We start from the raw sequence: 57,671 nt of genomic DNA, 5'->3' as shown, positions 1-57,671 counted from the left end.
TGCGTGCCGCGCTGAATTTTGTCTTAAATAGCTGTTAAACAGATTGGATAAATTATACTGTAATGTTTATACCAATTTTATTAAATGCATGAACATTCTAGCGAGCTAAATAACTCTGTAACTTCGTTAAAAATTTCTTATATAGAACAACTATATGTCGTAATTTTTGCCTTGCTACAGTGCTATTTTTCGACGCAATAATTGCTCATTGCTTCAATGCAATTGGTATAGCAACCACTTAAAACCTCTAATAACAAAGATAAGATTATGCGAAAAATTGGATTTTTACCTGTCATATTCTCAGCTTTGCTGGGCACTATGATAACCCAAGCGCACGCCGCAATTAAGTCTATTGATGAGTTTACTGAAAAGTTTAATCATTTTCCGGGTCATTACTCCTTTTATGCCGACACGCAAAGCGGCAAAATTTACCTTGATGTTGATAAGTTCAAGCAGCCATTTTTACTGCAATTTAGTTTGCCATATGGTGTAGGCTCGAATGATATCGGCTTAGACAGAGGCCAATTAGGCGGTACGCATATCGCGCAATTTGAACGCTTTGGCGACAAAATCATGCTTCGCGCCTTACATACTTACTATCGTGCGAGTTCAAGCAACGCTGCTGAAAAGCAAAGTATCAATGAGGCGTTTGCTTCAAGTATTTTGCAAGGCTTTAAAGTTGTTGCTAAAGACAGCGACAGCGTTTTGATTGATTACACACCTTACTTGTTATCAGACGTTCACGGTGTGAGTCGCACACTAGCAAATCGTAAACAGGGTAGCTTTAGCCTAGATACTTCACGCAGTGCGGTATTTATGCCTCGCTCAAAAGCATTCGTAGATAACACGGAACTTGAAGCCGTGTTGACGTTTAAGGGCAGCAAGCCGGGCAAGTATGTTCGTCAAGTCAGTGCAGACCCATATGCAGTGACAGTTCACCAGCATCACTCTTTAATTAAACTACCTGATGACGAGTATCAGCCTCGCCAATTCCATGCGCAATCTGGATATTGGAGCATTGAGCACAAGGACTACTCGGCTCCACTGAGCGAGTCTATGCTGGTGCGTTATATTCCTCGTCATCGTTTAGCGAAAAAAGATCCAACGGCTTTGCAAAGCGAAGCGGTTGAGCCGATTGTGTATTACCTTGACCCAGGTGTTCCTGAGCCAGTTAGAACTGCACTATTAGATGGTGCACGCTGGTGGGAGCAAGCATTTGAAGCGGCCGGCTATAGCAATGGTTTCCAAGTGAAAATTTTACCAGAACATGCCGATCCTATGGATGTTCGCTACAACGTGATCCAGTGGGTGCACAGAGCTACACGTGGTTGGTCGTATGGCTCGTCAATTATTGATCCGCGTACGGGTGAGATCATCAAAGGTCACGTCACATTAGGCTCATTACGTGTGCGCCAAGATATTCTAATTGCAGAAGCACTGGCTGCGCCTTTTGTGAAAGGTGATGAAGTAAACGCACATTTACAGAATATGGCCCTTGATCGTATTCGTCAGTTGAGTGCCCATGAAATTGGTCATACGCTGGGTATTGCACATAACTTCTCGGCGTCTATTAAAAACAGAGCGTCAGTAATGGATTATCCGCACCCGTTGGTTGGTTTTGATGCACAAGGTCAGCTAGATATTTCTAAAGGCTATGCCAAAGGTATGGGCGATTGGGATATTCAAGCGGTGAAATATGGTTATAGTGATTTTAGCGGAAAAGACGAAGTAGCTGAGCTTGCTAATATCATCACTGAAAATCACAACAAAGGTTTAGAGTTTATTTCTGACCCTGATGCGCGCCCGCAAGGTGGTGGTCACCCAACTGCGCATTTATGGGATAACGGTGAAAACCCAGCCGCAGAATTACTGCGTGTGCTCGATATTCGTCAGCAAGCGTTAAACACATTCGGTATTAATAACATTAAAACTGGTGTTGCCCTGTCTCAATTAGAAGAGAAATTAGTACCTCTGTTTTTATTTCATCGCTACCAAGTTGAGTCAGCTGTGAAACTTATCGCAGGTATTGATTATGATTATGAGGTGCGCAGTGAACGTGCTGTTAAAGGTGCACAAATTGTAGATAAAGCGACACAGCAGCAGGCATTATCGGCGATGCTGAGAACCCTTGAAGCTGAGCAGTTGATGATCCCAGAGAGTATCTTAGCGTTGATCCCGCCTAAAGCATATGGTGAGCGTAAAACCCGTGAAAGTGTTTATGGCCGTACAGGCTTAGCCCTTGATGCTATGGCGCTACCGGAAGTGGCAGCAAACCATAGTTTAAAACTGCTATTAAACGCTGAGCGCTTAAATCGTTTATCGCAGCATGCTGCCAGAGACAACAAAAACTTTGGTTTGAGCGACCTAATGAATACGCTATACAGCAAGGTATTTGAAGCGGATAGTGCAGCAGGTATGGCACAAAAACTAACCCAACGCGTGCAATTTTTAACAGCGGCACGACTGGCCAAGTTAGCCAGTTCAAATAAAGTTGAGCCAGAAGTACAAGCGCAGTTACGCTTTCAACTAATGCGAGTAGCGAAACAATTTGATCAAAGATCGCTATTTAGCAGCGTGAGTGAAGACACGGCATTTAGACATGATCTTGCACGTCAAGTGAAAGCGTTTTTAGAATCAGGTAAATGGCCTGAAGGCTTTGCAGCATTAAAAATGCCGCCGGGTTCGCCAATTTAACCTTCATTTTAAAGAGCGCAAATAAGCGCTCTTTTTTTTACATTCTTTTACAGTTAAGTAGTCATTCTGTTTACTTGAGAAATATTCAATTAATATCTTGCTAGCTTGTCCCCTTTTTGATAGTTTCTTTTTTGACCTTGAGTCACACTTAATAAGGAAAGTCACTATGAAATTGAAGTTAAACAAAAAGAAAGTAAAAAACTTAAGCTTAGATAACTCACAAGCTGTTTTAGAAGCAACGCCGCAAATCGCAGGTGGTGTGCCTGTGTTTGTAAAAACTGAGGTTTGCCATACAAACCCTTGCATCACAATTACTACTTTACCGCCGAGCTACAGAAACGATTGTTTATCTTAATAAACGTAAGTTTTAGAAAATTACTCTATTCATCATTGGTCCTGATGTTATGTAAATAACTCATGCAGAGGTACCAAGCCTACTCATTTAAGGAAAATAAAATGAAACTTAAACTAAACAAAAAAAGCGTAAAAAACCTTTCAAAAGACAACAAAGCACTTCCAGTAAATGCAACTCCAGCGGTCGCGGGCGGTGTTAATACCCTACGATGCATCACTGACACAGGCTCAATCGTGTGTGATAGACCAACAACTTACACATTTAGTATCGAGATTTGTAGAACAATTCCATGTGACATCATGTAATTGAGCATACTATGATAAAAGCCACCTTCGGTGGCTTTTTTAGTTTTAGAAACACAATTTATGAATTAGCTTTGTGATCTTCTCTTGTGATGGTTTGATTTTCTCCATTGCTAAAAACTCATCTGGCTGGTGGGCTTGTTCGATAGAGCCAGGGCCCATAACAATCGTTTCACAGCCAAGTTGCTGTAAAAATGGTGCTTCAGTACAGTAGTTCACAGCAATGGCTTGCTCTCCAGAAACCACTTCGGCCAGTTTTACCAAGGCGCTGTCAGTTGTGCCTATAAAGGCCGGAATAGGATCATGCAAGTCGATAACCGCGACGCTATTTGGGTATTCATCATTAATAGGTTTAACCGCTTCTAGCAATAATAATTGCAGCTCTTGAATACTCAGCCCAGGCAGTGGACGAATGTCTAAGTGCAATTCACAGCAGCCACAGATACGATTGGCATTATCTCCCCCATGAATATGCCCTAGATTTAGAGTGGGGTAGGGTATTGTAAAATGCTCAATTGAATATTTATTCTTTAAAGTGTCTTTTAGTTGCAACAGCTTTGCAATAATCTTATGCATCACTTCAATGGCATTTAAACCACGTGCAGGATCAGAACTATGACCCGACTTACCCGTCACACGAATGGCGGTACTCATGTGCCCTTTATGGGTGAATACAGGCACCATATCAGTCGGTTCACCGATGACACAAAATTCAGGTTTTAAGCTTTGATGTTTCGCCACTTCTTGTGCGCCTGCCATTGTGGTTTCTTCATCTGCGGTGGCGAGGATCATAATGGGTTTAGCTTGTTTCGCATCTTGTGCGTCAAGTCGCTTAATGGCTTCAATCACAAATGCAAAAAAGCCTTTCATATCAATTGAACCTAGACCAAATAATTTGTTGTCGACTTCACTAAGTTTAAATGGATCATAACTCCAGCGGCTGTCATCAAAAGGCACAGTGTCTGTATGCCCAGCTAACATCAAACCGCCTTCACCTTCGCCACGTTTGGCCAGTAAGTTGAATTTACCCGGCGCGCTTTCAAGTTCTGTAATCTCAACCTGAAAGCCTAAATTTTCACACCAAGCTGCTAATAATTCTATGGTGGAGTAATTGCTCATATTGAGCTGTGGATCGAGTGCACTAATAGAAGGCTCGGCGATAAGTTGCTGGTACATATTAATAAAAGCGGGAGTGGTCATATCAGTCCAAAATATTTATTCAAAATGTTTGCATAATAATTTATATGTGTTTAGTATGAATATCAATTCACTTTTTAAGCATAAATATAAATCGAGGCTAAGATGCGACGACATACATTCAACACTTTTTAAATAATGCCCATGAGGCCCGAAACGGAACCAAATTTTTAGAGATTTTTTTACTATGTTGAATGTAACCATTATTGGCGCTAGCGGCTATAGCGGCGCCGAATTAGCCAGTTTAATTGCCAAACATCCCAACTTCTCCCTTGCTGGATGTTTTGTGTCAGAGCAAAGTTTAGACAAAGGAAAGCTCCTGAGTGACTTGTATCCAGAACATGCCTCTTTGCTCGACACGCTTCTTTTACCTCTTAATGAACAAGCCTTTATTGATATCGAAGCAAATGCTGACTTCGTTTGCCTGTGTACAGATCACAAAGTCAGTGTAGAGCTCGCGCCTAAGTTTTTAGCTATGGGCAAAAAAGTATTTGATTTATCAGGCGGCTTTAGACTTAAAAACCCCCAAGATTACGACAGCTTTTATGGCTTCACGCACCAATCACTAACCTGGCTTGCACAAGCTGAATATGGTTTAGCAGAGTGGAATGCAAAGGGTATTTCACAGGCACAACTGGTTGCTGTTGCAGGCTGTTATCCAACGGCTGCGTTAAATGGTTTAAAACCACTTAAACAAGCCGATTTACTTGCGGACGATACCATTATTGTAAACGCGGTATCAGGTGTCACGGGTGCGGGTCGTAAAGCCAATATAGGTACCCAGTTTTGCGAAGTGTCTCTTGCGCCTTATGGTTTATTCAATCACAGGCATACGCCAGAAATTTCACAGTATCTGGGTCATTCAGTGTTATTCACCCCACACTTAGGTAATTTTGCTCGCGGCATTCTTGAAACTATTTATGTGAAGCTGAAGCCGGGTGTAAGTGAGCACCAGGTTAATGAAGCATTTCAGGTATTGGCCGACGAGCCGTTAATTCGTTTAAAAGGCAATAAGCAAATGCCTTCAATTAAAGGTGTGGCTAAACAGCCGTATGTTGATATTGGTTGGCAAGTACAAGGTGAACAACTGATCGTGGTGGTTGCCATCGATAACCTGTTAAAGGGGGCTGCTGGTCAAGCGCTTCAGTGTATGAATATCGCAGCATTGTTACCTGCTGAACTTGGCTTAAAAGGAGTGTCATGAAGATGCAAACATGGGTCATTAAAGTCGGTGGAGCGGTGTTAAACACGGAAGATGCAGCGATGGGACTATTTTCTGCAATTGCTGAGCTGACAAAAGTACAAATCGACAAGCAGTTTGTTGTGGTACATGGCGGTGGCGCGCTAGTTGATAAGTGGTTGTCAGAGGCGGGCTTTGCAACGGCTAAGCACCAAGGTCTTCGTATCAGCCCAAAGGAACAGATGCCTTATATAGTTGGTGCATTGGCTGGTACTGCGAACAAACAACTGAGTGGTCAAGCCATTAAAGCTGGTTTAAAACCTGTGGGTACTTGTTTATATGAAGCGGGTTTAATTGCTTCGCAAAAACTCAAAGCATTAGGTCAAGTGGGCGAGTGCCAACAGGGTGAAGCAAGTATTCTACCTACTCTGTTAGAGCTGGGCAGAACACCTATGGTGAGCTCAATAGGTATCGGAGTTGATGGTCAACTTTATAACGTTAATGCAGATGAAGCGGCGGCGGCGATTGCCGAGCAACTAGATGCTGAACTGATTTATATGACAGATGTAGAGGCGGTGCTTGATGCGAATAAGCAGCCTTTACATCAACTATCTGAACAACACATTGCAACTCTTATTGAAGAAGGAGTCATTGTTGGCGGCATGGAGGTCAAAGTGAAGACCAGCCTGCACGCTGCACAACACTTACGACGCGGGGTGTACATATCGAGCTGGCAGAAGCCAGAAAATCTTATTGCCTTAGTTCAAGGCATCCATGTCGGTACAAAAATTACACCTTAGGAAATAGCAATGACATCTCATTTTTTAACAGGATTAGAATTAAATAAAGCACAAGCGTTAAAACTATTATCGCTTGCACAAACCATCAAGCAGCAACCAAAAGAGTTTAACCAAGCCCTTGCAGGTCAATCTATCGTTACCTTGTTTGAAAAGCCGAGTTTACGTACTCGTGTGTCTTTCGATATTGGTATTAACCGTTTAGGCGGCCATGCGGTTTATCTTGATCAACAAAACGGTGCGATGGGCGGTCGTGAGTCGGTGAAAGATTTTGCCCTCAATATTGCCACTTGGGCTGATGGCATCGTGGCACGTGTTAATGCGCACAGTTCACTGCAAACATTGGCTGAGTTTTCGAGTGTGCCTGTAGTGAACAGTTTATGTGACCTGTACCACCCATGTCAGGCATTGGCTGACTTTTTAACACTCCAAGAAGTTTACGGTGACGTCAGTAAAATCAAACTCGCATATTTAGGTGAAGGTAATAACGTCACTCACTCTCTGATGTTATTAGCTGCAACATTGGGTACTGACTTTGTGGCGATTAGTCCAAAAGGCGCGTCACCAGATGCACAGATTTTAAAGCAAGCAGAACAACTGGCATTAGAGTCAGGTGCGTCAATCACTGTAAGCGATGACATAGAAGCAGCAACAGGTGCTGATGCCTTGTATGCAGATACCTGGGTGTCAATGGGTGACACGACACCACTTGAGCAAGTTAAAGCTAAATATATGCCGTATCAAATTAATCAGCAGTTGGTAGAACAATCTGGCGCAAGCACGATTCTACATTGCCAACCTGCGCACCGTGAGTACGAGATCACCTCAGAGGTGATGGACGGTGCAAATTCAAAAATTATTCAACAAGCTGAAAACCGCATGCATGCTCAAAATGCACTGCTGGTATCACTGTTAAATCCAAATTATGTGTAAGGGTAAAGTAATGAGCGAAATCAAAAAGGTTGTATTGGCATATTCTGGTGGCCTCGATACGTCAGCAATTGTTCCTTGGCTAAAAGAAAACTATGACTGTGAAGTTGTCGCCTTTGTTGCCGATGTAGGTCAGGGCGATGAAGAGCTAGTAGGTGTTGAGGAAAAAGCTTTAGCATCGGGTGCATCAGAGTGTCACATAGTAGATCTTAAAGAAGAAATGGTGAGTGACTATATTTACCCAACACTGAAAACAGGCGCAATCTACGAAGGCACTTACTTACTAGGCACGTCTATGGCACGTCCTATCATTGCTAAAGCACAGGTTGAAGTGGCTCGCAAAGTAGGTGCTGATGCGTTAGCTCACGGGTGCACGGGTAAAGGTAACGACCAAGTCCGTTTTGAATCTTGTTTCTCGGCATTGGCGCCAGATCTAAAAGTGATCGCGCCTTGGCGTGAGTGGGGTTTATCAAGTCGTGAGTCATTACTTGATTACCTGGCAGAGCGTAATATCCCATGTGCTGCTTCTGCGACAAAAATTTACAGCCGCGATGCCAATGCTTGGCATATTTCGCACGAAGGTGGTGAATTAGAAGATCCTTGGAACCAACCAAGCGATCAAGTTTGGACTTGGACAACAGCACCAGAGCAAGCACCAGATAAACCTGAGTTTGTTGCTGTATCAGTAGAAAAGGGTCAAATCGTTGCGGTTAACGGTGAGCGTTATAGCCCATATAAATGTTTAATGGAGTTAAATAAACTCGCAGCGCCACATGGTGTAGGTAGAGTTGATATTCTTGAAAACCGTCTGGTGGGCATGAAGTCTCGTGGTTGTTATGAAACGCCAGGTGGCACAGTCATGATGGCTGCACTGCAAGCAATCGATGAGTTAGTGCTAGATAAAGCAAGTCGTAAATGGAAAGAGGCACTCTCTTCTGAGTTTGCACATTTAGTGTATGACGGTCGCTGGTTCACGCCGTTAAAAGACTCAGTGCTAGCCGGAGCTGAAGCGTTAAGTGAAGTTGCAACAGGTGAAGTGATCTTAAAAATGTATAAAGGACAAGTGGCTGCTGTACAAAAGCAATCGGTAAATAGCTTATACAGTGAAGACTTTGCCACATTTGGTGAAGATGATGTGTATGACCAGTCGCATGCTGAAGGGTTTATTCGCCTATTTTCATTGTCGAGCAGAATTGCTGCATTAAACGCAAAGGCTAAGTAAGAGTTAAGTTCGGAGATTTCAGCATGGCACTATGGGGCGGCCGTTTTTCATCAGGACCTGATGAGGCTTTTAAACAATTTAATGATTCTTTGCCGTTTGATTACCAAATGGCGGAGCAAGACATTATCGGCTCAATCGCTTGGGCCGGTGCACTTCAACAAGTAAAGGTGTTAAGTGCACAAGAGCATACTGAGCTGGTTGCAGCTTTGAATGAGCTATTAAGCGAAGTACAACAAGATTTATCAGCTGTTGCGAGCGCTGGGTATGAGGACATCCATTCGTATGTTGAAGCTAAGCTGATAGACAAAGTAGGTGATTTGGCGAAAAAACTACACACGGGCCGCAGTCGCAACGATCAGGTTGCGACTGACTTTCGTCTTTGGAGTCGAAGTACAGCCGAACAAATTGTTGAAGCCATTCAGGCTTTAAAAGCTGAATTCGTCGCCCTTGCTGAACGTGAGCTTGGCACGATCTTACCTGGTTATACGCATTTACAGCGTGCGCAGCCTGTATTATTTAGCCATTGGTGTATGGCCTACGTTGAAATGCTTGAACGTGATGAGTCTCGTTTAAACGATGCCATTAGTCGACTAAATGTCAGCCCACTGGGCAGTGGTGCGTTAGCAGGAACTGCTTACCCGATTGATAGAGAAGCTTTGGCTCACAACCTTGGCTTTAGACATGCCAGCCGCAACAGCTTAGATGCAGTGTCAGATAGAGATTTTGTAGTTGAGCTTTTAAGTTGCGCAAGTCTTTCTATGATGCATTTATCGCGTTTCGCAGAAGATTTGATTTTCTATAACTCAGGTGAAGCTAGTTTTATTGAGTTGGCAGATAATGTGACTTCAGGTTCGTCGTTAATGCCGCAAAAGAAAAACCCAGATGCGCTGGAGTTAATTCGTGGCAAAACGGGCCGAGTCTTTGGCGCTTTTAGCGCCATGATGATGACACTAAAAGCTTTACCGCTTGCGTACAATAAAGATATGCAAGAAGACAAAGAAGGTTTGTTTGATGCTATGCCGACTTGGCTTGCCTGTATTCATATGGCACAAGCCTGCATTAAGGGTATCAAGGTAAATGGTGAAGCAACGTTAAAGGCAGCGAAAGGCGGCCATGCTAATGCAACTGAGCTTGCTGACTACCTAGTTGCTAAAGGTATTCCATTTAGAGAAGGCCACCATATCGTTGGGCAGCTTGTTCAGCATGCAATTGGTAAAGGTCATAATCTAGAAGATTTATCGCTTGATGAATTTCAGACAGTTTGTCCTGTAATTGCAGAAGATGTTTATCCTGTATTAGAGATAGATGCTTGTATTGCCGCACGGCAAGCGCTTGGTGGCACATCGTTGCCACAAGTGGAACAAGCAATTAAATATGCTAAACAGCAGGCAAAAACTAAGTAGTTATAAAGATTTAGTGGTTTTTAGAGTTCACTTTTTGGCATGTTAAGCCAACACTTTTTGAATCAAGCCACGACTTATTTATTTGAGTAAAGCTATAACTTATTAATTAAGCACCACTTTGATATCAAATTGGTGCTTTTTTGTTGCTTGTGAACATAAAATCAGCATTTAAGCAAGTTAACTGTAATGCCGTGTAATATTGGATCGATCATTGCTAAATAACTTTTAACAATAATTAAACGTCACTTTTGTGACTCTCTGTTTCACAGCGTAAATAAGGAAACATTATGTTAAAGGTAATTAAAACTTTAGTATCAAAACAACGTTCGGCTCAAAGCACTAGCCAAATCAATTCGCTTTCTGGTAAGGTAATTAAATCTGAAAAGTTTTTAGAGCAAATTACTGGTGCTCGCGGTGGTGGTCTTGTCGATAAAGATTATCGCCCAAAAGATAAAAAAGCTGATTAATTGCTTCAACTAACTCTCGTGGTGGATATATTCTTAACTCAATAAGCTTAGGCTTACACTTTGATACAATAATTCTAATAGGTATGGTTTTGGCTTTTTTGCTGAACTTATTCTTTTTTGTGTCTGGAATTAGTAAAAATATATCCCTCCTTTTAGCTTCCTTTCTAATGGCTGCGTCATACTTCACAAGTAATCATTTTATAAATTTATCTGCTGATAGAATGTATATGTATATCTCATGGATAGTATATGACATAGTCACTATAGGTATGATTTTATTTGCCCATAAGCTTTGGAAGCAAAAACTTTGTATTGCTGTTAAATATGTAATTTTTGGCCTTTCATTAAACGCTTTATTATGCTTGTTTATACATATTGATCTTCGGGTACTCTGGAACTCTGAGCCTTGGTGGTTCTGGTATTTCTATACATTAGCGATTAATACGATCGATGTGATCATGGTTGCAGCACTCATACTAGATCGAGACTTTTTAGGTATGAAATTTTTGAAAAACAAAATCTCAATCTATTTCTCTAAGAAGCAAAAAACACTTTCAACTTAATATACCATAATGGGTAATACAAAAAGAGATTACTTCTCCCGTTCAAGCTGTCTAGCCAATAAGACTGTCGTTGAAATAATATGCACTCGTTGTAATGAAAGGCTTGTATCGATAAGTAATAAAGTTTAACTTGTCTAATTGCAGTTAAATGGGCTTTATAGTTCCTTTGCGCCTTTTTCTATAGAGTTTATTACTTCGGGTTATGTATTACTGTGGTTACCCTTTTTTCCTCTGCTATCTTTTCTAGTTTTCTAGCCAACTTTGTCATTTGGAGCTTCTTAATGACGACCTTATTAAATTTTGTGAGGATGTCTGGCTGGCAATTCAAGAATATAGATAAAGCAAAATTAAAAGAACCATTACAGTTATCAACTATCATGTTCTTATCTTATTTTATTGGTAGTGTGATTGATTACTTCGTAAATTTGAAAGAGCTAATCTCTTATCTTTACCCCAATACTTACTTCCTTTTACTTGATATTTTAACTGTATTATTTATTTATAACTGTGTGAATACGCGTTCTGAGCAAGGCAAGATATGCAAAACTTATTTGCTTGTAGGCTTGTTGTGTAATTCACTACTTTTTCTAGTTATTCAAATAGAAGTATTTTTGGTCTTTGAGGGATTAAAATCTTACCAGCCATGGTGGCTTTGGTATGTTTTTGCAGTAGGGGTTAATACATTCGATGCCATGATGATTTTAGTCTTGTTATTACATAAAGATTTTCTCAAGCTCCACTTTCTTTTCAATCAATGTCAACTCCGCAATGAGTAACAGGTGGTTATGGATAATTACGGGATAATCTATTTTGGGGTGGAAATGGATTGGGACCTTTTCACCAGGTTTCTATACAAGCACCTTGTAACTTGGTTATTTTTTTTAGTCATGCTGGCTAGCTATGTAAGAACATCCAATATACATGCAAGTCAAAATGAAAAAATTGAACAAAAAGAAGTGCTTAAGCTATCTGTTGTAATGTTCATCTCTTATGCCTTAATGATACCAATAGAACTCTTAGTTACTTTGTTCGACTTTTCTTCGCGTTACTTCCCTTATACTGTTTATCTTTTTCTAGATATATTCACCATTCTGCTGATATGTTTTTTGATGAATACCCAAAGTAACAAAGCATTACTATGCAAACGCTATATTGTCTTTTGTTTATCGTGTAACTCTGTTTTATTCCTCTTAGTACAAATCGATTTAATTCTGATGTATGAAGACTTTAAACCTTTCAAAGCTTGGTGGTTTTGGGATGTATTTACGATAGGTATAAATTTTTTTGATGCAGTGATGATTCTGGTGCTCTTGAGTTATAGGGATATATTACTTTTACATAAGTTCGAGTCACAATTTTTAGCAAGGAGAAATAAAAAGCTTAGAGTTGGTGAATTAAAATGATAGAAGTTTTGTATCTTTTTGGTGAAATATTGTACTTTGAGCCAATAGTGCAGTTTTTATATGGACATACTACAACGTTTATCTTTTTTATGGTGCTGCTGGTGAACTTTGTTAGAACCTCCAGAGGAAACAGCTACCCTCTAAAAAAACAGCAAGCACATGAAATTTTGATTTTATCGCTTGTTATGTCTGTGTCATACGCGATTCCCATGCCATTCGATTACATATATTGGCTCTCCGAGGTACGTTCAGTTTACATGCCTAATACACCCTATATGGTGCTGGATATTCTAACAATTCTATTTATTTACAGTTTTGTAAAAATAGAAACCAATTTGGGGGAATTGTGTCGTTTTTATTTAACGGTTGCACTTGGAGTGAACGTTTCTTTATTTTTCTTATTACAGCTTGATCTTTTACTTATACATGAGGGGTTGAAGGAGAGTGGCTTTTGGTGGTTTTGGACTGTATTTAGCTATGGGATAAATGGCTCAGACCTCATCATGGTCTTAGTTTTAGTTGTACAAAAAGATTTTTTAGGTTGGTATAAACTGAGCAAAAAAATTAAGGGCGCTTATTCGCGCCCTTAATTAAAATTGAATTTCCCAGCTTGCTGAGACTGCTGTGTGTTTCTCAGAGTCTTTGGGTAGTTTATCTTTCCAAACACTCAAGCCCAGCTTTCCTAAGCCTTTTAATACGCCTTGCTGATAGCCTACTTCGAGTAAGCTTCTATCTAAGTCTAAAGAATCAAAATTTAACTGCTTTAATTTAGCATACCCGCCGAAACCAGCCAGTCGGTAATAATCAATACCTAGAGTGACGCTTTTAGCTTGCGGTCCCATGGCCGCACCCAGCCATTGCTCGCGTTGCATGTAATCAGCTCCTTTATTTGATGTAGCAAAATTACATTGGAAACTGGCTTGCTCTGCTTGGCAATTCAGTTCTGTATCACTTAATTCAATAAAGCCTTTTGCTCGATAGGTTATATCTGCAAGGTGACCCTCAATACCAAGGGTATAGCTGCTATTGTTAGGTAATAACCCTGCGTCATTTTCACCAGCTATCTCAGCATAGACAGCAAAAGGTAAACCTTGAAAAGTGTCCGAGTATTTCGCATCTAAACTTGTTAGACGCTGCTTGCTTCTAAGCTCGGGGTTTTGTGGATCTTCTTTATAAATAAAGTCACTTGATGTTGAGCTAAACGCAATCTCTAATCCAGATAATGGCATGCTAGATAAGCGAACGCCCCAAAAATCACCTTCTTTCTTTGTGGCTAATGTTGGCTTTTGCTTGGCTGCGATAGCAGTGACTTGCCAAGGGCCGATAAATGATAAAAATGATGGGCCTTGGTAGTCGGTATTGGCTCTACTTAGTCTAAACGCTTTCATAGGGGCCGCGTTATTGCTAAGCATTAAAGCTTGCTCATTACTTGGGCCCCACCAATAGTTCAATTGCTCTATACTAGCTGACCAGTTATCTAGCAATATCGCGACATGACTACCATAATGATTGATGTACTTACCATCGATGGCATCATCCGTATAGTTGACTTGCACTTTAGCGCTAACGTCCTCACTGATTATCTGACCAAACGTTTGAACACCAGACTTTGCGCCTTTGCGCTCGCCAAACCCTTCTCTTAATTCTGGGTCTTGGTTGTAGAAAGCGCGAATACTTGAACGGCGTTTTTGCTTCGCATTAGATAAAGCATGCTTGATATGCGCAATCGCGAACTTTGCCGACTCAGGTACTTCATTCATATTAACAGCAGCCAAGTCTTGCACTATACCTCGCCATAATAAAGGGTATTGATTGACTGGTCGTTGAATTAAGTTGTGACTGACAAGTAAGTCGATAGAGTGCTTAAGCTGCGCTTGTTCAGCTTCTATCCATGGACTAGAGATAGCTGAGAAGCTACTTATGCCGACTGCTAGGGTTAATACTTTTAACTTCATCCGTGTAATTTTTCCATTAAGGCCTTGGCAACAATAGGATCGACAAACTCGGTTACATCACCATGATGTAAAGCCACTTCTTTCACGAGCGTTGAGGAGATGAATGAGTTTCTTTCTGAAGGCGTTAAAAATACGCTTTCAAGATCAGGGTTAAGTCGGCGGTTCATATTCGCCAATTGAAACTCGTAGTCAAAATCCGAGACTGCGCGAATGCCGCGAATTAATACTTGGGCATTTTGTTGTTTAGCTAAATCGACTAATAGTCCAGAAAAACCGATGACTTTAACGTTTTTGTATTCACTCAAAACCTGCTCAGCGAGTGCAACACGCTCATCTAAGTTAAAGCAAGGCTTTTTACTCGGATTATTGGCAATGGCGAGTAGTACGACATCAAACATCTTAGCTGCACGCTTAATTAAATCTGCGTGACCATTGGTGAGTGGGTCAAATGTGCCTGGGTATAGCGCGGTAACTTTCATAACAATTTAGTCAGAATAAAATTTCTGTAATGTTATCAAGCTTTGCAGCAAATATCACTGGTCTGCTTAGCAACTTGTTGCTTATAACTAAGCCGTTTTAATGGTATTTTCAGTATGGATATATTTTTATGGAACTGTTTTCTTTTTGGGTAATGTCACATAATTTATGTCTTATGACAGAATCAAATAAGTAATTAAAGCAGAATTTAGTTATTATATTCATCATTATTAGCGTGTCTGAGAGCAGGATATGAATACCAAGGAAAAAATTATTCGTACCAGTATTGCCTTATTTAACCTACATGGAGAGCGAGCGATCACTACCAATCATATCGCTTCAAACTTAGGTATAAGTCCCGGCAACTTGTATTACCATTTTAAAAATAAAGAAGACATTATCCGTAATATCTTCACTCTGTATCGAGAGCATTTAAGTACGCACTTTAAACCACTCGACACATCTCACGAGCCATTAGAACAGTTAACACAATATTTAGATTCATTGTTTGAACTTATGTGGCGTTATCATTTCTTCTATGACAACTTAACTGAAATTCTTGCGAAAGACAGTGAGTTAAAAAAACAATACATCGAATTTCAAGCCGATTTGTTTAATCAAGTGCGCTCTGTTGTGATCGGATTACGTAGTGCTGGCGTAATAGAAATCACAGATGAAGATGCATCTGAATTTGCGCACATGTTAAAGATGACTGTGAGCTTCTGGACACCTTACGTTAAAGCACGTCGTATGACAGGGGTATTAGAGCAACAAGATATCTATAACGGTATTGTTAAAGTATTGGTTTTAGTCAAACCATATTGTACTGATTTGAGTTTTAAGAAAATTAGCGACCTGCAAAAGCAATATCAGCAATTGGCTGATGAGGCTTTGCCGAGTATTGCCTAATCAACCAATATTGTTTATTTCCTCATCGCATAGAAATTTGCTATAATCGCGCGCCCGACTGACGCGGCGCGCATTCGCCCATCTAAAGAGTGTTTCTATGCTTAAATTTATCGTAAAACTGCACCCTGAGATCGCGATCAAGAGTAAATCTGTTCGTAAACGTTTTACCAAGTTACTTGAGAAAAACATCAAGATGATTTTAATTCGTCGAGATGAAAAAGTTCGCGTAAAAAATAACTGGGATAACATTGCAGTTGAAACGGATATCAGCGATGAACAAACCCGTGAATGGTTTATTGATAACCTAAAACGCGTACCTGGTATTGTGCAATTTATCGAAGTACAAGAAACACCTTTTGAAACCATTGATGATATTTACCAGCGCACCTTAGAGCTTGCGAGCCATACTATCGAAGGAAAGACCTTCTGTGTGCGAGTGAAGCGTAATGGTAACCATGACTTTACTTCAAGCGATGTAGAGCGTTATGTAGGTGGTGGCCTTAATCAAAATGTTGAAGGCGCAATAGTTAAGCTGAGCAAGCCTGATGTAACAGTCAAAATCGAAATCAAAAAAGACTTAGCTTATATTGTTACCCACACTCACTACGGCATTGGTGGTTTCCCTCTGCCGACGCAAGAAGATGTTCTTTCTCTTATCTCAGGCGGTTTTGACTCGGGTGTAGCTACCTACCAAATGATGCGTAAAGGTGCGCGTACTCACTTCTTATTCTTTAATCTTGGTGGTGCTGCCCATGAAATCGGTGTGAAACAAGTGAGTCACTATTTGTGGAAGCAATTTAGCTCTACTCACAAGGTTAAGTTTATCACGGTAGACTTTGAACCTGTGGTAGCCGAGATTTTAGAAAATGTAGAAAACGGCCAAATGGGCGTGATCCTTAAGCGTATGATGATGCGTGCAGGAGCAGCGGTAGCTGAGAAAGTAAATGCTCACGCGTTAATTACAGGTGAAAGTGTTGGTCAGGTATCTAGTCAAACACTGGCTAACTTAAGTGTGATCGACCGTGTAACTGAAACACTTATCTTACGCCCGCTTATTCAGCACGATAAAGCTCACATTATCAAGATTGCACGTGAGATTGGTACAGTAGAAATGGCAGAATCTATGCCTGAATACTGCGGTGTTATCTCTCAGAAACCAACTGTAAAAGCGAAAATGTCTAAGATCTTGGAAGAAGAAGCCAAGTTCGACTTTGATGTTTTAGATACTGTGATCAAAAACGCGACTGTAAAAGACATTCGCGAAATCGAAGAAGAAGCGAAAGAAGAAGTTAAAGAGGCTGAAACTGTTAGTGAGCTTCCTGAAAATGCAGTGGTACTTGATATTCGTTCGCCAGAAGAAGAGGACGCAAATCCACTTGAGCTTGATGGGGTAGAAGTAGAGCATATTCCATTCTTTAGATTAGCGACTAAGTTTGGTGATCTGCCTCAAGATAAAGAATATTACTTATATTGTGCCCGTGGGGTAATGAGCCAGCTACAAGCACTTATTTTGCATGAAAACGGCTACATGAATGTAAAAGTGTACCGTCCATAGCAAGTATTTTAGTTGTCAGAAAAGCCGAGTATAACTCGGCTTTTTGCTATCAGCTTGTTTGTTCTAAACGATTGATTTGTTCAAGCATGGTTCGGTTATAAGGCGCATCCAGCCCGAGTTTTTTCGCCTCACCAACGATATAGCCACAGATTGCCTCAATTTCAGTTTTACGCCCTAATTTTAAATCTTGTGCCATTGATGAGTTATTACTGCGAGTTTGTCGCATAACGGTATACGCACTGTTGAGTGCGTCAGCTAATGGGATATCAATTCCTAATTTATCGGCAATAAAACAGGCTTCATTTAATAAGTTCATCACTTGTGTGGCGTAATTCGGTTTGAGTAATTGCCCATTTTGAACTTGATGCAAAGCGGTGAGTGGATTAATGGCAATATTAACCATCAGCTTTTGCCAGCGCAGCAATGTAATGTCGTTATGAATGGCGCTGGCGGAAATACTTTCAGCAAATACTGCTTCATAAAAAGTATCAATGTTATTTTCAGCTTCGGTATTACAAGCACCTAAATAGGTAGCACCAATACCTGTTTGAACCACTGTTTTGCTCGACGCTTTAAGTGCTCCGCGTGAGGTACTCATAAAGTATAGGCTTTGATTCTTACTGAGTTGCGACGTGATCTCTGCCAAATCGGTAATACCATTGTGACTGATAATTACCTTTGCTTCTGGCGTTAGAAGAGGCTGAATGACATTGAAAGCATCAACGAGTTGGTACGCTTTAACGCAGATAAAGCAAATTGAGATGGGATCTTGTGAGGTTAAACTTGTGATATCAACTATGTTGGCAGTGATCGGAGTGACGGTTTCTCTTTCCTGATAATAAAAAGTGTTGTTTTTTTTATGTCGAGTCACTAGCGTGATTTGATGGTGTTGGCTGAAATGAAACGCAAAGCTTAAACCAACAGCACCAGCACCTAAAACATGAATGCTAGCCATGCTTACGAACTCGCCATTCTCGCCATGCGAAATAACTTAAATAGTAGCTGGCCGCACCTGCTACATCAGCAACAAAATCACCAACGGAAGCTTGCCTATGAGGCAGGGTATCTTGCATGTATTCAATGCCAATTCCGTAAGCGGTTAATAAGCAAAGCTGAAGCCAGATAGGAATGCGAATGGCATGATGCATAATAAAGGCAAGTACAAAAAAAATACCAAAATGTGCAATTTTATCAGCGTGCTCAAATCGAATGCCTGAATGCTGGATCTCTTTAGCAAATAAAACAGTACAAATACTTAAAGTGAGTAGTAATAAAATTTGGTAAATACGCCGAGTCACAAAACTTCCTATATCTCTATGCAGGCAAAGTAGAGCCAGTATATCACCGAAAAATGGATGGTGGGTGAATATACGAAAGTGCTCTGTAAATAGATGTTATCAGGCGAGATAAATTTATTCACCGAGTCGGTTTTTGCTTGTTATAATCAGGCCATAATATGATTAGGAGATAGATAATGCCATCATTTGACATTGTGTCTGAGATTGAAATGACAGAAGCGAAGAACGCGGTAGATAATGCGAACCGTGAACTTGAGACCCGTTATGACTTCCGTGGTGTTGATGCATCAATTGAGTTAGTAAACGAAACGATCAACCTGAAAGCTGAAGCTGAGCAGCAAGTGATGCAGTTGTTCGATATCATTGCAGCGAAAGCGTCAAAGCGTGGCTTAGATGTTTCAAGCCTTGAGCTTAAAGATATTGAGCGCTCTGGTAAGTATGTGTCACGTAAAGTTGCCCTGAAGCAGGGTATCGATAAAGACATGGCGAAGAAAATCGTGAAGCTTATCAAAGACTCAAAAATCAAAGTTCAAGCCTCTATTCAAGGTGAAGAAGTACGTGTAACGGGTAAAAAGCGCGATGATTTACAGGAAGTGATGCAGTTAGTTCGTACTGGTGAACTAGGTCAACCTTTCCAGTTTAAAAATTTCCGTGACTAAATTAGATTAAGTGGCAATAAGTTACCTATCGCCACTCTACTCGCGCCACTACTTTTTTTCTGGTGGCGCATTGTCTCTTTGCTGTATGTAGCGCTCTCTTTCTCGTAAAGCATGTTCTGCTTGTTTCATTTCTTCATCTCTGATTCTCTTAGCTATTTTGAAGCCTTTCTCGAATTCAGCGCGCATTTCTAATGGGCATATTGTGTTTAATTCTAGGCCTTTCTTGCCTCTTTCGAAGCCATTATCATAGGTGCAATAAGTCATTAAACCATCAGTAAAGCCATCAATATAGTGCGTTTGAGCAGTCTGTATTAATTGCTCTGAACACTGTTGTTTGTATGAATCAAAAATACGAACACTTTTTCCTGATACTGCGGCTTGTTGACCAAATTCATACCACTCGGTTTCTGATGCATTGCAAGCTATTTCAGTTGTCGTTGACTGGCAACCTATCAGCAAGCTTAATAGTAAAAATAGTATTATTTTTTTCATCTAATAGTCCTTAAATTTCCTGCTGTTTTCTTGTTTGAATAATATTTTCAATGAGTGCTATTTGCTGCCATATACCTTTGGTTTCTGTATAGCGATTAGCGACGCTTTTTAGTGTTTTGAGTGCTGCTTGATAGTTTTGTAAATCAACATAGAGCTGAGCTCTTGCAAGCATGGCCTCTTTTTTCGATTCATTAAGTGCTTCTGCTCTTAATAGTAAGGTTTCCGCTTTCGTAAATTGTTTGTCGGATGTGAGATAATTGGCATATTCAAGCAATGCCTTACCATTATTTGGGTTTTTCTCAATTGCAAGCTGAAAACTTTCAACAGTTTGAATTTTCTTATTTAATTGTTTAGCGATTAAGGCATGATGAAGGTAAATAATACTCTGCTTGGGTGCTGACATCGCTGGTAATTTACTTTCTAGCGAACTGAGAATCTTCTGGCTTTGAGACCACAGTCCCCTTTGACCGAGCCAAGTTAAATAGGTGTTGAGGCTGTTCATCTCGAGGTCGAAGTTGTTTAAATGAAAGCTAATAAGTTCGACTGCTCTATCAAAACTATCAAGTTGCATATGAAGCTGAGCTGCTATTTTGTAATTACTTTGCTGTTCGTTACCGAGCAATATCGCCATTTCTAAAGATGCTAATGCTTCTACGTTATTATTCAGTTCAAGTTTAAGTATTGCTTGATTTAGCCATAACTTATGGTCGTTCGGGTGCTTGGCAATAAGCTCGCTTAGAAGTGCTTGTGCAGCGGGGTACATTTTGGCTTGCGTTAAAGCAATAAATAACCCTTGCTGCCACTGTTCTTGGGTTGGTTCTAATGTGAGTGCTTGCTGGTAAGCTGATATCGCAGAATAGGGGCCATATAGGGATAAGTTTAAATATGCTAACTGACCATATATGAGAGCATCTTGAGAGCCATAAGAGATAGCATTAGAAAAATGTTCTCTCGCTTTCTCTAACTCCCCTTTAAGTAAGTAGAGTTGTCCAAGATCACTATGCGCCCTAATAAGTTGTGGGCTACGGCTCAATGATGATAAGTAGGCTTTTTCAGCTTTATCATAATCCTCTAACGCGAAATATAGTTGTGCTTTTAGCATTATCATGGCAACGCTTAACTCTATTTCATAAAAAGCCTCTAGCTCCTTAAGGACTTGCTCTCTTTTACCTTGCTCTAACAGGCTCTTTAAGCGTTCGGCTGTCTCAAGTTCTTCAGGTGCTATGTTTGCCTCTTTTTCAGTGTAAGGACCGGTAAATTGAGGCAATACAAATGTTGGAGGTGCAACTTCTATCTTAAATTGAGCGTATGATGAGCTGGCAAATGCGACAGTGCTACACAGGCTTTGAGACAGTAGCGCAGCAATAATTATTTGTTTTAGTTTCTTCATAGATTATCTGCCGTAATTGAAGTTGATAGAGTAAAAGTAAATTGCTTGTACAGCTCTGCCATCTTTCTTTGGCTTGCTGAAGATTGCATGGCTAACCCAAGCGCGGATCACTTCTTCCATTTCGGGGTAAACTGGATCAACAATACGTTTGATATAGGGCTTGCCTGATTGATCAATGATCAATTCGACCTGTGTCTTGATTCGTTTTACCCCCTTTTGTCTGACAGACTTGGGGGGCGGAAAGTATTTTTGCCGGACGACTTGTGGCACGCGGTCGAGTTTTTCTACAGCCAATAAAGGCATATCAAGGGCTAATCGTTCTTGAATCATCTTTGCATCAATCGTGAAGTTGGGTAACTCAAGTGACTCGACTTTTGGGAGTGTCATTGTCGGTTTATCAGCATAATTTATACTAGGTCCGTCACCTAAGCTGGCTAGGTTAAGCGCGGTTTGAGACGGCTCACTACTGCTCGAAGTAGTTTTCACTGGCGGTGGTGGCGGCGGTGGAGGGATTGGTAAAGCCACGTCTATTTTTCTGGTAATGAGGTCAGCTTTTGGTGCCTCAGGTTGCTGTTTTAGTAAATGTAAGCTGAAAACTAGACCTGCAACAATCATTGCACTTAGCAGCCAGGGAATGAGAGCGAGCGTTCCATATTTCAATGAATTATGAGTCAGAGGAGCCATATTATTGCGCCTGTGTTGCTAGGCTAATATTGCTCAAACCGGCGAGCTTAGCTTGATCAATGACTTTTACCAATAACTCAGTGGAAACGCTTTTGTCTGCTTGAATGATCAGTGGACGAGTTTGCGAACGGCTTGCTTGCATCAATGTTGCCCTTACACCGGCAACGCCAATATTAGTGCCTGCATACATGACTTGACCTGTATCCGTTATCGCAATTAAAAATACTGACTTTTGCAACTGCTGACTGGATACGGCGTTGGGTTTATCAACCTCTACCCCTGTTTCTTTTACAAATACAGTGGTCACAATGAAGAAGATAAGTAGTATAAAGACCACGTCAAGTAGCGGTGCTAAGTCGATCTCTTGGCTTTTAGATTCGGAGATTTTTTGTTTTATTAGTGAGCGCATGGCGTATTTACCTGCCAGTTAGAAACTTTGCTTCTCAAAGCGGTATGGAGCAAAAGGCCAGGTACAACAAATACTAAGCCTAGCTGTGTTGTGAACATTGCAGTGGCAATCCCGCCACTGATCATCTCTTGCATATCTAGTCCGTTGTTGACAGACATGAAATTAAAGGTGCTTAGCAATCCACTGATTGTGCCCAATAGTCCCAATAAAGGTAAGGCCGCAAGCAGTGTCTTTAGAGCGCTTAACCAGTAATTACAACGTGTAGCCCATTGTGCATTACAGGCTGTGAAAGCCAGTAACGATAAAAGCTTACCGTAACTAAAAAAAGCAACGCCAATCAATGTCCATACTATGGTGTTGTTGAGTAGTTTTAGGAATATGCTGATATCTGTCATGTTAGTGCATCGCAAATTTACTAAGCTGAATTGCATTGGCTTCAAGCTTGGCGTTATAGCTTTTAGCCTTACGATTTAACAGCGCACTTATAATGAGTGATGGAATAGCAACAATCAGTCCCAGCTCTGTTGTAACTAAAGCTTCCGATATTCCTCCCGAGACGGTTGCCGCATCTCCAGTTCCAAAGGTATTCATCATCATAAAGGTATTTATCATGCCAGATACGGTACCAAGTAAACCTAAAAGCGGAGCAATAGCTGCTGTTGTAGTAACAACGCCTAAATAGTTTTCCACCTTATGTTGATGCTGCATTAAGTAAGACACGATTAGATCGTCTCTTTGCTCTGAGACTGGTGTATCGAGCGCGATTTGAACTAGCTTTTTCTCTGCGCCATCAAATGGGATTTGCACTTCTAATAACGTTTTTTTGGCGTTGAGTTGCTCAATAAAATCTTTGCTAATACGAGGTAAGCGCATGAGTTGAATGCTTTTAAGTAGCGCTGCGATAAGTGCCAATAAGCCAAAGAATAAAATAGGTAATGCCCATACACCGCCTTTTTTTATGTGAGAAACTATTCCTTGCTGGTTATTTTGTAATTTTGTGGCATTACCGAGTGTTGGGTCAAAAGTCACACTACCTATGCCCGTTTGATTGAGTTGCTGCAATTGCGCTGCTTGAGCATTTTGGCTAATCCCTTTAACAAGGTTGGGGAGAGTTTGATTCACCGGGTTTTCAAGCAACCCACCAGACTGCAATTGGGAATTATATGCCAGCTGTATAGGGCCAACATTGAGGACATTAAAGGATTTGACCTCACCGTTTGTGCTGATCACATCGGTTTGTTGCCAGCTTGGTGCAAGATCGTCAATTAGTTCATTTCTTAGTTGCTGAAATATCTCAGGTTTGATTGCGATATCGCCCGTTCCAGTATGCTCAAAAGTAATGTTTTCTTGTTCCAAATAAGTTTGTAATAACAGTTTTTGGTAATTATCTTGTTCTCGCCACTTATTGATCCGGTCTGAGAGCTGCTCAATGCTCATCAACTGCTCATCGGCAGTTCGTTGAATAGTTGTAGCTTGTTCTCGTAATGCTTTGACCGCAGCAAGTTCTTTATCTAGCTGGACCTGATACTTTAAGGTTTCTTCGTTAATCTTAGACTCAAGTGCTTGCAGTGACTTTTGAGATTCAGTGATTCTGTTAATGAGCTCTTTACTGACAGGATTAGGGGCGGCTTTAGAAGAAAAGCCAGTGATCAACAAGAGAAGTAATATTGTGAGCCGAGTGTTCATAATAAGTCCTTTTCAATGGGTGCTATTGCAAGAGGGGCATTCACAAAGGCTGCAGTTGTGGGTTTGTTGAGCATAGATTTGATTTGTGTAAGAGATTGCAAAAGGTCTTCTTGCGAAGAGAGGCCTAATAATTGCTGAGCTTGCTCCGTGTGGTGCCACTGCCAGCCATGTTGTTCTACCCGACCTATACCAAAGTGTTTCCCATCTTGGCTAACGTACCAAGCCTGTGATAAACCCAAATAGATCTGACTTACGAGCATTTGTGTTTCACCACCAGCTGTAGGAAGAGTCATATTGGTATTATTAAGCGCAACTCTTTGATTAAATTCATTCGCTGATTTAAACATAATTAACAGTTTTTCAAGTTGCTCGCTGTTCGAGTAAGGTGTGCTATTAATGGTCGTTAAAGCATCTTCCCATTGAGCTTGAATAGGAGGGGGTAATAGAGGGGAGACTCTGTTAATAAATTGCATTAGGTTTTTTAGCTCGGCTTTAACCAATCGCTGATTTTCTTCAAGCTGTTGCTGTTGCTGAGTGAGCTCAAATCGCTTTTCGTCCACTTCGCTTCGCGCGTCTTTGGCTTTATTGATTAATGCACGCAACGCTGCTTTTTCTTCTTTTAGCAACTTTATTTGATTTTGTAATGATTGCTGATTTGTTTGCCAGCTCAATTCTAGTTTGCCTTTTTGGCTCTCTAAGTCTAGCCATTGTTGCATTAACTCATAATCGGTTTGGTTGGCAAATACACCACTAGACAGCGCTGTCATTAAGAGAACTGTTTTCTTCAATTATTGTTTTCCCTGTACTCTTCTTAGATACAAACAACAATTGCAGAAATAGTTCAAATAATCAACAGTTAGCGTCATTAGTTTTTTGCATGTTCACCGAACAAAGATTTTTAAAGAACTTATTATTAATTTTCATGATGTTAAACTTAGACTTGCGTTTTTGGTGTGTTGCTTATTTTTAAGCTTTTAGGATATAAAAGCTATTTTAGATTTCTAGACGTCCATTGCCTTTTTTATAATATTTGTGCACAATAGCGCCTCTTTTCAAGGTGCTTGATTTGTGGTGAGTGACACCAAGATACCTAATTGAATGAAATCGAGATAATCGGGAAGTTGGTGAATATACACGGGAAAGTATGTAGTCCAACACTGCCCCCGCAACGGTGATGTCTTAATCTTTCATGATTAATACAAAGTCCGGAGACCGGCCTTGAGCTAATTTACTTTTTGTTACTTGTGCGGTGGGCGCAAGTTTGGAATTATTATGCTTAAAAAATCTTTGCTTGGTGCTGCCGTTGCTGCTGCACTGTCTTTTTCTGTGTCTGCTGAGCAGGCTCAACCTATCGAACGTATCACGGTTACCGCGAATAAATTCTCTCAATCTATTGATAGCGCACTTGCGACAGTGAGTGTTATTGATAGAGCTCAAATTGAGCAATCAAATGTCAGAGATCTTCCGTCTCTATTAAATACATTGTCAGGTGTCGATATTGTTCGTAATGGTGGCTACGGGCAAAAAGTGAGTGTTTTTGTTCGTGGTGCAGCCACCAAACATACACTTGTATTAGTTGATGGTGTGCGTATTAGCGATGCGAACTCTGGCGATGTGTCTTTTACTAACATTCCTGTAAATAGTATTGAGCGTATTGAAGTAGTTAAAGGCGCTCGCGCTGCAATTTATGGCTCTGATGCCATTGCTGGTGTGATCAACATTATTACGCGTGAGGCTCAACAGCATCAAGTAAACGTGACAACGGGTGCGCATAACTATTTTAATCTACAAGGTACGACTAAATTTAGTCGTGATAACTTAGATGTGAGCGTTAACTTCGGTTTTGAGCGCACTGATGGTTATGACGTAATTGCCAAAGATCCAGAAGCTGCAATCGGAAAAGATCATGATCAGGATGGCTACCTAAACCGCAACTTAGGCGTTAATTTAAACTACGATGCTGATCAGTTTGGTGTATTTAACGTCATTGGTCAGTTCAGCAGCGGTCAAGCTGATTATGATAATGCTTGGGGCAACGATGCGTATAACTTCGAAAACTTTACGAGTAAGTTAGGCTGGGAAAAGAAAACAGCAGAATTTACCCACACTGCTGCACTCAGTCTTTCGCAAGAAGAAAATACACAAACGGGCACCGCTACTGAGGATGTTTACAGTACAGAACGAACAGAATTAGAGTATCGCACTTTATATGCTCTTAACGATGAGGTGCAATTAACAGCCGGTGCGAATCTGTTAGATGAAGATTTAAGCGGCTCTAGTGCTTCTTTCTCTGAAACGTCTCGTGATAACCAAGCTGTTTTTGTCGGTGGTTTTTATGATGATGGCAAGTTTTTAGCAAGCTTAGTTACGCGTTCTGATGACTACGATTTTCATGGTCGAGCAAACACCTATAGCAGTGCTTTTGGTATCAAAGCGAACAAGTATGTGAGCGTGCATTTCAACCACGGTACTGCATTTAGAGCGCCTTCTTTAACTAATGCTTTTGTGAAAGACAGCCCTTGGTATCTACCAAACCTAAATATTAAACCAGAAGAAGCAACCAACAATGAGCTAGGTCTGAGTGTCACAACGGATTCTGTTCGTTATGAATTTGCAATTTTTAGCAATCAAATTGATAACCTAATTTCTAATCAATATGATGCTGATACTGGCAAATATATTCCTTACAATGTTGACAGTGCAACCATGAAAGGTGCTGAGCTGAGCTTAACTACTTCGACATATGGTTTCGATCACAACGTAAACTTAACCTTCTTAGATGCTAAAGACGATACGAAAGGCACAGATCTTCCTCGTCGTCCAAGTAAGTCATTTAACTACACAATTTCAAAGTCATGGGAAAAGTTAAACGTTAATGCGAGTATGCAATATCGTTCGGATAGACCATCAATTTCTTTCTACAACACAACTTTACCATCTTATACTGTATTTAATTTAGCAGCTAATTATGCGTTATTTGATGCATTGGAGCTCAATGCTCGAGTTGAGAACTTAACTGATAAGTCTTACTTCACGGCGGGCTCAGGTTTTGCGAAAAGTGGAGAATTACTAGGTTATGTGCCTTTAGGGCGTCAGTTATACGTAGGTGCAACTGTTCAGTTTTAACCTCTAACGGTACTTAAAAAATAAAAAAGCCAGTCAATGACTGGCTTTTTTGATTACAACTTTCATCAATTAGTTTGTTGAAGGCAATTCCATGATGCCGTCAATTTCAATTTGCACACCTTTCGGTAATTCTCTTACACCGATAGCTGCACGTGCAGGGTATGGCGTTGAGAAGTGTTGGCTCATGATCTCATTGACTGTTGCGAAGTTGCTTAAATCAGTCAGGAAGATATTTACCTTAACCATATCTTGTAAGCGACCGCCTGCTGCTTCACACACTGCAGTTAGGTTTTTAAACACCTGTTGCGTTTGCTCTGCAAAGTCTTCAGAGATCACTTCCATCGTTTCAGGCACTAATGGGATCTGGCCAGACAAGTATACAGCAGTGCCTACTTTAACCGCCTGACTGTATGTGCCGATCGCTGCAGGTGCATTGTCTGTTGAAATAATTGCTTTGTTCATAATAATCCTACTTTTTACGGTATACACGTTGAACGTCAGGCATCACCCTGATCTTACGCATCACATCCGCGACGTGAACACGGTCTTTAACCGTGATACCTAAATCAATGATATATAAGTTACTTTCTTTTTCGTCAGTGGCAATTTCGACGATATTTGCGTTGGTACTTGCCACTACACTGGTTAATTTTGCAAGCGTACCTTGGTGGTTGATGATTTCAACTCTAAGACCTGCAATATATTCTTTTTCTGGGTTGTCATCCCATTTTACGACGAAATATTTCGAACGCTCGCTTTCCCAACCTTTAATGTTTTTACACTCTTGGCGGTGAACGTTTAGGCCCTTACCTTGGCTCACATAAGCAGTGATGGCATCACCTGGCACTGGACGACAGCATTTCATGTAGTTAACTAGCATGCCTTCAGTACCAATGATCGCTGCTTTTGCCTTTTTAGCTAAGTGTTCAATACTGCCATCATCTTCGTCAAGGTCATCATTTTGCAATAAGCGCTTAGCAATCAGTACACTCATGATGTTGCCACAGCCAATCTCAACCAGTAGTTCGAGAATGGTTGAAAGTTTGTGTTCTGCTAGTACACGGTCAATTTGTTCTTGCGAAATATCACTTAATTGATATTCGCCAAGGGCAGAATCGAGTAAACGACGGCCTAGTTCGAGCGCTTCTTCTTCGCGTTGGCTCTTCAGATAGTTGCGAACACCTAAGCGCGCTTTACCTGTAACAATGAAGTTTAACCAAGTAGCGTTAGGGTGAGCACCAGAGCTGGTAATCACTTCTACGGTTTGACCGGTATCGAGTGCTTTACTGAGCGGATAAGGTTTACGATTTACTCGTGCACCTACACAAGTGTTACCGACATCAGTGTGTACCGCATAAGCGAAGTCGACGGCAGTTGCACCCATAGGGAGCTCTACAATGCGACCATCTGGTGTAAAGACATAGATTTCTTCTGGGAATAGTTCAGTTTTAACGTTTTCAACGAACTCAAACGATGAACCAGCACTTTGTTGTAATTCAAGTAGGCTCTGCATCCACTGACGAGCGCGTTGCTGTGCCGTATGGCCAGCACTGTCACCGGCCTTTTTATACATCCAATGCGCAGCAACCCCTTTGTCAGCCATTTGATCCATATCGTTGGTACGAATTTGGATCTCGACAGGAATACCATGTGGGCCAACAAGTGAAGTATGTAGTGACTGGTAACCGTTGGTTTTTGGTACGGCAATATAATCTTTGAAACGTGTTTCGATTGGCTTATATAAGTTATGAGCCACACCGAGTACACGATAACAAGTATCTAGGTTATCAACAGCAATACGGAAAGCATAAATGTCCATGACTTCGTTGAACATCAATTCTTTGTTGAGCATTTTTTTGTAAATGCTGTATAGGTGCTTTTCACGGCCGCTGACATTCGCTTCAATACCAGCTTCTTCAAGACGAGATTTGATTTCGTTTTGAATATTGCTGATCACTTCTTTACGGTTACCGCGAGCTTTTGCGACTTCTGATTTTAGAGCGCGATGACGCATTGGGTAAAGCGCTTGAAAACCTAGGTCTTCTAATTCATTTTTAATGTCATGAATACCAAGACGATTTGCAATAGGCGCAAAGATTTCTAGCGTTTCACGGGCAATACGACGACGCTTATCAGGGCGAAGTGCGCCAAGTGTACGCATGTTGTGGGTTCTGTCGGCAAGCTTAATCAAAATAACGCGGATATCTTGCGTCATCGCCATGATCATTTTGCGATAGTTTTCAGCTTGGAATTCTTTTTTATCTTTAAAGCTGAGTTTATCTAACTTACTTACACCCTCAACAAGCTCCGCGACTGTATTACCAAAAATCTCTGCAAGATCTTGCTTGCTGAAGTCGGTGTCTTCAATCACGTCATGCATGAGTGCCGCCATGAGGGTTTCATGGTCTAAACGCATGCTGGCGAGAATTTGAGTCACTTCAACTGGGTGAGTGATATACGGCTCGCCACTAGAGCGAGTTTGCCCTTCATGGGCTTCACGCGCCACCACGTAGGCTTTTTGAACCAGTTCTACGTCAGCGGGGGAAAGGTATTCTGAGATCTTTTGCTTCAGGCCTTCAAAAAGATACATTCACACTCCAATGTTCCAGTGAAGTAATATTATGCTATGAATATACGATGAATTATCAGAGAAACCAATGGCTAGCTGTGACTTTTATGTCTACGGAAGGTAATTAACCTGAACTATGGGTAATAAATCTATCTCCAGAGGCTACTTTCAACGCTAACAGCGTTGAATTCACTTGCAATAGGCCCGCTATTGACGCGCAAATTCGCCTTGCCTACATGGATGTAGGTACCTTGGCGATAGCAGGACGCGTGAGCGGCGTTATCCTTAAAAGTCTCCGTCTGCAGATTAAAGGTATTTATCAATTCAATATTAAAGCTTTAGTAAATCTCTTAACCAAAGTTCAGGCTAATATTTTGTTATTGACCACTAGAAACAACAAAGCCAGCGTTAAAGCTGGCTTCGAGTATGAAGTGCAGGGGGTTTAGCTGTTACCGCCAACAATTGCAGCAACCGCAGCAAGCTCTGCAGCTTCTTGGTTTTGTTGCTCTTCACGATCGATCATATCAAGAGACGAGTTGTTCACAAGTCCTTGTTCGATCTCACGTAGAGCGATTACAGTTGGCTTATCGTTTTCAGCATCAACCATAGGATCTTTACCACCTACAGAGATCTGACGAGCGCGACGCGCCGCTACTAGGATTAAGTCAAAACGGTTACCAATTTTATCTACTGCATCTTCTACAGTTACGCGAGCCATCGAAGCACTCCAAAGTTATTCATGTCGAATTGGTAAGTTTACTTGATGCAAACCAATTCTCCAATAGGTGGTTAAAAATTTATCTTGTTAAAATGAGAGAGATTAAGCCAATAACTCAGCGATTAAACTTTGATGACGGTGTTTTTGTGCATCCAGTTCAAGGCGAGCAGCCATAACAATATGCTCAAGTTGCATTAGAGCTGTATCAAAATCATCATTTATCAATACATAATCGAACTCATCATAGTGCGAGCTTTCAGATTTTGCTTCCGCCATGCGGCCAGCAATCACTTCTTGAGAATCTTGTCCACGGTTATTTAAGCGATTTTCAAGCTCGGCTTGCGACGGCGGTAAAATAAAGATCGTTTTTACTGATGGCATTAATTCACGAACTTGACGCGCACCTTGCCAATCAATATCTAAAAACACATCAATGCCTTGCTCAAGTTGAGATTCTATCGCTGCTTTTGAAGTGCCATAGTAGTTTTCGAAAACTTGCGCCCATTCAAAAAAGTCACCCTGATCAATCAAGGCTTTGAATTCATCTACACTGACAAAGTGGTAGTGTTCACCATTGTTTTCACCTGGGCGAGGGCCGCGAGTAGTGTGAGAAACTGACACTTTAATATCAGCATGTTTTTCTAACAGTGCTTTGATCAGGCTTGATTTGCCAGCACCAGAAGGCGCTGAAAGAATAAATAAATTACCGCGAGTTTGTGATGTCATAATTAAATCTGTGGCTTGAAACGTGATTTGGTTTCTAAAAGCATATATTAAACCCTGAAAGTTTAATTGGCTAGAACAGATTTCGAGCGCAATAAAATTGTCATACAGTGGTTGTAAACTGATCAGATACTGTTTCTGTTTTGGTGATCTGCAGTGGAGAATGGTCGCATAGAGGCGTTTAAAATTGACGCGCAGGGTTTACAAACAATTTTAGACGAACACTTGGTTGAGCCTTTATTTCAGCCAATTTGTGATGTTGCGCGACAAACTATTTTGGGCTTTGAAGCATTGAGTCGTGGCCCTAAAGGATCTGAATTAGAATCACCAAATGCCTTATTTGCAGCAGCACAGCGTTTTAATAAGCTCTCTGAATTAGAACTGTTATGCCGTGAAAAAGCGATTGAGCGTTTTGCTGAATTGAACCTATCAGGCAAGTTATTTCTAAATGTTAGTCCGAATACCTTGCTAGACCCAAACCACCCTAGAGGTGAAACTTTGCAACTTATTCAGCAATATGGGTTACAAGCCAACCAAGTTGTAATTGAAGTGACAGAGCAAGATAAAGTAGATGATGGCTTCTTATTGCTTAAAACTATCGGCCATTATCGAAAATTAGGCTTTAATATTGCCATTGATGATTTAGGGGCGGGTTATTCAGGGTTAAAACAGTGGTCAGAGTTACAGCCTGATTTTGTAAAGATCGATCGCTACTTTATTGATCATTGCGATCAAAGCTTGGTTAAGCGAGAGTTTTTAAAGTCAATTATTGAACTTGCCAAAGCAACGCGTACAGCTGTCATAGCTGAGGGTATTGAACGCGCTGAAGAATTAGCTTTAATAACGCAGTTGGGAATTACCAATGCGCAAGGTTTTTTAATAGCACGACCCGCACATGTTCCATTGAATGCCTATCCAAATACCCTAAAAGAGTCGAGCCAAGCACAAGGAAATGTGATGCATCGAGGTTTAGTTAAAGCAATTGGCGAATTAACGCATGTCACCCCAGCGGTATTAAATGGTGTATTGTGCCAAGACGTACATCGTGTGTTTGAAAAAGATAAGCAGTTGATGAGTCTCGCTGTCGTTGATGAGCAGCAAATACCTATGGGCTTGCTTCACCGTGATCAATTAACAGAAGTTTTTGCAGCACCTTATGGTCATGCTTTATATGCTAAAAAGCCTTTGGCTTCTCTCATGGACAAACAGCCCTTAATTGTTGATGAGCAAACTCAACTAGATGAAGTGAGTCAGTTAATTACGGAGCAAGACTTTGATATTCGTCGCCACATTGTGGTAACGCAAGGTGGGAAGTATTTAGGTTTGGTACCACTTAGAGCGATTTTAAAACACATTACCGAAGAAAAAATTCGTAATGCACAGCATGCAAACCCTCTCACTATGTTGCCTGGTAATGTCGCAATTAACGAAGCCATAGAACAGCGACTGTTAAATAAACAAGACTTCACCTTGGCATATATCGATTTAAATCACTTCAAGCAGTTTAATGACTTGTATGGTTATGCCAGTGGCGATGGAGTGATAAAGCTCCTGGCTGATGTGATAAGTGAATGTTGTGCAGGCTTTTCTGGGTTTGTTGGACATATTGGTGGTGATGATTTCATGGTGGTGTTTGATGGCGATGATGCCGAACCACTTTGCAGAGAAATCATTAATGAGTTTGAGTTGAAGTCTAAAAGCTATTTTACCGCTGAGCATGCCAAAGCTGGGGGTTATTGGGCTACAAACCGAGAAGGGCAGCAGCAATTTGTGCCTTTGCTTACACTGTCAATTGGTCTGGTGTCACCGCATGTTGATAGCTGTCATAACAGTCATCAGGTAGCGGCGCTTGCAACTGATGCCAAGAAGGAAGCCAAACGTTATCGCAACAGCTATTTATTCGTGGCAAATAAGCGTCGACCAACAGTGGCGATTGTTTCTTAATCAGAAATACTTGAGTCATGGCTCTATTTTGGGTAGCTTAGAATAAAATGAGTGGAGGCCCATTATATGCAGAGACTCATCAACTTTTTTATTATTATAAGTGTTTGTTCTGCTTTTCAGCTTCAAGCTGTGGAAGCTGAGACGATAAAAGTCGCGAAAGAGCCAAGAAAGCTTTATGAGCGAGATCATTACCTTTATGAGTTGCTCGATAAAGCGTTAAAAGCTGCAGACGCCACTTACGACTACAAGCATGTCACTGTTCACCCTCATCAACAGCGTACTTTGATGGCACTCTCGTCAGGAAAAGTTGACTTGCATTGGAGTATGACCAGCCCTGATCGTGAGCAAATCGCAATAGCCATTCCTGTGCCTTTATTTAAAGGGTACATAGGTAAGCGGGCGATCATGGTGAAAAAAGAACGTCTTGCGCAGTTCGCGGAACTTAACAGTATTGAACAATTAAAAGCATTTACCGCAGTACAGGGGCATGACTGGCCAGATACTAAAATATTGGCCTTTCACAACCTGCCGATAAAACCACTCTCTAATTATCAAGCTATGTTTAAATTATTAGCTGCCGGTAGAGTGGACTACTTTCCTCGTTCTTTCATTGAAGTGAACTCTGAACTTGAAGAAAGCCCGGATAAATTTGTGTTATTGCCGAATGTATATTTGGAATATCCCACAGCATTTTATTTCTTCGTAAATAAAGCAAAGCCACAATTGGCAGATGACCTAAAGCGTGGATTGAATAAGTTAAAAAATAGCGGTGAATTTGATGCGTTATTTTCGCGTTATTTTGAAAAAGATCTAGCGCGGTTATCTATGTATCAGCCTGATAAGGCTATCAGGTTGAAGAACCCGTATTTTAATGCCGAATAAATTACTTTCGACAAAACAAAAAAGGAGCCGGTGGCTCCTTTTTTAAACCCAATACACTCGTAATTACTTTAGTAATGACTCAGTTAATGTTGGGCGAATTTCTTTTACGATCTGTTGGCAAAGCTTAGGTGAACCACACACGATGTTACCGCTCTTCGTGTAGTTAGTACCGCCTGCAAAATCAGTGATCATGCCGCCAGCTTCTTTGATAAGTAACTCACCAGCAGCTGTGTCCCAAGGCTTAAGACCGATTTCGAAGAAACCATCAATACGACCAGCTGCAACATAAGCCATATCTAGTGCTGCAGAGCCTGCACGACGAATATCAGCTGTGTGAACAAATAGCGCTTTAAATGCATCAGTATATGCATCAATGTGGTGCTTTTGCTTAAATGGGAAACCAGTCGCTAGCACAGTACCTGCGATTTCGTTGTTTTTAGCAACACGAAGACGCGTGCTGTTTAGCTGTGCGCCTTGACCACGAGAAGCAGTGAATAGCTCACTACGTACAGGATCATAGATAACTGCTTGGTCTAAACGACCTTTTACTTTAAGTGCGATTGAGATGGCATAATGAGGAATGCCTTTGATGAAGTTTGTTGTGCCATCTAATGGATCGATGATCCACTGGTAGTCAGCATCTTTACCCTCGGTAACACCTAGCTCTTCACCCACGATTGAGTGCTCTGGGTACGCTTTTAAAATCGTTTCACGGATGATAGCTTCCGCTTCTTTATCTACGTTAGTAACAATATCGTTGCTGCCTTTTTGTTGGGCTTCAACACGTGATAAATCTTCACTTGCACGTAAGATCACTTTAGCTGCATTACGCGCAGCGCGTACCGCAATGTTTAACATTGGATGCATAGCATTACCTTTGGGTTGTAAAAGAACAGTATAAATTCGTTGCCTACTGACAATGCAGTAAACACAGGACGGCGTATTCTAGCGATTTTTGCCTTAAAGTAAACCCAAAAAACAAAATAAAATTGTTGTTTTTTTGACCGCGTTGAAATTGCTATTAAAAAATATAAACGAAGATTTTTGAGTGGCAGAAAAAGGCTGTGGTAAACTTAGCCAATTATCAATTTTCGTCGTAAAGGCTTAGTGAAATGGCATTAGAAGATATTCGTATTGTGTTAGTTAACACCTCTCATTCTGGCAATATTGGTTCAGTTGCACGAGCAATGAAAACCATGGGGTTATCAAAACTATATTTAGTTGACCCGGCTTGTGAGGTGGATAGCCACGCCAGTGCCCTTGCAGCTGGTGCAACTGACGTATTAGGTAATAGCGTGACGGTGAGCAAGTTAGAAGAAGCCATTGCTGACTGTTCACTAACAATTGGTACAAGTGCGCGTTCACGTACCTTATCTTGGCCAATGGTAGAGCCAAGAGAGTGTGCTCAAAAATTGGTTGATGGATCTGAAAGCGGCCCTGTAGCTTTAGTTTTCGGTCGTGAAAACAGTGGCTTGACTAATGAAGAACTGCAACTTTGTAACTACCACGTATGTATTCCTGCAAATCCTGAATATAGTTCATTAAACCTTGCGATGGCTGTCCAAACCCTTACCTACGAAACGCGTATGGCGTTTTTAGATAAGCAAGACAAGCTAGTAGAAGAAGACGACACAGTTTACCCAAGCTCGCAGCAAATGGAGCTTTTCTACGAGCACTTAGAAAGCACATTGAAAGAAACCGGCTTCATCATCAAGCAGCATCCAGGCATGGTAATGACCAAGCTTAAGCGTTTGTTTAATCGCGCCCGCCCAGAAGATCAAGAGCTCAATATTTTACGCGGTATTTTGACTTCAATTAACAAGTCGACAGGCAATAAATAACCCCTGATTATTTTTTGTTTAATACTTGACTAATTTAGTCGGGTAATTACAATGAGCAGTACTTGAGTAAATTACTCAGGTATTGCACTTGTTACTTTAGTGGTAAGTGTAGTGAGTAATACTTGACTATCCTAGTCAGGTAATTAAAATTCACCACCTGATAAAACGCTGAGGGGGCAATAATGAAACTAACATCTAAAGGCAGATACGCAGTCACAGCGATGCTCGATGTTGCTTTGCACGCCGATGTTGGCCCTGTTCCTTTAGCTGATATTTCTGAAAGACAAGAAATATCATTATCTTACCTAGAACAATTATTTGCTCGTTTACGTAAACATGGCTTAGTGAGCTCTGTGCGTGGACCGGGCGGCGGCTATTTACTTGGCCGAGATTCGCAAACTATCTCTGTAGGTGATGTGATTAATGCAGTCGACGAGTCAGTTGATGCAACCCGTTGTCACGGTGAAGGCGGCGGTTGTCAAAACGGCATGCGTTGTTTAACTCACACACTATGGTCTGATCTAAGTGAGCGTATTGCTGAGTTTTTAAATAATATTTCCCTAGCTGAGTTAGTCGCCAAATCTGATGTGCAGTCAGTTGCTTCTCGTCAAGATAGCGCTGTTAAAACTGCCATAAAGCAACTAGATAACATTCAAGTGAGCTGTCAACTTTAAGTTGGCGTCAAGCGGAGAAACCAATGAAATTACCGATATACCTAGATTATGCAGCAACCACCCCGGTTGATCAGCGCGTTGCAGATGAAATGATGCAATGTCTGACTATGGATGGCAATTTTGGTAACCCAGCATCACGTTCACACCGTTTTGGTTGGCAGGCCGAAGAGCTAGTGGACCAAGCGCGTAACGATATCGCTGATTTAATTAATGCAGATCCGCGTGAAATTGTTTTCACTTCAGGCGCGACAGAATCAAATAACCTAGCAATCAAAGGCGCAGCTAACTTCAACAAGAAGAAAGGCAAGCACATCATCACGGTTAAAACTGAGCACAAAGCCGTTTTAGATACATTCCGTGAGCTAGAGCGTCAAGGTTTTGAAGCAACTTACTTAGAAGTTGAAGAAAACGGTTTACTTGACCTTAAAAAATTAGAAGCAGCAATGCGTGATGACACAGTACTTGTGAGCGTGATGCACGTGAACAATGAGCTAGGTGTTATTCAAGATATTACGACCATCGGTGAGATGTGTCGTGAGCGCAAGATCATGTTCCACGTAGATGCAGCACAAAGCGCAGGTAAAGTAAAAATCGACTTACAAGAACTAAAAGTTGATTTCATGTCTTTCTCTGCGCATAAAATCTATGGTCCTAAAGGCATTGGTGCACTTTATGTTCGTCGTAAGCCACGTGCTCGTCTTGAAGCACAAATGCACGGTGGTGGTCATGAACGTGGTATGCGCTCTGGTACTTTAGCGACTCACCAAATTGTTGGTATGGGTACTGCTTTCCGCATTGCTAAGCAAGATTTCGAAAAAGACCATGCGCACATCAGCACGCTTCGTAAGCGTTTAATTGATGGCTTGATGAGCATGGATGAAGTGTATTTCAACGGTGCGATTGAGCAATCAGTACCAGGCATTTCAAACATCAGCTTCAACTTTGTTGAAGGTGAGTCATTACTAATGGCTGTAAAAGACATCGCGGTTTCTTCTGGTTCTGCATGTACTTCAGCAAGTCTTGAGCCTTCGTATGTATTACGTGCGCTAGGTCGTAATGACGAGCTAGCACATAGCTCAATTCGTTTCAGCATCGGTCGATTCACGACTGAAGAAGAGATTGATTACACTGTTGAGTTACTTAAAAACTCAATTGGCCGTCTTCGTGAAATGTCTCCACTTTGGGAGATGCACCAAGAAGGTATTGATTTAGATAGCGTTGAGTGGACTCACCACTAATTTAACGTGTAGCAAGTTTATAGCGGGTAGCGAGGAAAGAATTATGGCGTACAGTGATAAAGTAATTGATCACGTAGAGAACCCAAGAAACGTAGGTGCTCTAGATAAAAACGATCCAAGCGTTGCAACAGGCATGGTGGGTGCACCTGCATGTGGTGACGTGATGAAGCTGCAGATCAAAGTGTCTGAAGAAGGCGTTATTGAAGATGCTAAGTTCAAAACTTATGGTTGTGGTAGTGCTATTGCATCATCTTCACTGGTAACAGAGTGGGTGAAAGGTAAAACACTAGATGAAGCTTCTGAAATCAAAAACACAGATATTTCTGCTGAGCTAGAATTACCACCGGTAAAAATTCACTGCTCAATTCTAGCTGAAGATGCGATTCAAGCTGCAATTGCAGATTACAAAAGCAAACAAGCTAAATAAGAGAGAGCGGCATGGCAGTAACATTAACTGACGCGGCAGCTAATCGCGTTCAGACATTCTTAGCTAATCGTGGCAAAGGCATCGGTCTTCGTTTAGGTATTAAAACGACTGGCTGTTCAGGCTTAGCTTACGTATTAGAGTTCGTAGACGAGTTAGACGAAGGTGATGAAGTGTATGAGCATAATGGTGTTAAAGTCATCATTGATGCGAAAAGCATGGTTTACCTTGACGGTACAGAGCTTGATTATACGAAAGAAGGTCTAAACGAAGGGTTTAAGTTTACCAACCCGAATCAAAAAGACGAATGTGGCTGCGGCGAAAGTTTTACAGTGTAACTGACCTTGCTGTTGTTAACAAAGCCCTGCCTTGGTAGGGCTTTGTTGTATAATATCATTTAGCATAATAATTTTAGCGCTTTTGAATGAGTTAACCTAATGCATTACTTTGAATTGTTTGATATTCCCGTTTCATACGATGTTGATCTAAATGCCATTAATACCCGCTATTTAGAATTACAACGCATTGTTCACCCAGACCGATATGCTGGAAAAAGTGAACGTGAAAAACTGTTGGCTGTGCAAAAAGCTGCAGAGATCAACGATGCATTAGCAGTGTTAAAACACCCAGTGAAACGCGCTGAGTATATGTTGAGCGAAAAAGGCAAAGACATTCGCGCTGAGCAGCAGACTTTACAAGATCCGATGTTTTTAATGCAGCAAATGGAACTGCGAGAAGCGCTAGAAGATCTTCCGCAGAGTAACGATCCTGAAGCAGCTATCGAAGATTTTGAACAAGAAATTAAGCTACTTGATAAACAATATTCAGCACAGCTCTCATCACAATTAAGCAGTGATGACGATGCACAGTTAGACGCTGCAGCTGATAACATTCGAAAACTAAAATTTGTATACAAATTGCGTGATGAATTAGCACGCATAGAAGACAGTTTATTCGACTAAACCAAATTGGTTTACAAACGAACCTAAAAACGTAGAGCACTATGGCACTATTGCAAATTGCTGAGCCGGGGCAGAGCGCGGCACCTCATGAACATAAGCTAGCTATTGGCATTGACCTTGGTACCACAAACTCTTTGGTTGCGACGGTACAAAGTGGCGAAGCCAAAACCCTGACTGATTTTGATGGCTCAGCGATGTTGCCATCAGTAGTTCGCTACGAAGCAGATAAGATCACGGTAGGTCAAGCTGCCGCTGCGGCATCAGCAGAAGACCCGACTAATACGTTAATTTCAGTAAAGCGCTTCTTAGGAAAGTCTCAAGCTGAGATTGAACAAAGTTATGGGCAACTGCCTTATGAGTTCGTGGAAAATAATGGCAGCTTAGCCATTAATACTGTAGTGGGTGCAATCAATCCAGTACAAGCATCAGCAGAGATTTTAAAATCACTTAAAGATCGTGCAACAGCCAGCTTTGCAGGTGAAGACATTAAAGGTGCAGTGATCACTGTACCAGCATACTTTGATGATGCACAGCGTCAAAGCACCAAAGATGCTGCAGAACTTGCCGGTCTAAATGTTCTGCGTTTATTGAATGAACCAACAGCTGCTGCCGTTGCTTATGGCCTAGATTCAGGTCAAGAAGGCGTGATCGCCGTTTACGATTTAGGTGGCGGTACATTTGATATCTCTATCTTACGTTTAAATCAAGGTGTATTCGAAGTATTAGCAACGGGCGGTGACTCAAGCCTTGGCGGTGACGATTTTGACTCTGCACTTGTCGCACATTTTAAAGAACAAACGCAAATTAATGACTTAAATAATTCAGAGCTGCGTTTATTCATCAATAAAGCTAAAGCCTGTAAAGAAGCGCTATCAAGCTACGAAACCGTTAATGTTGGTTTAGAGCTACGTGGTACAGCTCACACTGTGACAGTAACACGCACTCAGTTTGCTGAAATGGTGATGCCGTTAGTGAAAAAGACATTACGTGCTTGTCGCCGTGCTGTAAAAGATGCTGATGTATCGCATGAAGAAATCTTGCAAGTTGTTATGGTTGGTGGTTCAACCCGTATGCCAGTTATCCGCGAGCAAGTTGAAGTTTTCTTTGATAAAAAGCCACTGACTTCTATTGACCCAGATCGCGTGGTTGCAATCGGTGCTGCGATCCAGGCAGATATTTTAGTCGGTAACAAGCCAGATTCAGACATGTTATTGTTAGATGTATTGCCACTATCTCTAGGTCTAGAAACCATGGGCGGATTGGTTGAGAAAATCATCCCGCGTAACACCACGATTCCAGTAGCACGTGCGCAAGAGTTTACCACGTTCAAAGATGGTCAAACGGCCATGTCATTACATGTATTGCAAGGCGAGCGTGAGCTGGTAGATGATTGTCGTTCACTTGCTAAATTTAGCTTAAAAGGTATTCCAGCAATGGCAGCTGGTGCAGCGCATATTCGCGTCACCTTTAAAGTAGATGCAGATGGTCTGTTGAGCGTTTCTGCAATGGAGAAATCAACGGGCGTGCAAGCAGAGATCCAAGTTAAGCCGTCATTTGGTTTGTCTGACGATCAAGTTGCACAAATGCTTAAAGATTCAATGAGCAATGCCAAAGAAGATATGCAAGCGCGTATGTTGAAAGAGCAACAAGTTGAAGCGCTTCGCGTATTAGAAGCATTAGAGGCTTCTCTATCAACAGACAGTCAACTATTAAATAATGACGAATTAGCTGCACTTCGTAGTGAAATGCAAAAGCTGGCTGATTTACGTGAAACAGCGACATCACCAGATGAAATTAAAACAGCTATTGAAGCTGTAGATGCGGCAAGTAGTGAATTTGCTTCGCGCCGTATGGATATGTCAATTAAACAAGCCCTTACTGGGCAGTCTGTAGACGAGGTATAAGTAATGCCACAGATTATTTTCTTACCCCATGAAGAGCTTTGCCCAGAAGGCGCGGCAATTGAAGCAAAAACAGGTCAAACTGTACTGGATGTCGCTTTAAAAAATGGTATTTCAATTCCTCATGCCTGTGAGAAATCATGCGCGTGTACAACCTGTCACGTGGTGATCCGTGAAGGTTTTGACTCGTTAGAAGAAAGTGACGAGTTAGAAGATGATATGCTAGATAAAGCATGGGGTTTAGAGCCAGAATCTCGTCTAGGTTGTCAGGCAATTATTAACGATGAAGATTTAGTTGTAGAAATTCCAAAATACAACCTGAACATTGTGAATGAAGATCACTAATACCAATCCTCCTAATTAAGCGATCTATTTTGAGGCAAGTAAAACTGTTCGTTAGCAAGGCAAAAATTTTGCTATTTAGTTGTTCTAAATAAGAAATTTTTAACGAAGATAGCGTCATTTTTAGTCCCTCAAAATGATTGAGTATTATTGAGGGTTGGTATAATAGATTTTGAAGATAAAAAACCCGTAGTATTTACTACGGGTTTTTTGTTTAAGGAGACAAAGCATGTATTGGCATAAAACTTTAAATAGCTCACTTATTAATGGCAAATCGTATCAAGGTAGCGATATTTTCACCGTAAATAACCCATCTAACGAGCAGTTGATTGAAACACTTTCATCGGTTGATATGGCAGGCTGTGAGCAGGCATTAGATGCTGCCATTACATGTTTTGAAGCGCTAAAATCAACAACGGCTAAACAGCGTAGCGATGTGTTATTAAAATGGCATAGTCTGATCTTAGAGCATAAGCAGGCATTGGCTGAACTTGTCACCCTTGAACAAGGCAAGGTCTTAAAAGAATCTTTAGCCGAAGTTGATTACGCAGCGGGTTTTGTAAAATGGTTTGCAGATGAAGCGCTGCGAAGTTATGGCGAAGTTATTCCTGCTAATAGTCCAACTCAACAGCTGACTGTCATTAAGCAGGGAGTAGGCGTGGTATTTGGCATTACACCGTGGAATTTCCCCCTTGCCATGATCACCCGAAAAGTCGCGCCGGCTTATGCTGCGGGTTGTAGTTTTATCCTCAAGCCATCTGAATATACACCATTAAGTGCATTGGCGCTGTGCCAGCTTGCATTGCAAGCGGGTATGGAAGTGGGCGCTTTTCAAACCTTAGTCACAGAAGATGCTGCACATCTTGGTGCTTTTTTCTGCGAACATAAGCAAGTTAGAAAAATTACGTTTACCGGTTCAACACGAGTCGGGCAAATTTTGTTATCGCAAAGTGCACAGTCAATTAAGCGAGCCTCTCTTGAGCTCGGTGGTAATGCGCCTTTTATGGTATTTGAAAGTGCTGACATTAAAAAAGCAGTGCAAGGGTTGATAGTGGCGAAATTTAGAAATGCGGGTCAAACCTGCGTCGCTGCCAATCGAGTCTTAGTACAAAACACGTGCTTAGAAGCATTTTTAGAAGAATTAAAGCTGCAAACTGCTAGTTTAAAAGTGGCTGATGGCTTTACTGAAGACGCCGATTTAGGCCCATTGATTAACGCACAAGCGAAACAAAAAGCACAAAACCTAGTTGAAGATGCCACCTTGAAAGGTGCCAAGATTGCCTACCAAGATGAAGAAAAAGCGAGGCAGTTTATGGCGCCTATTATTCTGACCGAGGTAAAGCAAAGTATGGAGATAAGCCGCAGTGAAATCTTCGCGCCTGTGGTCGCCATCCAAACTTTCGAAGATGAAAATCAGGCACTCACTATGGCTAACTCCGTTGATGAAGGTTTAGCTGCGTACTTTTATTCGCAAGACATGTCACAAGTTCAGCGTGTAGCGAGCAATCTAGAATATGGCATGGTGGGTATTAACGAAGCACTCATCTCAAACCCAGTCGCGCCATTTGGCGGGATGAAAGCATCAGGTCTTGGTCGAGAAGGGGCAAAGCAAGGGCTAGAGGAATACCTAGAAGTTAAATACCTCTGCCAAAGTTTTTAATTAAACACGCACTAGTGATAATGCATTCTCACTAGTATCACTAATTTGTATACAATTTTTCGCTGATTATCTAACCTAAAGCTGGTACACTCTTGCGCCTGTTAATTTTTGGTCAACAATTTTAAATGGCAACAGAGCAAAATAATTTAACGCTTGTGGTGCTAGCCGGTGGGCTTGGTAGTCGATTTGGTGGTAACAAACAAATTACCCCTCTGCCCAAACTTGAGCGCACTATTATGGAACTGAGCATTGAAGATGCATTCAATGCAGGTATCAAGCAAGCAGTGTTAATCATTAATAAATCCGTTCGTGCAGAATTAGAGCAAACAATCTTGCCGCGTCTCCCAAAGACTATGCATATCACTTTGGTTGAACAAAGTATTGATATGTTACCTTTTGAGTTTAAGCATTTAGCCGAGCATCGCACTAAGCCTTGGGGGACAGGGCACGCTTTATTATGTGCAAAGCCATACGTGAATGGCCCCGCTGTTGTGATCACTGCTGACGATTATTATGGACCAAATGCCTACAAACAAATGGTTGAACATTTTAGTCAATCGCAAGATGCTAGTAGTATGGCAATGGTTGCCTTCCCAATTGAAAAAACGCTCTCTGAGCAAGGGGGAGTAAACCGAGGTATTTGTGAAGTCGAGCAGCAATCGCTTAAGCAGGTTACTGAAACCTTAAATATTCATCAAACAGAACATGGTTTGGTGGGAGAAATTGAGGGTAAATTACAATCACTAGACAGCCATAGCCTAGCTTCTATGACTTTTTGGGGTATTACACCCATCTTGATGGCTAAACTAGAAAATGATTTCAATAAATTCCTAGAAGCTTATGACAGCGATGTCAAAAAAGAGTACTATTTACCTAATTGCATCCAAACCTGCATAGAAAGTGAGCATATTTCAGTGCGCGTTTATTCTGCCGTTGATTTTTGGTTTGGTGTCACATTTAAAGAAGAATTAACAAGCGTAGCAGGAAAGATTTATGAACATCGTCAAGGATGAGCAAACTATCACGCCCATTACACCAGTATCTGAGGTGACTATGACTAATACTGCGATAGCTGAGCATTTGTCGCAAGAATTTGGTTTAGACCGTGAAAATGCCACCATTAAACCAATAGGTAGTGGTCATATCAATACCACAATGTTGTTAAAAGATTCACAACAAGCTGTGGTTGTTCAAAAGCTAAATACCGAAGTATTTCCTAACCCTGAACATTTAGTTGAAAATGCTCGAGCTATTGAACAGCATCTTACAGAAAAAGCTGATAAGAATGACTATGAATTAGAGATTATCAAGCATTTGCCGACCACCTCAGAAGAATACCTAGTGAAGGTCGATGGTGAAGTGTGGCGTGCTCTAGAGTTTATTGGTAAGAGTTACAGCGAAGATGTGGTGAGTTGCCCAGAGAAGGCGCAAACTGCGGCGAATGCATTTGGCCAATTTGCCTTGGCATTGTCAGACTTTGATGCACAAGTACTACACCATGTTATTCCGGACTTTCATAACCTTGCTAAGCGAATTGCTGCGTTTAACGACAAACTTGAAGCAGATAGTGAAAATAGAGCTGAAAAATGCCAAGAGGAAATTGCGTTTTGCCAAGCGCAATTTGGTCTTGCAGATGAGCTAGAATCTATCTATGGCAGCATTCCACTTAGACCGTGTCACAATGACACTAAAATCAACAACATGCTGTTCTGTAAAGAAACCGATGGCGCACGTTCAGTGATTGATCTTGATACATGTATGCCAGGTTATTGGCTGTTTGATTTTGGTGATATGGTGCGTACCTTCTGCTCACCTGAAGAAGAAGATTCAACAAACCTTGATAATGTGCGAGTACGAGAAGAGATTTTTGCTGCTTTAGTTAAAGGTTATGTTGCACCATTAGAAAATGAGCTTACACCAGAAGAAAAACAAAGCTTTTTACTTGGAGCGAAAGTAATGCCATTTATGATTGGTCTGCGCTTTTTAACTGATTACTTGGATGGTGATAATTACTTTGCAACTAAGCACAGTGAGCATAATCTCCAAAGAGCGCGAAATCAGTTTAAGTTATACCAAGATGTGGTTGCGAAAGAAGCATTACTTGAAAAATTAATTCATAGTTAATTTGACTTTAACTCATAAAAAGCGCCTTTAGGCGCTTTTTTTGTACCTGCTAAAAATAGCAATATACATTAGTCGTAAGAGCATGACAGCGCTTTACTTATTGGGTAGGGTAAATACCAATCAGTCATAATACTTAACCAATTTGAGAAGCTAAAACTCACGCTAGCTGTGTTAAAAATTTATCATTTAGAATAACTAAACAGCAAAATTTTTGCCTTGCTATCGCAAAGTTTTATCCACCTCAAAATAGGCTACTTAATTACACCGATTGGTATAAGTGGTTACAAAGAGGAAAAAATAATAATGAAACAATTAAATAGACGCGACTTTCTCAAAGCCGCAGGTGTTGCAGCAGCTGCTAGTGTCGCTGCGGGGTGTGCGCAAACATCAAACTCAAACACAGCATTTGTACCGACTCAGAAAGGTAAATCGGTTATTGGTCTTATCGCACCAAAAATGGACGTGGTCAGAGTCGGGTTTATCGGTGTTGGTCAGCGAGGTTATGGTCATGTTCGCCGCATGAGCCATATTGAAGGTGCTGAAATTGTCGCAATTTGTGATACTCATGATGAGGTTTTGGAACGTTCTGCCAATTACCTTGCTGAGCGAGGCTTAAAAAAACCAGCATTGTACCGAGGTGCGGATTTAGCCTATCAAGATATGCTAGCCCGTGATGATATTGATATTGTGATCATCTCAACGCCTTGGAAGTGGCATGCGCCAATGGCCATTGACACCATGAACAGTGGCAAGCATGCATTTGTTGAAGTGCCTTTGGCCCTCACAGTCGAAGAGATGTGGGATATTGTCGATACCGCAGAGCGCACTCAGAAAAACTGTATGATGATGGAAAACGTCAACTATGGTCGTGATGAGTTGATGGTACTAAACATGGTTCGTCAGGGGCTATTCGGTGAATTACTGCACGGTGAAGCTGCTTATATTCATGAACTACGTTGGCAAATGAAAGAAATCGAGCATAAAACGGGTTCTTGGCGAACGGGTTGGCATGCAAAGCGTGATGGTAACTTGTATCCAACACATGGGCTAGGTCCGGTTTCTCAGTACATGAATATCAACCGTGGAGACCGTTTTGATTATTTAACGTCAATGAGCTCTCCGGCATTGGGTCGAGCCGCTTACGCTCAGCGTGAATTTCCAGCCGATCATCAGCGTAATCAATTGAATTATATTGCCGGTGATATGAATACCACTATGATCAAAACCGTTAAAGGTCGTTCCATCATGGTACAACACGATACAACGACGCCAAGACCTTATTCTCGTCATAACCTGATCCAAGGCACAAATGGGGTATTTGCAGGCTTCCCAAATCGTATCGCACTCGAAAAAGGTGGCAACATAGGTAACTTCCACGAGTGGGAGCATGACATGACCCCTTGGTATGATAAATATGATCATCCACTTTGGAAGAAAATGGGTGCAGAGGCAGAGCGCAATGGCGGCCATGGTGGTATGGACTTCTTAATGTTCTGGCGCATGATTTATTGTTTACGCAACGGTGAAGCGCTAGATCAAGATGTCTATGATGGTGCAGCTTGGTCGGTGATCTCACCACTTTCAGCTCAGTCAGTCGCGAACCGCAGTGAATCTATTAGTATTCCAGACTTTACCCGAGGTGCATGGAAAAATGCCACGCCATTAGGTATTGTGGGTAGTTAATGACTTTAAGCGCGCGATGAGCGCGCTTTTTTGATTGTTGAGGTGAAAATATATGACAAGGTGCTTTGCGATTTCATTGGTTTGCTTTTAGTTGGTTGTAAAAGCCCGCTTGAACAAAGTAATGTGCTCACTATAAACCTCAAGTTGAACAATTTATATCAATCTATCAGGCCAGAGTTGATTTTGATGCATTTTTAAAGGTATATGCAGATTCTGCATAATTAGAAGATTTAGTATATGGTCATCGCGCTGTTGGAAAACCAGGCATAGCTGCATTTTATAATTGGAATGAAGGTAATTTTAAAATAATAGATGATTTAAAGACCTTCAAAGTAGAACACTTGATTATTGATGAACAACAGCGGCAAGCCGTTATAACAGGGCACTTCAATGAATTTATTTACCATGAACAACAAATGGGACCTTGGCGATTTGTTATGACGCTTCAATTTAATGAGAAAGGGCTCATTACGCACCAGCAAGACTGGATCAATTACACGCCAAAAGCGGATTTTATGATGGGTAAAAACCTCAATAAAACTATTCCTTAAAAAATCTCAGAGGCTAAAATAGGTAAAACACTTCTATTATGGATTTCAAAATGCAGCTATCTGTAGAAATTAGCAAATACCCACTTCACTCAGACTATATCCCTTTTATCAAAGCCTTTATTGAGCGCTTAAATACACATCCAGAGCTTAAAGTGTTAACCAATACCATGTCGACACAGATGTTTGGTGAATATGACCTCGTTATGTCGGTACTACAACAAGAAATGAAACGCTCGTTTGAAGAGTTTGGGAAGATAGTCTTTGTGTGTAAGTTCATTTCTGGAGATTTATCGCCGCAATGATTGAATTTCTAAGCGCCACATTTTCCGGTTTTACTGCTATGTCTGGCTGGGAGTACATCGCAGTCATACTTTCTCTGGCTTATGTCTTTTTAGCTGTGAAAGAGAATCAATGGTGCTGGCCTGCGGCTTTTCTTAGTACATTTATTTATACCATTATGTATTGGAATGGTGCGTTGTTGATGGAATCCGCATTAAATGTGTATTACATGTTGATGGCGGTAGTGGGTTGGTATATGTGGCAACAAGGCAAGCAGCCTGATTCAGTCGCCCCTATTATTTCTTGGCCATTGTTAAGACATATTTACATCATCATTGTTACCGCTTTAACGGCAACAAGTGTCGGTTTTGTGATGGACAATTATACCCATGCTGATTTTGCATATCTTGACAGTTTTACAACCTGTTTTGCTGTGATGACAACGTATTTAGTGGCTAAAAAGGTATTAGAGAACTGGCTTTATTGGATCATCATTAATGCGGCATCTATGTACCTGTTCTTTGTGAAAGGGTATTACCCGACATTTGTACTTTATGTGTTTTACACGGTTATAGCCTGTTGGGGCTACAAGCGTTGGTACGAAGAACACGAACAAAGAAACGGCTTACCACTTGCGAGCCTTTAATTTTCAAAATTTGCCTGATGAAGTAAGAGGGTTCGTTGCTGAATCTTTTGCTTTCAGGCAAGTTAAAGCGTGTTACCAAACCACCTCAGGGCTTAGTAATCATAATTACTTGATTGTTGTCGAACAGAATAAATATTTGCTCAAGCTTTATCAAAATGACATGCCTTCGCCAAGCCTCGCTTTTCAGGGTCTAATAGCAATATCAGAGTCCAATATTCAAGAAGTCATTCGCTGGGATGAGAGACTTAAAGTTGCATTATTTGCTTATGTGGATGAAGCGGCTGAGGATATAGATAGAAAACGCTTATGTAGTTTGGTGGAGACAATTTCTGCAGTACATCAACAACCATTGGTCAATTTGCCTGTTTCTTTAGATATAAAACACGCATTATCAGATTTAAGTACCTCTTTTAAAAAGCTTTTTAATTCTGAGTTAGAGTGCTGCTTACGCTTACTTGATAGCTATCCAAAAGAAGAAGGTTGTTGCCATAACGACTTAGTCAGAGAAAATATAATAGCGACTGAAGCCGGAGTGGTAGTGATTGATTTTGAATATGCAGCAGTTGGAGATATTTACTTCGACATAGCTGGCTTGGTAAGCAGCTTTAAGCTAACTAGTGATGAAATAGTGTGGATGATGAATATCTATTATGGCAGTAAGAGCATTGCAGTACCCGAATATGCAATAGATAAGTTGAGAGGTTTTAGAATTGCTTACCTATTGTTATGTATCTCTTGGTATGATGCGCGAGGTGAAGTAGAAAAAGCCACTTCACACACATTACAATTAAAGCGATTAAATACCACCTAAGCGCTTTGCTAATTCTTTGTATTTTTCTACATCAGTTTGATCAAATACAGGATCACCTTGTGCGTCTTCACCTTTTGCAATTAATAGGTTTTCACGAGCAAGTCTTTTCACTCTTTCCACTTTTACTTCTAAAAACTCAGCAACTTGCTGCGTGGTCATTTGGCTCATAATAGCTTCCTCTTGATGTGTTAAGCTTTTATTGTTGTTGTTACTGCATTACACGGCGCTTTATGTTAATAAAACGTAGTAACTTGCTGACTATAATACTGGTAAATCAAAATCTAAGCATAGTCAAAAATACAAAAAATCGCTAAAAAGCATTAATATTTTTATTTTTAGTCTGTTATTTAATCAGCTGAAAGTGAAACGCTAGTATTTGCAAAGGAATGACATTAATATATGCAGCGTTCGTGTGCTCTCGTGGTGAAATGGATATCACGTAGCTCTCCGGAAGCTGAGTTGCAGGTTCGATCCCTGCCGAGAGCGCCATGAGCAGTTTTTAAAAGCGGTTTTTAACTGTAAATAACCACTGCACACTGTCAATGTTATCTTCTTTATTTATCGGCGCAGCAATATCCAAATGCAATATAATGCCAGCATTGGCTCGACTCGGTGCAAGTCTTAATCCCATGCCTATATTTTTTAATAATGAGTTATCGACATTGACTTGAGCTTTGCCTGTGACCTTACCTGCATCGAAGAAAAGCGCTCCTCCTACCTTGAAAAGTTGCAGTAGGTCATATTCCCAGTAGTAACGTTTTTCTAAATTAACTAAAGCACTACGACTACCTTGTTGATAGTTTAACGGGTAACCTCTTAGACCAGTTTCACCGCCTAAAACCAATTGTTTGTCTGCCGTTAAGTTTTTAGCATACTTCAAAGAAAAGTTCGCAAACCATGATTGCTGTGTGCTGGTGTTTAGATAATATTGAAAGTTAACGGCACTAATGAAGTTTCGGGCTTCGTTTTGGTCTGTGTTCCATTCTCCTTGAATACTTGTATTGAATCGCCATAAACTGCGTTCGGTTGTGTAATGCGCTTTGGTCGCGGAAAATTGATAAATGACGTGACTATCGTCATCCACCCAGTGATTCGATGAATAACCGAGTTTGGCTTTAACATTCCAGCCTAAATTTAAATCTTCTGTACGATAAATTGAATCAAAATTGCGCACCTTAATATAATCGTCTTGAAGCCATTGCCCCTGAAAATATGGGTAGGTGAGAGCTCGGTTGTCTGCTAAAGCAAGAAAAGAGTAAGGGGTGGTTTTAAAGTTGTGTTGTTCATTGTGTAGACCCACAGTATATCTATGTGTCCACTGTTTAGGTGCCTGAACGGCGAAACCATAATACGCGTCGTTAATTTCAGTGTCGTGTAAAAACTCAGAAACGACTTCATTTCTAGAATAAATCGACTCTACCCGTTTATTTGCATAAGTATAAAACCCATAACTATGCGTCGATTTAATTGAATAAAATGGCAGGTAAGCCCCTAAATAATGCCGCTCTCCATCTGAATTATCAGCATACTCTATGCGACCTCGGTAGCGACTCGATAAGATAGCTGGGTCGTCATAAACAAATAAATAACCGTTTCTATCTTTATCTTCAGTTGCGGTGAAAGATAATCTTTTGCCATATCCTAGTAAGTTTGTTTCTCGAAAGCCTAGGCGCGAGGAGTTTTCACCACCACTGCGACTAAAGCTAATGTCGGGCAGTAAAGTCCATAAGTCTCTTGTTACAACTGTGACATGCACTTCGTCTTCACATGTCTCTTCTGCATATATGCGGGCATCGTAAAGATAATTTTGTTGACGTAATAAACGCTCGGATTCTGCTAATTCCTTGATGTCATATTTTGATCCTTGGCTAAATAATAAAGTACTTAGGATGACTTCAGGTTCTGTTGTGATATGCGCGTGGTTTGCAAAGCGAAATAAAAAGTTATTTTCTTCCGGTAAGTTGGTGTCGAAAACGTTTAACTGTTTTAAGGTGATCTTTGTTATACGCTTGTTTTCAGCTTCTTTGGGAAAAGTTTGCTGAGTGTCGAGTTGGCGTTTTAGGTTGATGTCTTCATTGCTGTCTTGGCGTTGATTACTGCAGCTGTTTTCTTGAGAGTTGAAGATATTCGGTTCTGCAAATGCAGCACCACTGACGCAAAATGTAGAGAATAAAAGCAATACGGGCTGACAATACCTTGTGACCACTACCTTCCTCCTGCTGTTTATCCTCTTTTATATCATTATATTAAGCAGAAAAATGGAGGTCTGTCTAATTATTATGAAAGAGTAGAAAGCAAAAATAGTTGTAGTTTTTCAAGTAAAAGTTCCGCTTCAACCCCTTCAGGGCTTACCCATAAACTCTCGCTGTAATGCTCAAAGTTAAGATTAAAATTTTGTCCATGCCAACAAAAGCGTATTTGATGGCGATCTGCGCCTTCGGAGGTTTCAAGAATAGAAATAGCCTCATGGTTTAATAATATTTGACCCCAGAAGCCAAATTCATCGGCCTCGGGGAAAAAGTCAGGTGCGATCTGCAGAAAATTAAATTCAGTATTAAAGGTAATTTGCGTCATCATTAACTCGCGGCTAAATAATTTCGGATAAGTTGCATAAACGGTGCGCCATACTTGCTGAGTTTACTAAAACCAACACCTGACACATTTAAGAATTCAGCATCATCAGTCGGCATTTTCTGCGCCATTTCTGCCAGTGTCTTATCGTTAAAGACCACATATGGCGGCACATCATCGGCATCGGCTAGTTCTTTACGTAAACTACGTAGCTTAGCAAACAGCTTTTTGTCGTAATTAAATTGCGCCAGTTTATCTTGATAGATGTGTTTAGCTTGTAAGCGAGGTTCGGCCAATTGCAATACATATTCACCGCGTAATACGGCTCTTGCTGCTTCTGTCAGTTTAAGGCTTGCACCTTGTGTTATGTCTTGAGCAAGTAATCCATGATGAACGAGTTGACGCAATATACTTAGCCAATACTCGACGCTATGACTTTTACCTATACCATAGGTACTTAATTCGTGGTGTCCGTTATCGCGAATTCGACTGGTGTTTGCCCCTCGCAATAAGTCGACGATATACCCTAAACCAAAGCGTTGTTGCGCGCGATACACACAAGATAGCGCTTGCTGTGCCACTAAAGTGCCGTCAAAGCGTTTCGGCGGATTAAGGCAAATATCGCAGTTGCCACAAGGCTCTCTCTGATATTCGCTAAAGTAATTGAGTAATATTTGTCGACGGCAGGTTTGCGCTTCTGCAAAGTTCGCCATTGCCTGAAAGCGTTGCTCTTCAACTTTACGTCTAGCCTCGTCGGGAATATCCTCAAAAAAGCGCTTTACTCGACCTATATCAGCAGGATCAAAATACATGATGGCTTCTGCGGCAAGTCCATCACGACCAGCACGGCCTGTCTCCTGATAATAAGCCTCAATACTCTTAGGTATATCGTAGTGAAGCACAAAGCGTACATTTGATTTATTAATCCCCATACCGAATGCGACGGTTGCAACAACAATATTGATATCGTCTCTGGCAAAGGCTTTTTGTACAAATTGACGCTGATCATTACTCATGCCGGCATGATATGCGGCGACATTAAAGCCTGCCTCAGCAAGTTTTTCTGAAATATCGTCTACACGCTTACGACTAGTGCAATAAATAATGCCGCTTTGGCCTTTCTGATCGCGTAAATAGCGCATGAGCTGAGAAAGAGGTTTGAACTTTTCTTCAATGGTGTAGCGAATATTTGGTCTGTCAAAACTGCCTGTGTGAATATAAGGTACATTTAATTCAAGTTGGTGTGCAATATCATGGCGTGTCGCAATATCTGCCGTCGCTGTTAAGGCCATCATAGGGCAGTGAGGAAAGTGTTGTTTGAGTTCACTTAAGCGACGGTAATGCGGCCTGAAATCATGCCCCCAGTGAGATACACAGTGGGCTTCATCAATCGCGAAGAAGCGAATGTTTAAGTTTTTTAACCTTTGAATAAAATCAAACTGCAGTGCTTTCTCCGGTGCTACGTAGAGTAACTTTAACGCCCCTTCAGCTAATTGATTAAAAATCGCATTTTGCTGGGTAAAGTCTACGGTGTTATTGATGTATGCAGCACTAACGCCAATAGCTTGAAGCTGAGAGACTTGATCTTCCATTAACGAGATCAAAGGCGAAATGACTACCGTTGCGCCATCAAATAATAGCGCAGGGATCTGATAACATAATGATTTACCGCCACCGGTAGGCAGCAAGACGAGCGTATCTTGTCCATTTAATGCCGCATTAATTACAGCCTCTTGGCCAGCTCTAAATTCACTGTAGCCAAAAGTGTCTTCTAATGCTTGCTTAGCAAGGGTTGAATGTTCGCAGATAGGGTCTGATTTCATGGCGGGCATTTTAGTGGGTTTTGCATTACTTGTCTGTAAATTTATTTGCGCTGTTGTGTTTGATGGTTTACACGCAGCTATCATGTTATGTCTGTCAGTTCCTATTTTCTGTCTATTTGCAACCAGCTTAGCAAGGTATAATGGTTTTTTACTTTTTGAGTCGTGTTGATGCTAAATAATCAGACCCAACAGGGTTACCTTTATGCTGTCTTAGCATTTTTAATGTGGGGCATGGCACCCATCTATTTTAAACAGATTGAATCTATAGCGGCACTAGAGATCTTGACTCATCGAGTGATTTGGTCGGTGCTGTTTTTAATTCTTATTGTCTTTGCTGCAAAGCAATGGCATCAGATCCAGCATGTTATTAAGAAACCTAAAGTATTGGGGATGCTCTGTATTAGCTCTACTTTACTCGGGTTCAATTGGGGGCTGTTTATTTGGGCCGTCAACAACGATCACATGCTTGATGCAAGTCTAGGCTATTATATAAACCCACTGTTAAATGTATTGCTTGGTGTCATCTTTCTCTCTGAGCGTTTGAGAAAATGGCAAATCATCGCCGTCGCGATTGCTTCACTTGGGGTGTTATTACAAGTAATTGCGTACGGTTCTTTTCCTGTTGTGGCATTTGCGTTGGCAAGCTCGTTTGCAATTTACGGGCTTTTGAGAAAGAAAATGCCTGTAGAATCACTACCTGGCTTGCTAATCGAGGCACTTATCTTAATGCCGTTTGCAATTATCTATTGGTACGTGACCCCTGCGACGGTGAGCTCAGATATGTTTAATAATGAAGTGCTCCTAAATATATTGTTAGTAAGTGCTGGTGTGGTGACAACCTTACCTCTGTTGTGTTTTATTGGCGCAGCGAAACGTCTTCCTTATTCCACACTTGGTCTATTTCAATATCTTGGTCCGAGTATTATGTTTACTTTGGCGGTGACCTTGTATGGTGAAGAGTTCTCAGTTGAACGAGCGGTGACATTTGCTTGTATTTGGGGGGCACTGGCTTTGTATAGTTGGGACAGCTTAAGGGCAAGCAAAAAGAAATAATAAGATGCGCTAAGTGGCTGCATTGTAATGCCAGCCACTTACTCTTAATTAACTTATGACTTTGTTACGTCCAGAATGCTTCGCTTCATAAAGCTTTATATCAGCTTCTTTTATCAGACTATCAACACTTTTACTCACGGCTCTACAAAGACCAATTGATACCGTAAAGTGAATATTGTGCTTGGTTAATCCGGCGCTATGGGTGTCAAGATAATCTCTAAACTTGTCTAGTAAAGACAAACTCTCTTCTTCTGTAGCATTAGCAAAATAAACAGCAAACTCCTCTCCTCCTAATCTCGCGGTAAGTTGACCTGGGAAGTGAGATTCAAAAGCTTGAGCTAGGGCTTTGAGCACATCATCTCCTGCATCATGACCATAGTTATCATTAATAGCTTTAAAGTGATCTACATCTATCATTGCCAGCCCAACTTCATTATTTAAGGCTGCTTTTTGTTTTAATGACTTATTAGTAAACTCAAAGAAGTAACGACGATTAGGTAAGCCTGTTAAATAATCAGAATTAGCTTGGCGTTTGATCGTGGCTATATATTCCAGCATATCGACGTTTTGGCTTAGCCTGCAATAAAACTCCTCTGCGTTAAATGGCTTGCGAAGGTAGTCATTTGCGCCTCTTTTAATAAATCGAGCCGAAAGATGTAATGCATTAGAGCTAGAAATACCGATAATGGCTTTTTCATCATTTGAATATTGTAGTCGTATTTCACTACACAGGTCTTCGCCGTTCATATTTGGCATTTCATTATCAGTGATGACAACAGAAATGTCTGGGTTTTGCTTTAATACTTCGAGGGCTTCAATACCGTCACATGCTTCCATGACCTTATACTTATGCCTTACTAATAGGGAGCTAATGTAATTTCTAGTCTGACGGGAATCATCCACAACTAACACTTTTACATATTCGTTTCGCGGTAAACGCATAAGCTGCTTTTTAAGGTATTGGTAAGCTTGTTTATTTTCTTTGGTGATGTAATCGATGATAGGGTACTTTTCGACAGTTTCACGAGTTTGATTATCAAGATTACCTGTCATGACAATCGTGGGGATATCAGAGTTCACTGTATAGTGAATTGCTTCGCCGTTAGGCGCATCAGGTAAAATAAAGTCAACAACTGCGCAAAAGTAACTATTATTGTCGAGTAGTTCTTTTGTCTGTGCTAGTGATTTAGCAATGTCAGCCTCATAGCCTGCAGAAACTGCAATATGCTTTTGCACTCTAGCAATGGTTGGGGTGTCTTCAATAATTAGGATTCGACGTGTCACTCAGTACTCGCTCGGTAATTCACCTATACATTTACTATTAACCTTAACCTATCTATAAAGCAATTCAACTCAAAATTACTTATAGATGATGTATTAAAGATTATTTCAAAAATTAAGTAATAATTTTTTCCTCTCCTATAATTTATAGCTGAAACATACTTTTATGACGTTTTTAATGCAGTTTATTTGCAATTATTTGACTCTAATATGTTGTGTGTAATATTTCTGTCATTAACTGCTGAGAAACTAGCGTCGTTTTGAATCATCATGTGTTGCGATATTGAGGAAAATTACATGAAACTAGTTAAATCAACACTTCTACTTGCTGTACTAGGTGCGTTATCTGCTAATGCTAATGCAGATGTTAAAGTATACGGCAAGGCAAATGTATCTGTTCAATCAAGTGATGAAGGTGCTGGAAGTGCGACAGAAATTAAAAGCAATGCGTCACGCTTTGGTTTTAAAGGCTCAGAAAAACTAGATGGCGGCCTAGAAGTAATTTATAAGCTTGAATTCCAAGTCGATGTATCAGATGCCGATTCAAAGGGTGATAAAGACAATATTACAGCAAGAAGCCAGTATGTTGGTTTAAAAGGAAGTTTCGGTGAAGTAGTAATTGGTCGTAATGACACAGCTTTTAAGCTTTCACAAGGCAAAGTTGACCAGTTTAATGATTTAGAAGCGGATGTGAAAAACCTGTTTAAAGGTGAAAACCGCCTTGGTGATACGATTTCTTATAAGTCGGCAAGTTTAAATGGCTTTAAAGTATTAGCAACTTTCATTGCTGAAGACTCAACAGATGGTGAAAATGGCTACTCTGGTGCAATTACTTATGGTGATTCAAAGCTGAAAAAGTCTAAGTACTATATTGCCGTAGCCGGTGACAGTGAAGTGAAAGGTTATGATGCTTTACGTGTTACAGGTCAATTTAAAGCAACTGACGCACTTAAATTAGGTGCAATGTACCAGAAGCAAGAAAAGGTAGATGGTACAGGCACTGCTGATGGCTTCCTTTTAAATGCTGCATATGGCTTCGGTAAAAACACCTTTAAAGTGCAATATCAAACAATTGACTTTGATGCAGTAGATTCTAAAGATGTAGATGGTTTTAGTGTTGGTATTGATCACAAACTAAATAAATCAACCAAATTATATGGCTTCTACTCAACAGTTGATGAAGACCAAGGTACAGAAGAAGATTACTTAGGTCTTGGTATTGAATATAAGTTCTAATATTCATGCTATAAATATTTTATAAAGCAGGCTCAGGCCTGCTTTTTTAGTTTTTGGGAGCTTAAAAAAGAAAGGTTTGTATTAAATTCAAACAAAAACGCAGTGTTTTTAGTGGTTTTGCTCTTTTTTTAGACGTTTGAACGCGTTTCTTAAAATTAATTGAAAAAAGGGGTTGCGCGCTTTTAAATTCTCCCTATAATGCGCACCCACTGACACGGGGCGACACGCTGAAAAGCAAATCAAAACGATGTCGAGTCAAATAAAACTTAATCTTAAATAACTTTTTAAAATTAAGTGTTGACATAAAAAGTGAAGTCGTTATTATGGCGCTCCACTTCGCAGCAACGCTGCAGCGACAAGCAAAAGCTTAGTCGCATTGTTCTTTAAAAATATGAAGCAATCATCTGTGTGGGCACTCGTACAGATTGAGTTCTAACAGCTCTTGATTCAGGAGCAAAAAATTTAGAGTCTCAATTTCTTATGAGTGACTATATAGTCAATTTATACAGAATTCATTGAGCACGAATCTTCGGATTCAAAAAACTTTTAATTGAAGAGTTTGATCATGGCTCAGATTGAACG

56 protein-coding genes, 1 tRNA gene, 1 pseudogene and 1 riboswitch are annotated in these 57,671 nt (G+C 40.8%); of the genes and pseudogenes, 36 read left to right on the top strand and 22 right to left on the bottom strand.

Annotation, left to right across the window (positions count from 1 at the left end):
- Positions 1-267 precede the first annotated feature (267 nt).
- From ABMY35_RS03655 to ABMY35_RS03645, 3 genes are all read left to right on the top strand, one after another.
- The gene (locus ABMY35_RS03655; protein WP_349285056.1) at positions 268-2,694 is read left to right on the top strand and encodes a zinc-dependent metalloprotease; all 2,427 of its coding nucleotides are present in this window, start codon (positions 268-270) and stop codon (positions 2,692-2,694) included.
- 166 nt (positions 2,695-2,860) lie between these two features.
- Entirely contained in the window at positions 2,861-3,049 is a 189-nt protein-coding gene (locus tag ABMY35_RS03650; protein ID WP_349285055.1) for a hypothetical protein, read from the top strand.
- Between the two features lie 101 nt (positions 3,050-3,150).
- Positions 3,151-3,354, top strand: a complete 204-nt coding sequence (locus ABMY35_RS03645; RefSeq protein ID WP_349285054.1) for a hypothetical protein — start codon at positions 3,151-3,153, stop codon at positions 3,352-3,354.
- Between the two features lie 45 nt (positions 3,355-3,399).
- Here the strand turns inward: ABMY35_RS03645 and argE are convergent, their stop codons facing one another.
- Positions 3,400-4,551, bottom strand: a complete 1,152-nt coding sequence (gene argE, locus ABMY35_RS03640) for an acetylornithine deacetylase (RefSeq protein ID WP_349285053.1) — start codon at positions 4,549-4,551, stop codon at positions 3,400-3,402.
- Positions 4,552-4,738: 187 nt separating this feature from the next.
- Between argE and argC the strand changes: the two genes are divergently transcribed.
- The 8 genes and pseudogenes from argC (at position 4,739) to ABMY35_RS03600 (ending at position 13,103) form a co-directional block, all read left to right on the top strand.
- Entirely contained in the window at positions 4,739-5,752 is a 1,014-nt protein-coding gene (gene argC, locus ABMY35_RS03635; protein ID WP_349285145.1) for an N-acetyl-gamma-glutamyl-phosphate reductase, read from the top strand.
- Entirely contained in the window at positions 5,749-6,528 is a 780-nt protein-coding gene (gene argB / locus ABMY35_RS03630; protein ID WP_138478388.1) for an acetylglutamate kinase, read from the top strand. Before argC ends, argB begins: the two co-directional genes overlap by 4 nt.
- 9 nt (positions 6,529-6,537) lie before the next feature.
- Positions 6,538-7,458 (top strand): ornithine carbamoyltransferase, encoded by a 921-nt coding sequence (locus tag ABMY35_RS03625; RefSeq protein ID WP_138478390.1) that lies wholly within the window; start codon positions 6,538-6,540, stop codon positions 7,456-7,458.
- Positions 7,459-7,468: 10 nt separating this feature from the next.
- On the top strand, positions 7,469-8,677 hold the full coding sequence (locus ABMY35_RS03620; protein ID WP_349285052.1) for an argininosuccinate synthase: 1,209 nt from the start codon (positions 7,469-7,471) through the stop codon (positions 8,675-8,677).
- A gap of 23 nt (positions 8,678-8,700) precedes the next feature.
- Positions 8,701-10,062: pseudogene (gene argH / locus ABMY35_RS03615) on the top strand (argininosuccinate lyase); the annotation flags it as partial.
- 305 nt (positions 10,063-10,367) lie between these two features.
- Complete coding sequence (locus ABMY35_RS03610; protein ID WP_349285051.1) at positions 10,368-10,547, top strand: hypothetical protein; 180 nt, start codon at positions 10,368-10,370, stop codon at positions 10,545-10,547.
- A gap of 844 nt (positions 10,548-11,391) precedes the next feature.
- Positions 11,392-11,886 (top strand): hypothetical protein, encoded by a 495-nt coding sequence (locus ABMY35_RS03605; RefSeq protein WP_349285050.1) that lies wholly within the window; start codon positions 11,392-11,394, stop codon positions 11,884-11,886.
- Positions 11,887-12,509: 623 nt separating this feature from the next.
- Complete coding sequence (locus ABMY35_RS03600) at positions 12,510-13,103, top strand: hypothetical protein (RefSeq protein WP_349285049.1); 594 nt, start codon at positions 12,510-12,512, stop codon at positions 13,101-13,103.
- On the opposite strand, the gene ABMY35_RS03595 is transcribed toward ABMY35_RS03600, so the two are convergent.
- Positions 13,104-14,468 carry a capsule assembly Wzi family protein gene (locus ABMY35_RS03595; protein ID WP_349285048.1) on the bottom strand — a complete coding sequence of 455 codons (1,365 nt, stop codon included), beginning with the start codon at positions 14,466-14,468 and terminating at the stop codon, positions 13,104-13,106.
- Complete coding sequence (coaD, locus tag ABMY35_RS03590; protein WP_349285047.1) at positions 14,465-14,947, bottom strand: pantetheine-phosphate adenylyltransferase; 483 nt, start codon at positions 14,945-14,947, stop codon at positions 14,465-14,467. The genes ABMY35_RS03595 and coaD overlap by 4 nt, the downstream gene beginning before the upstream one ends.
- A gap of 250 nt (positions 14,948-15,197) precedes the next feature.
- Here coaD and ABMY35_RS03585 point away from each other — a divergent pair, with 250 nt between their 5' ends.
- Together ABMY35_RS03585 and thiI are read left to right on the top strand one after the other, a co-directional pair.
- Entirely contained in the window at positions 15,198-15,854 is a 657-nt protein-coding gene (locus ABMY35_RS03585; protein WP_349285046.1) for a TetR/AcrR family transcriptional regulator, read from the top strand.
- 97 nt (positions 15,855-15,951) lie between these two features.
- A complete protein-coding gene (gene thiI / locus ABMY35_RS03580; protein ID WP_349285045.1) occupies positions 15,952-17,409 on the top strand; it encodes a tRNA uracil 4-sulfurtransferase ThiI in 1,458 nt (485 codons plus the stop codon).
- A gap of 49 nt (positions 17,410-17,458) precedes the next feature.
- Here the strand turns inward: thiI and ABMY35_RS03575 are convergent, their stop codons facing one another.
- Both ABMY35_RS03575 and ABMY35_RS03570 read right to left on the bottom strand, forming a co-directional pair.
- Entirely contained in the window at positions 17,459-18,364 is a 906-nt protein-coding gene (locus ABMY35_RS03575; protein ID WP_349285044.1) for a 2-dehydropantoate 2-reductase, read from the bottom strand.
- On the bottom strand, positions 18,357-18,707 hold the full coding sequence (locus ABMY35_RS03570; RefSeq protein WP_349285043.1) for a VanZ family protein: 351 nt from the start codon (positions 18,705-18,707) through the stop codon (positions 18,357-18,359). Before ABMY35_RS03570 ends, ABMY35_RS03575 begins: the two co-directional genes overlap by 8 nt.
- A 176-nt stretch (positions 18,708-18,883) precedes the next feature.
- Between ABMY35_RS03570 and ABMY35_RS03565 the strand changes: the two genes are divergently transcribed.
- Positions 18,884-19,366 (top strand): YajQ family cyclic di-GMP-binding protein, encoded by a 483-nt coding sequence (locus ABMY35_RS03565; RefSeq protein ID WP_349285042.1) that lies wholly within the window; start codon positions 18,884-18,886, stop codon positions 19,364-19,366.
- A gap of 48 nt (positions 19,367-19,414) precedes the next feature.
- Here the strand turns inward: ABMY35_RS03565 and ABMY35_RS03560 are convergent, their stop codons facing one another.
- Genes ABMY35_RS03560 through ABMY35_RS03530 form a run of 7 tightly spaced genes read right to left on the bottom strand, consistent with a single transcriptional unit; the run spans position 19,415 to position 24,815 of the window.
- A complete protein-coding gene (locus ABMY35_RS03560) occupies positions 19,415-19,858 on the bottom strand; it encodes a DUF2799 domain-containing protein (RefSeq protein WP_349285041.1) in 444 nt (147 codons plus the stop codon).
- A 10-nt stretch (positions 19,859-19,868) separates the two neighbouring features.
- Complete coding sequence (locus tag ABMY35_RS03555) at positions 19,869-21,248, bottom strand: tetratricopeptide repeat protein (protein WP_349285040.1); 1,380 nt, start codon at positions 21,246-21,248, stop codon at positions 19,869-19,871.
- A gap of 3 nt (positions 21,249-21,251) precedes the next feature.
- On the bottom strand, positions 21,252-21,932 hold the full coding sequence (locus ABMY35_RS03550) for a hypothetical protein (protein WP_349285039.1): 681 nt from the start codon (positions 21,930-21,932) through the stop codon (positions 21,252-21,254).
- Between the two features lies 1 nt (position 21,933).
- Positions 21,934-22,341, bottom strand: a complete 408-nt coding sequence (locus tag ABMY35_RS03545) for a biopolymer transporter ExbD (RefSeq protein ID WP_349285038.1) — start codon at positions 22,339-22,341, stop codon at positions 21,934-21,936.
- Positions 22,329-22,736, bottom strand: coding sequence for a MotA/TolQ/ExbB proton channel family protein (locus tag ABMY35_RS03540; RefSeq protein ID WP_349285037.1), 408 nt, complete (start codon positions 22,734-22,736; stop codon positions 22,329-22,331). Before ABMY35_RS03540 ends, ABMY35_RS03545 begins: the two co-directional genes overlap by 13 nt.
- Before the next feature lies 1 nt (position 22,737).
- Complete coding sequence (locus ABMY35_RS03535; RefSeq protein ID WP_349285036.1) at positions 22,738-24,027, bottom strand: MotA/TolQ/ExbB proton channel family protein; 1,290 nt, start codon at positions 24,025-24,027, stop codon at positions 22,738-22,740.
- Positions 24,024-24,815, bottom strand: a complete 792-nt coding sequence (locus ABMY35_RS03530; RefSeq protein ID WP_349285035.1) for a DUF3450 family protein — start codon at positions 24,813-24,815, stop codon at positions 24,024-24,026. Before ABMY35_RS03530 ends, ABMY35_RS03535 begins: the two co-directional genes overlap by 4 nt.
- Positions 24,816-25,094: 279 nt before the next feature.
- Positions 25,095-25,263, top strand: a riboswitch (cobalamin riboswitch).
- A gap of 36 nt (positions 25,264-25,299) precedes the next feature.
- Between ABMY35_RS03530 and ABMY35_RS03525 the strand changes: the two genes are divergently transcribed.
- Positions 25,300-27,153 carry a TonB-dependent receptor gene (locus tag ABMY35_RS03525; protein ID WP_349285034.1) on the top strand — a complete coding sequence of 618 codons (1,854 nt, stop codon included), beginning with the start codon at positions 25,300-25,302 and terminating at the stop codon, positions 27,151-27,153.
- Between the two features lie 69 nt (positions 27,154-27,222).
- Here ABMY35_RS03525 and ABMY35_RS03520 read toward each other — a convergent pair whose 3' ends face one another.
- The 4 genes from ABMY35_RS03520 to gmk form a co-directional block, all read right to left on the bottom strand.
- On the bottom strand, positions 27,223-27,615 hold the full coding sequence (locus tag ABMY35_RS03520) for a RidA family protein (protein ID WP_138478434.1): 393 nt from the start codon (positions 27,613-27,615) through the stop codon (positions 27,223-27,225).
- 7 nt (positions 27,616-27,622) lie between these two features.
- Entirely contained in the window at positions 27,623-29,743 is a 2,121-nt protein-coding gene (gene spoT, locus ABMY35_RS03515) for a bifunctional GTP diphosphokinase/guanosine-3',5'-bis pyrophosphate 3'-pyrophosphohydrolase (RefSeq protein ID WP_349285033.1), read from the bottom strand.
- Positions 29,744-30,164: 421 nt separating this feature from the next.
- Entirely contained in the window at positions 30,165-30,440 is a 276-nt protein-coding gene (gene rpoZ / locus ABMY35_RS03510; protein WP_058031056.1) for a DNA-directed RNA polymerase subunit omega, read from the bottom strand.
- A 102-nt stretch (positions 30,441-30,542) separates the two neighbouring features.
- Positions 30,543-31,166, bottom strand: coding sequence for a guanylate kinase (gmk, locus tag ABMY35_RS03505; protein WP_349285032.1), 624 nt, complete (start codon positions 31,164-31,166; stop codon positions 30,543-30,545).
- A gap of 153 nt (positions 31,167-31,319) precedes the next feature.
- On the opposite strand from gmk, the gene ABMY35_RS03500 reads away from it, so the two are divergent.
- A complete protein-coding gene (locus tag ABMY35_RS03500) occupies positions 31,320-33,107 on the top strand; it encodes a bifunctional diguanylate cyclase/phosphodiesterase (protein WP_349285031.1) in 1,788 nt (595 codons plus the stop codon).
- 66 nt (positions 33,108-33,173) lie between these two features.
- Positions 33,174-33,989 carry a transporter substrate-binding domain-containing protein gene (locus tag ABMY35_RS03495; protein WP_349285030.1) on the top strand — a complete coding sequence of 272 codons (816 nt, stop codon included), beginning with the start codon at positions 33,174-33,176 and terminating at the stop codon, positions 33,987-33,989.
- Between the two features lie 63 nt (positions 33,990-34,052).
- Here the strand turns inward: ABMY35_RS03495 and suhB are convergent, their stop codons facing one another.
- A complete protein-coding gene (suhB, locus tag ABMY35_RS03490) occupies positions 34,053-34,856 on the bottom strand; it encodes an inositol-1-monophosphatase (protein ID WP_138478446.1) in 804 nt (267 codons plus the stop codon).
- Positions 34,857-35,101: 245 nt separating this feature from the next.
- Between suhB and trmJ the strand changes: the two genes are divergently transcribed.
- The 16 genes from trmJ (at position 35,102) to ABMY35_RS03410 (ending at position 49,125) form a co-directional block, all read left to right on the top strand.
- Positions 35,102-35,830: a tRNA (cytosine(32)/uridine(32)-2'-O)-methyltransferase TrmJ gene (gene trmJ / locus ABMY35_RS03485; RefSeq protein WP_349285029.1), complete on the top strand. Its 729-nt coding sequence runs from the start codon at positions 35,102-35,104 to the stop codon at positions 35,828-35,830.
- 182 nt (positions 35,831-36,012) lie between these two features.
- Positions 36,013-36,504 (top strand): Fe-S cluster assembly transcriptional regulator IscR, encoded by a 492-nt coding sequence (gene iscR / locus ABMY35_RS03480; protein ID WP_058031051.1) that lies wholly within the window; start codon positions 36,013-36,015, stop codon positions 36,502-36,504.
- Between the two features lie 23 nt (positions 36,505-36,527).
- The gene (locus tag ABMY35_RS03475) at positions 36,528-37,742 is read left to right on the top strand and encodes an IscS subfamily cysteine desulfurase (protein ID WP_349285028.1); all 1,215 of its coding nucleotides are present in this window, start codon (positions 36,528-36,530) and stop codon (positions 37,740-37,742) included.
- Between the two features lie 43 nt (positions 37,743-37,785).
- Complete coding sequence (gene iscU / locus ABMY35_RS03470; RefSeq protein ID WP_058031049.1) at positions 37,786-38,169, top strand: Fe-S cluster assembly scaffold IscU; 384 nt, start codon at positions 37,786-37,788, stop codon at positions 38,167-38,169.
- An 11-nt stretch (positions 38,170-38,180) separates the two neighbouring features.
- Positions 38,181-38,504 (top strand): iron-sulfur cluster assembly protein IscA, encoded by a 324-nt coding sequence (iscA, locus tag ABMY35_RS03465; RefSeq protein WP_058031048.1) that lies wholly within the window; start codon positions 38,181-38,183, stop codon positions 38,502-38,504.
- 99 nt (positions 38,505-38,603) lie between these two features.
- Positions 38,604-39,128, top strand: coding sequence for a co-chaperone HscB (gene hscB, locus ABMY35_RS03460; protein ID WP_138628346.1), 525 nt, complete (start codon positions 38,604-38,606; stop codon positions 39,126-39,128).
- A 41-nt stretch (positions 39,129-39,169) separates the two neighbouring features.
- The gene (hscA, locus tag ABMY35_RS03455; RefSeq protein WP_349285027.1) at positions 39,170-41,032 is read left to right on the top strand and encodes a Fe-S protein assembly chaperone HscA; all 1,863 of its coding nucleotides are present in this window, start codon (positions 39,170-39,172) and stop codon (positions 41,030-41,032) included.
- 3 nt (positions 41,033-41,035) lie between these two features.
- Positions 41,036-41,374 carry an ISC system 2Fe-2S type ferredoxin gene (gene fdx, locus ABMY35_RS03450; protein ID WP_058031045.1) on the top strand — a complete coding sequence of 113 codons (339 nt, stop codon included), beginning with the start codon at positions 41,036-41,038 and terminating at the stop codon, positions 41,372-41,374.
- Positions 41,375-41,600: 226 nt separating this feature from the next.
- Entirely contained in the window at positions 41,601-43,031 is a 1,431-nt protein-coding gene (locus ABMY35_RS03445; RefSeq protein ID WP_349285026.1) for an NAD-dependent succinate-semialdehyde dehydrogenase, read from the top strand.
- Between the two features lie 125 nt (positions 43,032-43,156).
- The gene (locus tag ABMY35_RS03440; protein WP_349285025.1) at positions 43,157-44,044 is read left to right on the top strand and encodes a sugar phosphate nucleotidyltransferase; all 888 of its coding nucleotides are present in this window, start codon (positions 43,157-43,159) and stop codon (positions 44,042-44,044) included.
- 40 nt (positions 44,045-44,084) lie between these two features.
- Entirely contained in the window at positions 44,085-45,155 is a 1,071-nt protein-coding gene (locus ABMY35_RS03435) for an aminoglycoside phosphotransferase family protein (RefSeq protein ID WP_349285144.1), read from the top strand.
- Between the two features lie 303 nt (positions 45,156-45,458).
- Entirely contained in the window at positions 45,459-46,838 is a 1,380-nt protein-coding gene (locus ABMY35_RS03430) for a Gfo/Idh/MocA family oxidoreductase (protein WP_349285024.1), read from the top strand.
- A 341-nt stretch (positions 46,839-47,179) separates the two neighbouring features.
- Entirely contained in the window at positions 47,180-47,389 is a 210-nt protein-coding gene (locus ABMY35_RS03425; RefSeq protein ID WP_349285023.1) for a hypothetical protein, read from the top strand.
- A 50-nt stretch (positions 47,390-47,439) separates the two neighbouring features.
- Positions 47,440-47,691 (top strand): YkoF family thiamine/hydroxymethylpyrimidine-binding protein, encoded by a 252-nt coding sequence (locus ABMY35_RS03420; RefSeq protein ID WP_349285022.1) that lies wholly within the window; start codon positions 47,440-47,442, stop codon positions 47,689-47,691.
- Complete coding sequence (gene pnuC, locus ABMY35_RS03415) at positions 47,691-48,314, top strand: nicotinamide riboside transporter PnuC (protein WP_349285143.1); 624 nt, start codon at positions 47,691-47,693, stop codon at positions 48,312-48,314. The genes ABMY35_RS03420 and pnuC overlap by 1 nt, the downstream gene beginning before the upstream one ends.
- Complete coding sequence (locus tag ABMY35_RS03410) at positions 48,301-49,125, top strand: phosphotransferase (RefSeq protein WP_349285021.1); 825 nt, start codon at positions 48,301-48,303, stop codon at positions 49,123-49,125. The genes pnuC and ABMY35_RS03410 overlap by 14 nt, the downstream gene beginning before the upstream one ends.
- Here ABMY35_RS03410 and ABMY35_RS03405 read toward each other — a convergent pair.
- Positions 49,111-49,293, bottom strand: a complete 183-nt coding sequence (locus ABMY35_RS03405) for a hypothetical protein (RefSeq protein ID WP_058031038.1) — start codon at positions 49,291-49,293, stop codon at positions 49,111-49,113. The genes ABMY35_RS03410 and ABMY35_RS03405 overlap by 15 nt on opposite strands.
- Before the next feature lie 246 nt (positions 49,294-49,539).
- On the opposite strand from ABMY35_RS03405, the gene ABMY35_RS03400 reads away from it, so the two are divergent.
- Positions 49,540-49,614: transfer RNA gene (locus tag ABMY35_RS03400), tRNA-Arg, on the top strand.
- Between the two features lie 10 nt (positions 49,615-49,624).
- On the opposite strand, the gene ABMY35_RS03395 is transcribed toward ABMY35_RS03400, so the two are convergent.
- From ABMY35_RS03395 to recQ, 3 genes are all read right to left on the bottom strand, one after another.
- Complete coding sequence (locus tag ABMY35_RS03395; RefSeq protein WP_349285020.1) at positions 49,625-51,331, bottom strand: hypothetical protein; 1,707 nt, start codon at positions 51,329-51,331, stop codon at positions 49,625-49,627.
- A gap of 71 nt (positions 51,332-51,402) precedes the next feature.
- Positions 51,403-51,702 carry a DUF3630 family protein gene (locus ABMY35_RS03390; RefSeq protein WP_349285019.1) on the bottom strand — a complete coding sequence of 100 codons (300 nt, stop codon included), beginning with the start codon at positions 51,700-51,702 and terminating at the stop codon, positions 51,403-51,405.
- Entirely contained in the window at positions 51,702-53,519 is a 1,818-nt protein-coding gene (gene recQ / locus ABMY35_RS03385; RefSeq protein WP_349285018.1) for a DNA helicase RecQ, read from the bottom strand. The genes ABMY35_RS03390 and recQ overlap by 1 nt, the downstream gene beginning before the upstream one ends.
- Positions 53,520-53,684: 165 nt before the next feature.
- Between recQ and rarD the strand changes: the two genes are divergently transcribed.
- The gene (gene rarD, locus ABMY35_RS03380; protein WP_349285017.1) at positions 53,685-54,572 is read left to right on the top strand and encodes an EamA family transporter RarD; all 888 of its coding nucleotides are present in this window, start codon (positions 53,685-53,687) and stop codon (positions 54,570-54,572) included.
- A gap of 48 nt (positions 54,573-54,620) precedes the next feature.
- On the opposite strand, the gene ABMY35_RS03375 is transcribed toward rarD, so the two are convergent.
- A complete protein-coding gene (locus ABMY35_RS03375; RefSeq protein WP_349285016.1) occupies positions 54,621-55,856 on the bottom strand; it encodes a diguanylate cyclase in 1,236 nt (411 codons plus the stop codon).
- Between the two features lie 294 nt (positions 55,857-56,150).
- On the opposite strand from ABMY35_RS03375, the gene ABMY35_RS03370 reads away from it, so the two are divergent.
- A complete protein-coding gene (locus ABMY35_RS03370; protein ID WP_349285015.1) occupies positions 56,151-57,089 on the top strand; it encodes a porin in 939 nt (312 codons plus the stop codon).
- Positions 57,090-57,671 lie beyond the last annotated feature (582 nt).

The organism is Pseudoalteromonas sp. BZB3, assembly GCF_040104455.1.
Lineage (GTDB): Bacteria > Pseudomonadota > Gammaproteobacteria > Enterobacterales > Alteromonadaceae > Pseudoalteromonas.
Note: the sequence above shows the minus strand (reverse complement) of the source record. Positions and strands in the feature narration are given on the sequence as shown.

What these genes read in the sequence shown, in the direction of transcription:
- ABMY35_RS03605 (WP_349285050.1), top strand. Translation starts at nt 11,392, where the DNA reads ATGACGACCTTATTAAATTTTGTGAGGATGTCTGGCTGGCAATTCAAG.
- ABMY35_RS03560 (WP_349285041.1), bottom strand. Translation starts at nt 19,858, where the DNA reads ATGAAAAAAATAATACTATTTTTACTATTAAGCTTGCTGATAGGTTGC.
- ABMY35_RS03595 (WP_349285048.1), bottom strand. Translation starts at nt 14,468, where the DNA reads ATGAAGTTAAAAGTATTAACCCTAGCAGTCGGCATAAGTAGCTTCTCA.
- ABMY35_RS03645 (WP_349285054.1), top strand. Translation starts at nt 3,151, where the DNA reads ATGAAACTTAAACTAAACAAAAAAAGCGTAAAAAACCTTTCAAAAGAC.
- recQ (WP_349285018.1), bottom strand. Translation starts at nt 53,519, where the DNA reads ATGAAATCAGACCCTATCTGCGAACATTCAACCCTTGCTAAGCAAGCA.
- ABMY35_RS03550 (WP_349285039.1), bottom strand. Translation starts at nt 21,932, where the DNA reads ATGGCTCCTCTGACTCATAATTCATTGAAATATGGAACGCTCGCTCTC.
- ABMY35_RS03565 (WP_349285042.1), top strand. Translation starts at nt 18,884, where the DNA reads ATGCCATCATTTGACATTGTGTCTGAGATTGAAATGACAGAAGCGAAG.
- ABMY35_RS03405 (WP_058031038.1), bottom strand. Translation starts at nt 49,293, where the DNA reads ATGAGCCAAATGACCACGCAGCAAGTTGCTGAGTTTTTAGAAGTAAAA.
- hscA (WP_349285027.1), top strand. Translation starts at nt 39,170, where the DNA reads ATGGCACTATTGCAAATTGCTGAGCCGGGGCAGAGCGCGGCACCTCAT.
- hscB (WP_138628346.1), top strand. Translation starts at nt 38,604, where the DNA reads ATGCATTACTTTGAATTGTTTGATATTCCCGTTTCATACGATGTTGAT.
- iscU (WP_058031049.1), top strand. Translation starts at nt 37,786, where the DNA reads ATGGCGTACAGTGATAAAGTAATTGATCACGTAGAGAACCCAAGAAAC.
- suhB (WP_138478446.1), bottom strand. Translation starts at nt 34,856, where the DNA reads ATGCATCCAATGTTAAACATTGCGGTACGCGCTGCGCGTAATGCAGCT.
- ABMY35_RS03440 (WP_349285025.1), top strand. Translation starts at nt 43,157, where the DNA reads ATGGCAACAGAGCAAAATAATTTAACGCTTGTGGTGCTAGCCGGTGGG.
- ABMY35_RS03475 (WP_349285028.1), top strand. Translation starts at nt 36,528, where the DNA reads ATGAAATTACCGATATACCTAGATTATGCAGCAACCACCCCGGTTGAT.
- argB (WP_138478388.1), top strand. Translation starts at nt 5,749, where the DNA reads ATGAAGATGCAAACATGGGTCATTAAAGTCGGTGGAGCGGTGTTAAAC.
- ABMY35_RS03445 (WP_349285026.1), top strand. Translation starts at nt 41,601, where the DNA reads ATGTATTGGCATAAAACTTTAAATAGCTCACTTATTAATGGCAAATCG.
- ABMY35_RS03390 (WP_349285019.1), bottom strand. Translation starts at nt 51,702, where the DNA reads ATGATGACGCAAATTACCTTTAATACTGAATTTAATTTTCTGCAGATC.
- trmJ (WP_349285029.1), top strand. Translation starts at nt 35,102, where the DNA reads ATGGCATTAGAAGATATTCGTATTGTGTTAGTTAACACCTCTCATTCT.
- ABMY35_RS03495 (WP_349285030.1), top strand. Translation starts at nt 33,174, where the DNA reads ATGCAGAGACTCATCAACTTTTTTATTATTATAAGTGTTTGTTCTGCT.
- ABMY35_RS03520 (WP_138478434.1), bottom strand. Translation starts at nt 27,615, where the DNA reads ATGAACAAAGCAATTATTTCAACAGACAATGCACCTGCAGCGATCGGC.
- ABMY35_RS03435 (WP_349285144.1), top strand. Translation starts at nt 44,085, where the DNA reads ATGACTAATACTGCGATAGCTGAGCATTTGTCGCAAGAATTTGGTTTA.
- iscA (WP_058031048.1), top strand. Translation starts at nt 38,181, where the DNA reads ATGGCAGTAACATTAACTGACGCGGCAGCTAATCGCGTTCAGACATTC.
- ABMY35_RS03525 (WP_349285034.1), top strand. Translation starts at nt 25,300, where the DNA reads ATGCTTAAAAAATCTTTGCTTGGTGCTGCCGTTGCTGCTGCACTGTCT.
- coaD (WP_349285047.1), bottom strand. Translation starts at nt 14,947, where the DNA reads ATGAAAGTTACCGCGCTATACCCAGGCACATTTGACCCACTCACCAAT.
- ABMY35_RS03625 (WP_138478390.1), top strand. Translation starts at nt 6,538, where the DNA reads ATGACATCTCATTTTTTAACAGGATTAGAATTAAATAAAGCACAAGCG.
- ABMY35_RS03420 (WP_349285022.1), top strand. Translation starts at nt 47,440, where the DNA reads ATGCAGCTATCTGTAGAAATTAGCAAATACCCACTTCACTCAGACTAT.
- ABMY35_RS03535 (WP_349285036.1), bottom strand. Translation starts at nt 24,027, where the DNA reads ATGAACACTCGGCTCACAATATTACTTCTCTTGTTGATCACTGGCTTT.
- ABMY35_RS03540 (WP_349285037.1), bottom strand. Translation starts at nt 22,736, where the DNA reads ATGACAGATATCAGCATATTCCTAAAACTACTCAACAACACCATAGTA.
- ABMY35_RS03620 (WP_349285052.1), top strand. Translation starts at nt 7,469, where the DNA reads ATGAGCGAAATCAAAAAGGTTGTATTGGCATATTCTGGTGGCCTCGAT.
- gmk (WP_349285032.1), bottom strand. Translation starts at nt 31,166, where the DNA reads ATGACATCACAAACTCGCGGTAATTTATTTATTCTTTCAGCGCCTTCT.
- ABMY35_RS03600 (WP_349285049.1), top strand. Translation starts at nt 12,510, where the DNA reads ATGATAGAAGTTTTGTATCTTTTTGGTGAAATATTGTACTTTGAGCCA.
- ABMY35_RS03610 (WP_349285051.1), top strand. Translation starts at nt 10,368, where the DNA reads ATGTTAAAGGTAATTAAAACTTTAGTATCAAAACAACGTTCGGCTCAA.
- spoT (WP_349285033.1), bottom strand. Translation starts at nt 29,743, where the DNA reads ATGTATCTTTTTGAAGGCCTGAAGCAAAAGATCTCAGAATACCTTTCC.
- thiI (WP_349285045.1), top strand. Translation starts at nt 15,952, where the DNA reads ATGCTTAAATTTATCGTAAAACTGCACCCTGAGATCGCGATCAAGAGT.
- ABMY35_RS03575 (WP_349285044.1), bottom strand. Translation starts at nt 18,364, where the DNA reads ATGGCTAGCATTCATGTTTTAGGTGCTGGTGCTGTTGGTTTAAGCTTT.
- ABMY35_RS03370 (WP_349285015.1), top strand. Translation starts at nt 56,151, where the DNA reads ATGAAACTAGTTAAATCAACACTTCTACTTGCTGTACTAGGTGCGTTA.
- fdx (WP_058031045.1), top strand. Translation starts at nt 41,036, where the DNA reads ATGCCACAGATTATTTTCTTACCCCATGAAGAGCTTTGCCCAGAAGGC.
- ABMY35_RS03585 (WP_349285046.1), top strand. Translation starts at nt 15,198, where the DNA reads ATGAATACCAAGGAAAAAATTATTCGTACCAGTATTGCCTTATTTAAC.
- iscR (WP_058031051.1), top strand. Translation starts at nt 36,013, where the DNA reads ATGAAACTAACATCTAAAGGCAGATACGCAGTCACAGCGATGCTCGAT.
- ABMY35_RS03555 (WP_349285040.1), bottom strand. Translation starts at nt 21,248, where the DNA reads ATGAAGAAACTAAAACAAATAATTATTGCTGCGCTACTGTCTCAAAGC.
- ABMY35_RS03430 (WP_349285024.1), top strand. Translation starts at nt 45,459, where the DNA reads ATGAAACAATTAAATAGACGCGACTTTCTCAAAGCCGCAGGTGTTGCA.
- rpoZ (WP_058031056.1), bottom strand. Translation starts at nt 30,440, where the DNA reads ATGGCTCGCGTAACTGTAGAAGATGCAGTAGATAAAATTGGTAACCGT.
- ABMY35_RS03650 (WP_349285055.1), top strand. Translation starts at nt 2,861, where the DNA reads ATGAAATTGAAGTTAAACAAAAAGAAAGTAAAAAACTTAAGCTTAGAT.
- argE (WP_349285053.1), bottom strand. Translation starts at nt 4,551, where the DNA reads ATGACCACTCCCGCTTTTATTAATATGTACCAGCAACTTATCGCCGAG.
- ABMY35_RS03545 (WP_349285038.1), bottom strand. Translation starts at nt 22,341, where the DNA reads ATGCGCTCACTAATAAAACAAAAAATCTCCGAATCTAAAAGCCAAGAG.
- ABMY35_RS03655 (WP_349285056.1), top strand. Translation starts at nt 268, where the DNA reads ATGCGAAAAATTGGATTTTTACCTGTCATATTCTCAGCTTTGCTGGGC.